The organism is Gabonibacter chumensis, from assembly GCF_024741215.1.
GTDB lineage: Bacteria > Bacteroidota > Bacteroidia > Bacteroidales > Marinifilaceae > Gabonibacter > Gabonibacter massiliensis.
On record NZ_JANSKB010000002.1, the window covers coordinates 461,372 to 519,042 of the forward strand.

43 protein-coding genes (2 of these 43 running past the window's edge) are annotated in these 57,671 nt (G+C 42.0%); 27 read left to right on the forward strand and 16 right to left on the reverse strand.

Annotated features, from left to right (window positions below; translation table 11 throughout):
• The 7 genes from NVS78_RS08660 to NVS78_RS08690 form a co-directional block, all read left to right on the forward strand.
• Positions 1-842, forward strand: the end of a protein-coding gene (locus tag NVS78_RS08660; protein ID WP_286358838.1) for a SusC/RagA family TonB-linked outer membrane protein. 2,704 nt of this gene lie to the left of the window's left edge; the window shows 842 of its 3,546 coding nt (coding positions 2,705-3,546); the start codon falls outside the window, past its left edge; it ends in the stop codon at positions 840-842.
• Between the two features lie 18 nt (positions 843-860).
• Positions 861-2,348 (forward strand): RagB/SusD family nutrient uptake outer membrane protein, encoded by a 1,488-nt coding sequence (locus tag NVS78_RS08665; protein ID WP_286358839.1) that lies wholly within the window; start codon positions 861-863, stop codon positions 2,346-2,348.
• A 20-nt stretch (positions 2,349-2,368) separates the two neighbouring features.
• Positions 2,369-3,520 (forward strand): hypothetical protein, encoded by a 1,152-nt coding sequence (locus NVS78_RS08670; RefSeq protein ID WP_286358840.1) that lies wholly within the window; start codon positions 2,369-2,371, stop codon positions 3,518-3,520.
• Between the two features lie 157 nt (positions 3,521-3,677).
• Entirely contained in the window at positions 3,678-4,610 is a 933-nt protein-coding gene (locus tag NVS78_RS08675; protein ID WP_286358841.1) for an ABC transporter ATP-binding protein, read from the forward strand.
• A 15-nt stretch (positions 4,611-4,625) separates the two neighbouring features.
• On the forward strand, positions 4,626-6,929 hold the full coding sequence (locus tag NVS78_RS08680; RefSeq protein ID WP_286358842.1) for a Gldg family protein: 2,304 nt from the start codon (positions 4,626-4,628) through the stop codon (positions 6,927-6,929).
• 208 nt (positions 6,930-7,137) lie between these two features.
• A complete protein-coding gene (locus NVS78_RS08685) occupies positions 7,138-8,322 on the forward strand; it encodes a TlpA disulfide reductase family protein (protein ID WP_286358843.1) in 1,185 nt (394 codons plus the stop codon).
• Between the two features lie 482 nt (positions 8,323-8,804).
• Positions 8,805-11,108, forward strand: coding sequence for an ABC transporter permease (locus NVS78_RS08690; RefSeq protein ID WP_286358844.1), 2,304 nt, complete (start codon positions 8,805-8,807; stop codon positions 11,106-11,108).
• An 87-nt stretch (positions 11,109-11,195) separates the two neighbouring features.
• Here the strand turns inward: NVS78_RS08690 and NVS78_RS08695 are convergent, their stop codons facing one another.
• The 3 genes from NVS78_RS08695 to NVS78_RS08705 all read right to left on the reverse strand — a co-directional run bounded on the left by NVS78_RS08695 (position 11,196) and on the right by NVS78_RS08705 (position 14,870).
• Positions 11,196-12,371: a porin gene (locus tag NVS78_RS08695; protein WP_286358845.1), complete on the reverse strand. Its 1,176-nt coding sequence runs from the start codon at positions 12,369-12,371 to the stop codon at positions 11,196-11,198.
• Between the two features lie 88 nt (positions 12,372-12,459).
• Entirely contained in the window at positions 12,460-13,521 is a 1,062-nt protein-coding gene (ansB, locus tag NVS78_RS08700) for an L-asparaginase 2 (RefSeq protein ID WP_286358846.1), read from the reverse strand.
• 38 nt (positions 13,522-13,559) lie between these two features.
• A complete protein-coding gene (locus NVS78_RS08705) occupies positions 13,560-14,870 on the reverse strand; it encodes an anaerobic C4-dicarboxylate transporter family protein (protein ID WP_286358847.1) in 1,311 nt (436 codons plus the stop codon).
• A gap of 212 nt (positions 14,871-15,082) precedes the next feature.
• Here NVS78_RS08705 and NVS78_RS08710 point away from each other — a divergent pair, with 212 nt between their 5' ends.
• The 3 genes from NVS78_RS08710 (at position 15,083) to NVS78_RS08720 (ending at position 19,070) form a co-directional block, all read left to right on the forward strand.
• Positions 15,083-16,285, forward strand: coding sequence for an ATP-grasp domain-containing protein (locus tag NVS78_RS08710; protein ID WP_286358848.1), 1,203 nt, complete (start codon positions 15,083-15,085; stop codon positions 16,283-16,285).
• 162 nt (positions 16,286-16,447) lie between these two features.
• Positions 16,448-18,409 carry a DNA topoisomerase (ATP-hydrolyzing) subunit B gene (gene gyrB / locus NVS78_RS08715; protein WP_041503689.1) on the forward strand — a complete coding sequence of 654 codons (1,962 nt, stop codon included), beginning with the start codon at positions 16,448-16,450 and terminating at the stop codon, positions 18,407-18,409.
• Between the two features lie 97 nt (positions 18,410-18,506).
• The gene (locus tag NVS78_RS08720) at positions 18,507-19,070 is read left to right on the forward strand and encodes an LOG family protein (protein ID WP_286358849.1); all 564 of its coding nucleotides are present in this window, start codon (positions 18,507-18,509) and stop codon (positions 19,068-19,070) included.
• 136 nt (positions 19,071-19,206) lie between these two features.
• Here NVS78_RS08720 and nusB read toward each other — a convergent pair whose 3' ends face one another.
• Positions 19,207-20,154, reverse strand: a complete 948-nt coding sequence (nusB, locus tag NVS78_RS08725; protein ID WP_286358850.1) for a transcription antitermination factor NusB — start codon at positions 20,152-20,154, stop codon at positions 19,207-19,209.
• 116 nt (positions 20,155-20,270) lie between these two features.
• Here nusB and recN point away from each other — a divergent pair, with 116 nt between their 5' ends.
• The 5 genes from recN to NVS78_RS08750 all read left to right on the forward strand — a co-directional run bounded on the left by recN (position 20,271) and on the right by NVS78_RS08750 (position 27,196).
• Positions 20,271-21,929 carry a DNA repair protein RecN gene (gene recN / locus NVS78_RS08730; protein WP_286358851.1) on the forward strand — a complete coding sequence of 553 codons (1,659 nt, stop codon included), beginning with the start codon at positions 20,271-20,273 and terminating at the stop codon, positions 21,927-21,929.
• A 134-nt stretch (positions 21,930-22,063) separates the two neighbouring features.
• Entirely contained in the window at positions 22,064-22,891 is an 828-nt protein-coding gene (locus NVS78_RS08735) for an enoyl-ACP reductase FabI (protein ID WP_041503685.1), read from the forward strand.
• A gap of 44 nt (positions 22,892-22,935) precedes the next feature.
• Entirely contained in the window at positions 22,936-23,511 is a 576-nt protein-coding gene (locus NVS78_RS08740) for a 3'-5' exonuclease (RefSeq protein WP_286358852.1), read from the forward strand.
• A gap of 321 nt (positions 23,512-23,832) precedes the next feature.
• Complete coding sequence (gene dnaB, locus NVS78_RS08745; RefSeq protein WP_286358853.1) at positions 23,833-25,371, forward strand: replicative DNA helicase; 1,539 nt, start codon at positions 23,833-23,835, stop codon at positions 25,369-25,371.
• Between the two features lie 16 nt (positions 25,372-25,387).
• The gene (locus NVS78_RS08750; protein WP_286358854.1) at positions 25,388-27,196 is read left to right on the forward strand and encodes an LTA synthase family protein; all 1,809 of its coding nucleotides are present in this window, start codon (positions 25,388-25,390) and stop codon (positions 27,194-27,196) included.
• Here the strand turns inward: NVS78_RS08750 and NVS78_RS08755 are convergent.
• The 5 genes from NVS78_RS08755 to NVS78_RS08775 form a co-directional block, all read right to left on the reverse strand.
• A complete protein-coding gene (locus tag NVS78_RS08755; RefSeq protein ID WP_286358855.1) occupies positions 27,183-29,090 on the reverse strand; it encodes a SpoIIE family protein phosphatase in 1,908 nt (635 codons plus the stop codon). The two genes, NVS78_RS08750 and NVS78_RS08755, sit on opposite strands and share 14 nt — an antisense overlap.
• Positions 29,087-30,274 carry a metallophosphoesterase gene (locus NVS78_RS08760; protein ID WP_286358856.1) on the reverse strand — a complete coding sequence of 396 codons (1,188 nt, stop codon included), beginning with the start codon at positions 30,272-30,274 and terminating at the stop codon, positions 29,087-29,089. The genes NVS78_RS08755 and NVS78_RS08760 overlap by 4 nt, the downstream gene beginning before the upstream one ends.
• A gap of 10 nt (positions 30,275-30,284) precedes the next feature.
• Positions 30,285-30,869, reverse strand: coding sequence for a carbohydrate-binding family 9-like protein (locus NVS78_RS08765; protein ID WP_286358857.1), 585 nt, complete (start codon positions 30,867-30,869; stop codon positions 30,285-30,287).
• A 144-nt stretch (positions 30,870-31,013) separates the two neighbouring features.
• Positions 31,014-32,684 carry a formate--tetrahydrofolate ligase gene (locus tag NVS78_RS08770; RefSeq protein ID WP_286358858.1) on the reverse strand — a complete coding sequence of 557 codons (1,671 nt, stop codon included), beginning with the start codon at positions 32,682-32,684 and terminating at the stop codon, positions 31,014-31,016.
• A gap of 21 nt (positions 32,685-32,705) precedes the next feature.
• Entirely contained in the window at positions 32,706-33,593 is an 888-nt protein-coding gene (locus tag NVS78_RS08775; protein WP_286358859.1) for a DUF8429 coiled-coil domain-containing protein, read from the reverse strand.
• A 168-nt stretch (positions 33,594-33,761) separates the two neighbouring features.
• Here NVS78_RS08775 and NVS78_RS08780 point away from each other — a divergent pair, with 168 nt between their 5' ends.
• Positions 33,762-35,051, forward strand: a complete 1,290-nt coding sequence (locus tag NVS78_RS08780; protein WP_286358860.1) for a DUF2851 family protein — start codon at positions 33,762-33,764, stop codon at positions 35,049-35,051.
• On the opposite strand, the gene NVS78_RS08785 is transcribed toward NVS78_RS08780, so the two are convergent.
• Together NVS78_RS08785 and NVS78_RS08790 are read right to left on the reverse strand one after the other, a co-directional pair.
• On the reverse strand, positions 35,043-35,405 hold the full coding sequence (locus NVS78_RS08785; RefSeq protein WP_286358861.1) for a hypothetical protein: 363 nt from the start codon (positions 35,403-35,405) through the stop codon (positions 35,043-35,045). The two genes, NVS78_RS08780 and NVS78_RS08785, sit on opposite strands and share 9 nt — an antisense overlap.
• A 3-nt stretch (positions 35,406-35,408) precedes the next feature.
• Positions 35,409-36,059, reverse strand: coding sequence for a hypothetical protein (locus tag NVS78_RS08790; RefSeq protein WP_286358862.1), 651 nt, complete (start codon positions 36,057-36,059; stop codon positions 35,409-35,411).
• A gap of 327 nt (positions 36,060-36,386) precedes the next feature.
• Here NVS78_RS08790 and NVS78_RS08795 point away from each other — a divergent pair, with 327 nt between their 5' ends.
• Complete coding sequence (locus tag NVS78_RS08795) at positions 36,387-37,574, forward strand: carboxypeptidase-like regulatory domain-containing protein (protein ID WP_286358863.1); 1,188 nt, start codon at positions 36,387-36,389, stop codon at positions 37,572-37,574.
• 113 nt (positions 37,575-37,687) lie between these two features.
• Here the strand turns inward: NVS78_RS08795 and NVS78_RS08800 are convergent, their stop codons facing one another.
• Positions 37,688-39,037 carry a sodium-dependent transporter gene (locus tag NVS78_RS08800; RefSeq protein WP_286358864.1) on the reverse strand — a complete coding sequence of 450 codons (1,350 nt, stop codon included), beginning with the start codon at positions 39,035-39,037 and terminating at the stop codon, positions 37,688-37,690.
• A gap of 260 nt (positions 39,038-39,297) precedes the next feature.
• On the opposite strand from NVS78_RS08800, the gene guaA reads away from it, so the two are divergent.
• From guaA to NVS78_RS08840, 8 genes are all read left to right on the forward strand, one after another.
• Positions 39,298-40,827: a glutamine-hydrolyzing GMP synthase gene (gene guaA / locus NVS78_RS08805; protein WP_286358865.1), complete on the forward strand. Its 1,530-nt coding sequence runs from the start codon at positions 39,298-39,300 to the stop codon at positions 40,825-40,827.
• A 238-nt stretch (positions 40,828-41,065) separates the two neighbouring features.
• On the forward strand, positions 41,066-42,091 hold the full coding sequence (locus tag NVS78_RS08810) for a DHH family phosphoesterase (RefSeq protein WP_286358866.1): 1,026 nt from the start codon (positions 41,066-41,068) through the stop codon (positions 42,089-42,091).
• A 4-nt stretch (positions 42,092-42,095) separates the two neighbouring features.
• On the forward strand, positions 42,096-42,422 hold the full coding sequence (locus NVS78_RS08815) for a DUF1904 domain-containing protein (protein ID WP_286358867.1): 327 nt from the start codon (positions 42,096-42,098) through the stop codon (positions 42,420-42,422).
• An 88-nt stretch (positions 42,423-42,510) separates the two neighbouring features.
• Positions 42,511-42,936, forward strand: a complete 426-nt coding sequence (locus NVS78_RS08820) for a MarR family winged helix-turn-helix transcriptional regulator (RefSeq protein ID WP_041503669.1) — start codon at positions 42,511-42,513, stop codon at positions 42,934-42,936.
• Between the two features lie 136 nt (positions 42,937-43,072).
• On the forward strand, positions 43,073-44,527 hold the full coding sequence (locus NVS78_RS08825) for an aminoacyl-histidine dipeptidase (RefSeq protein WP_286358868.1): 1,455 nt from the start codon (positions 43,073-43,075) through the stop codon (positions 44,525-44,527).
• Positions 44,528-44,641: 114 nt separating this feature from the next.
• Positions 44,642-45,100: a GAF domain-containing protein gene (locus NVS78_RS08830; RefSeq protein ID WP_286358869.1), complete on the forward strand. Its 459-nt coding sequence runs from the start codon at positions 44,642-44,644 to the stop codon at positions 45,098-45,100.
• Positions 45,101-45,223: 123 nt separating this feature from the next.
• Positions 45,224-45,976 (forward strand): tetratricopeptide repeat protein, encoded by a 753-nt coding sequence (locus NVS78_RS08835; protein WP_286358870.1) that lies wholly within the window; start codon positions 45,224-45,226, stop codon positions 45,974-45,976.
• Positions 45,977-46,313: 337 nt separating this feature from the next.
• Positions 46,314-48,182 (forward strand): PAS domain-containing sensor histidine kinase, encoded by a 1,869-nt coding sequence (locus tag NVS78_RS08840; protein WP_286358871.1) that lies wholly within the window; start codon positions 46,314-46,316, stop codon positions 48,180-48,182.
• 246 nt (positions 48,183-48,428) lie between these two features.
• Here the strand turns inward: NVS78_RS08840 and NVS78_RS08845 are convergent, their stop codons facing one another.
• Together NVS78_RS08845 and NVS78_RS08850 are read right to left on the reverse strand one after the other, a co-directional pair.
• Positions 48,429-49,145, reverse strand: coding sequence for a tetratricopeptide repeat protein (locus NVS78_RS08845; protein WP_286358872.1), 717 nt, complete (start codon positions 49,143-49,145; stop codon positions 48,429-48,431).
• Between the two features lie 58 nt (positions 49,146-49,203).
• The gene (locus NVS78_RS08850; RefSeq protein WP_434802128.1) at positions 49,204-51,042 is read right to left on the reverse strand and encodes a YgiQ family radical SAM protein; all 1,839 of its coding nucleotides are present in this window, start codon (positions 51,040-51,042) and stop codon (positions 49,204-49,206) included.
• Between the two features lie 74 nt (positions 51,043-51,116).
• Between NVS78_RS08850 and rimO the strand changes: the two genes are divergently transcribed.
• Complete coding sequence (gene rimO, locus NVS78_RS08855) at positions 51,117-52,412, forward strand: 30S ribosomal protein S12 methylthiotransferase RimO (RefSeq protein ID WP_286358874.1); 1,296 nt, start codon at positions 51,117-51,119, stop codon at positions 52,410-52,412.
• A gap of 116 nt (positions 52,413-52,528) precedes the next feature.
• Positions 52,529-54,712, forward strand: a complete 2,184-nt coding sequence (locus NVS78_RS08860) for a sodium-translocating pyrophosphatase (protein ID WP_286358875.1) — start codon at positions 52,529-52,531, stop codon at positions 54,710-54,712.
• A gap of 166 nt (positions 54,713-54,878) precedes the next feature.
• Here the strand turns inward: NVS78_RS08860 and ftcD are convergent, their stop codons facing one another.
• Both ftcD and hutI read right to left on the reverse strand, forming a co-directional pair.
• The gene (gene ftcD / locus NVS78_RS08865; RefSeq protein ID WP_286358876.1) at positions 54,879-56,579 is read right to left on the reverse strand and encodes a glutamate formimidoyltransferase; all 1,701 of its coding nucleotides are present in this window, start codon (positions 56,577-56,579) and stop codon (positions 54,879-54,881) included.
• A 172-nt stretch (positions 56,580-56,751) separates the two neighbouring features.
• Positions 56,752-57,671, reverse strand: partial view of an imidazolonepropionase gene (gene hutI, locus NVS78_RS08870; RefSeq protein ID WP_286358877.1) — the 3' portion only. Its footprint extends 334 nt past the window's final position; only the last 920 of its 1,254 coding nucleotides appear in the window; its start codon lies beyond the right edge, outside the window — the gene reads right to left on this strand; its stop codon occupies positions 56,752-56,754.

Sequence of the window (57,671 nt, forward strand, 5' to 3'; positions counted from 1 at the left end):
TGACCAATAAAGGGTGGGATATTAGTTTAAATGTCATGCCGATACGGACTAAAAATTTTATGTGGCGGATCGGAACCAGTTTTTCACATAACGATAATAAGATCGAATCACAATTGGGAACCACTCAGTTATGGACAGATGCAGTTGATGGAAAATACCAGAAAGCGGGATATCCCGTGGGAAGTTTTTGGGCTTTCCGTTTCACCGGTTTAGACCCTAAAAATGGTGGTCCTACTTTTGATTGGTCCAATGCCAATTCCCATATTGCAGCCGATGACGTGACGGAATATATGGTTTACATGGGAACCATCGAACCGCGGTCGACAATCGGGTTGAATATGGTGCTTCGTTGGAAGCGCTTTTCTATTCCTTTTAATATTTATTTGAGCAGGGGAAATAAGACTTTTCTTAAATCACCCTATAGAACAGCTTACAGTATGCCCAGCGAGTTTCAAAATGCTTCGACGGAGTTACTGAAACGTTGGCGCCAACCTGGAGACGAGAAACATACGAATATTCCTTCCATTCCGGTGAGAGAAAATTGTGAAGATCTGTATCCTTTCAACAATGAAACGCAAAAGATTGGTCCATACGAAGCTTGGGCTTATTCGGATATACGAGTCGTAAACACGTGGTTTGTGCGTTTTAACAACTTTGCCTTCTCCTATAATCTACCGGAAAAATGGATTTCTCATTTTGCTCAAAGTGTATTGCTCTCTTTCACTGCATCGAATCCATTGCAGATCAAAAGTAAGGATTTTAGAGGTCGGGATCCTGAAGTTGCATTGGGAAGTCAACCGAGACCACAAAATTTTTCTTTCACGATTAACGTGAGTTTTTAACACTAAAACCCAAAAACGATGAAAAAAAGACTATATCTATTGCTATTTGTGATGGGATCTGTCGGGTGTAACGATTTTCTTGAGGAAGCAAGCCAAGACGAGATTCGTCCCTCTACCGTAAATGATTTGGAACAGATTCTGTTAGGAGAGGCCTATTTAGATGATTATAACATTTATAATTTGACGGATGTATTTACCGATAATGTAGAATGCTATGGGGTATCGACAGAAAATCAAAAGGTTAATTTTGAAGAAAAAGCATGGCTTTACCGTTGGGACGATCGAATGTTTTCGACTTCCGGGAGAGGAAATGATCCCTCTTTTTGGCAAGGCCCCTATTATGGTATCGGGGTTTGTAATATTGTGCTGGATCATCTGGATCGGATGTATGGTGACGCCCGGTTGCGGGAGAGTATTCGGGGAGAAGCTCTGGTTTTGCGGGCCTGTTACTATTTTCACTTGGTGAATTTTTTCGGTTTTCCGTATAATTACGGTGATCCAAAGGAAAATTTGGGGGTCCCTTTAAAATTGAATTCGGCTGTTCGGGATGAGAAGTTTGTTAGGAATAGTGTGGCCGAGGTATACGATCAAATCGAAAAAGATCTTTTGGAAGGGAATCGTTTATTGAAAGCGAATGATTTCCAACGAGACTATTTTAGAGTGGGACATTTGGCTGCTAAGGCTTTGCTATCCAGAGTATATTTGTATATGGAAAATTGGGATAAAGCTTTGACTTACGCGGATTCTGTGTTACAGGTTAAGCCAGATCTGTTGGATTTGAATCGGTTTGGTGTCCCGGATATATATACGAATACCTTCGTGACGGTTTACGGTCCGACCTCTTCCGATGAGATTATTTGGGCACGGGAGTATCGTAAAACTAATGTCGTCAGTGTAGGGGAAAGCTGGAACAAATATCCGTTTTCTTTGTCACAAGATTTTTTGGAGGTATTGGGCAGTTCTGCGGAGGAGTGTATGGACGGAACCATTCGGGATTTAAGAGGCGGATATTTTGTTTCTTGGGGAGATGATATAGATAATCCATTGATTCCTCGTTATCAACATGCGATGGTAAAAGACATGTGGTGGGGAAAATACCAGGGAATTCGTACGGCGGAGATGTATCTGAACCGGGCAGAAGCTTATGCGCGGAAGTATAAAAAAGAGGGAACGGCCCGTTATATGGAACTTGCTTTGGAAGATGTAAATACCCTGCGTCGACATCGCTTGAATAATGCGTACGATTTTAAACCGATACGTCTTACCGATGCCGATTTGTTGATAGAATTTGTGTTGAATGAACGTCGGAGGGAGTTGAGTGGGGAGATGAATCACCGTTGGTTTGATTTGAGACGATGCGGGATGCCGACACTTACCCATGTTTTTTTTATGTATTCCTCAGATGAAAAGATCGAGTATAAATTGACCACGAGGGGGTATCTTTTACCGATACCGGAAGAGGCGATCCGGTTGAATCCGAAATTGGAACAAAATGTTAGGCAGTAATGATTGAAAAATGTAGTGCTATGAAATACAGTTTATTTTATATTTTATTGGGTATAGGGGTATGGATGGGATGCGAAGATTCTGAAACACTCGTCCCGAGTACCGAGAAGGAGCCGATCTATCTGCTTCCTCAGGGTAATCATGATTACGATTCCAAAATTGTGGGGTGGTATAATCGGTGTGGTTTTTATATCCTTTATAAATTCGAACCTCGAGATCTTTATTTTAACATGGGGAGGGAGTGGTTAGAGGTAACAACAGACACTCTTTTTAGAAAAGTATTTTATAAGGTGGACGAGGAAGCTTTTGTAGAAGGAGAACAGGTGATTATTTCCACGGAAATTTTTTACGGAGAGTATCTATTGGGCGAGCATACAACGGCAGCCGGATTTAAATACAAGGCGACATTGGAAGGAGACTACGTTATTATAGAGGAAGATTACGAGAAACACAAAGGTAAGAACGGCTTTTTTCGGGTAGACCCACCAGATGAAGTTTACGTGGGAAAACAATTAGAATGGATAGAGGGTATGTTTTTAAACTATTATCAGGATTCGTTGCTGAAAAAGAATCTACCTCTAAAGTTAATTTTAGGGAAGAATTTGAATGTATATAGCATTGAAAATCAAATAGAACGTTTAGATGTTGCCTCTTTTACAGCAGCTTATAATGCTTTTATTATTAGTCATGGAGACGCTTCTATCGAACGTATGACATCCGATGATAAATTGAAATTGAAAGAGGAGTTACACAAATGGTTTTTGGTAGAGAAATTATATTCTATGATTTATGTTGCGATGAAAGAGAGTGAGTTTTTCTCTTTTACGGATTATCAACAGTTAGCTGGTGTTTGGCAAGCTCCGTATGATCAACTTTACAGTATGGGGTGTGTGGGATATAAACACAATAATTACCCTTTGGTTTGGCCTAATTCGTTGGAGAAAATAAAAAACAACGATTTGAAGTCTTTTATCTGCATGGTGATAGATCATTCTTACAAGATGTTAACGACAAAACCGGAGGATGGAAATTTTAATATGAACGATTGTACGGGAATTTTGGATCCGTTGAAGGATACAGAGGAACAAATCCGTAAGAAGTATGATATTTTGATTCAAGAGTTAAAAAAACTGGGAATCGATTTACAGGGGATCGGAAATATGTATCGTTAGTATATCAAAAATCGGGTGTGCTACGTGTTGCATATGATTTGAGTTTAATCAGAGGATGGATGGAACCGACGAGGGCGTGCGTGGTCGGATGTCGGTTCTTTCATCCTCGTACAACGAGACATACCGGAATAAATAATTTAATAACAGGATGTATTGTATGGAAAATCCAATTGTAAAAGTAGAACATTTGTATCATCGCTATGCGGCACAATGGGCCATAGAAGATGTTTGTTTTGAAATCAATAGTGCAGGCGTTGTCGGGCTTCTCGGCTCGAATGGGGCCGGTAAATCCACGACCATGAATATCATGTGCGGCGTGTTGAAACAGACGTGTGGAGAGGTTTATATCGAGGGAATAAATTCATTGAAGGATCCGGTTGAAGCCCGTAAAAAAATAGGCTTTCTTCCGCAGAAGCCTCCTCTCTATCCGGATTTAACAGTGGACGAATATCTTCGTTTTTGTGCGGAGATTCGTTTCGTCGAATCGAAGAAGATAAAAAGAGTCGTTGAAAAAGCAGAAGAGTATTGCGGGATAACACATTTTAAAAGTCGCCTGTTACGGAACTTGTCGGGAGGCTACCAACAACGGGTTGGGATAGCTCAAGCCATCCTGCATGATCCGAAGTTTGTGGTGTTGGATGAACCGACAAACGGTTTGGATCCCAATCAGATATTGGAAGTACGCCATTTGATTCGTGATATTGCAGAGGAACGCACAGTGATGTTGTCGACACACATTCTTTCCGAAGTTCAGGCAGTATGTAATACCATTATTATGATCGAGAACGGGAGGGTTGTGTTTGCTGGGGGGGTGGAAGAGTTTGATAATTATATCGAACCGAATTCTCTGTTTGCTCGTTTTGATTTTCCTCCGTTACCCGAGGAGTTATTTGTCGTTCGGGGAATCAAACGCATAGAGGCGATTGGTGAACACGGCGTTCGAATATGGTACGACGGTGAACGAGAGACGATTAAATCTATCGTTCGAAAGAGTGTAGAGAGAGGATGGGGATTAACTGAAATTCGTGAAGAGAAACATTCCATGGAAGAAATCTTTATAAGATTATCCGGCAAGAAGGTAAATGAATAATATAAATGTAGTGTTATGAAAATAATATATAAAATAGCCCGTTTAGAGTTAGCCAACCTGTTTTATTCTCCCGTGGCTTGGTTACTGCTGGTTTGTTTGGTATTTATGTCAAGTTCGATTTTTATGGGATATTTGGAAAGAATGGCACAGTACCAGGATATAGAACCACAGCAATTTTACGGTATTTCGGAAAGTATATTTTATGAGTTAGGAGGAGGGTTATGGCGAAGCGTAAAGATTATGCTTTATTTTGCTATGCCATTGTTAACGATGGGATTGATTAGTCAAGAGTTTAACAGAGGATCCATTAAATTACTTTTTTCTGCACCAATATCCAGTTACCATATTGTATTGGGGAAGTACTTGGGGATTATGTTGTACGGGTTGCTCGTGGTATTTATTTTGTTCGTTTACGTGATTATTGCCTGGTGTTGTGTGGGATCTTTCGAATGGCAAGCTGTGTTGACAGGATTGTTCGGTTTATATTTGTTATTCGGACTTTATGCGGCTATCGGTCTATTCATGTCGACTTTAACTATTTACCCTATTGTGTCCGCTATCGGAATGTTGCTTATGCTTGCTTGTTTGCAGATAGTTTCAAGTATAGGACAGGGGTATGCTTTTATTCGAGAAATCACTTATTGGCTGGCCATCGGTAAACGTGCCGATCATTTTATTGATGGGATCATATCGAGTGAGGATTTAATCTATTTTGTTATTTTGAGCATAATGTTTCTCTGTTTTGCCATCCTTAAAATGCAATTGAGAAGAGAACGTTGCTCTTTTTCGGGTAAATTGGGGCGTTATCTGGTGATTTTTCTTGTAACGATGTTGTTGGGATATCTCTCTTCACGACCTGTAATGAAGAAGTATTACGATGCTACTTGTGATAAAATCAATACTCTTTCTCCGGCGAGCCAGGAAATTGTTTCTCGACTGAACGGCGGTTTGAAGATTACGACGTATGTGAATTTAATGAGTATGAATTATCGTATAACTCATAAACACATTAAAAGAGACATGGCTCGTTATGAACGATATCTGCGGTTTAAGCCGGAGACGGAGTTGAACTATATTTTTTATTATCACGTGGATACGACGAGTCGAATGTTTCAATATTATTTTTCCGGTAAAACATTGAACGAGGCGTTGAAAAACGAGGTGAAATTGAATGATACCCGTTTAAGTCGTTATCTTACACCCGCGCAGATTGATGCCCGAATTGATCTTTCCGAAGAGAGATATCGTTTCGTGAGTCTGATTGAACGGGAGAGTGGAGAGAAGACTTTTTTACGTTCGTATAACGACTCCAGAAAACTCCCTTCGGAGATGGAAATTACTGCTGCTTTAAAGCGGGTTGCGATGAAATTGCCTCGAGTCGGTTTTGTCTCGGATCACGGTGCACGTTCTATTTCAGGCGATAAAAATCGGGATTATTCTTATATGATGGCAGAAAAGAGTTATCGTTTGGCTTTGATCAATCAAGGATTTGATGTCGAAGAGGTGCGTTTAGAACGGGGCGTACAAGGAGTGGATTCTTTGGATATTTTAGTGGTAGCGGAACCTTTAGAAGCCTTTACCGAAAAAGAGTTAACTATGTTGACAGATTATATCGATAGTGGGAAAAATCTGATTCTTGCCGGAAAGCCTAAAAATAATATCTATTTACAACCTTTGATGGAGCGGTTGGGATTACGTTATGAAGCAGGGATGTTGGTGCAAAAACCTTTGTATGAGCAACCTGCTAATCTGATCTTGTGTAAAATCGCACCGGAAGCATACGAATTCTCTCGGTATTATAGTCGAATGCATTACGATTTTTATACGATGCCCGGAGCCTCGGCTATTAATGTTGTTGAAGATAAGGGATTTGCGGTGACTCCGTTGCTGGTTACTACCGATACGAACGGCTGGAACGAGTTGCAGACTGTCGATTTTATTAATGATTTACCCTCCCTGGATACGGTGAGTGGAGAACAAGCGGGAACAAAAGTTACGATGCTTGCTTTGAACCGGAAGTGTAACGGACGAGAACAACGAATTGTCGTAATGGGGGATGCCGATTGTATCAGTATGGGAGAGCTTGAAGCAAGGAGAAGAGGGATTAACGCTACTAATAACACGTTGATTGAATCTACCTTCGATTGGTTGTCTTACGGTGAGTTGCCTGTTAATATCAGCCGTCCACGGAAGATCGATAGTCAACTATACCTTCCTTTGTTTGTAGCTGAAGTTTTGACAGTCGTGTTGAAATGGATATTTCCGCTTTTTATCCTGTTGTTGGGAATTTTGATACTGGTACGGAGGAAAGGAAAATAATGCGATTGGTGATTTTGTGATTAAGGAGATTCAACGATTGTTGAGGTTAAATTTATATCACTGAATGGTAGGTCTATGAGGTCTAAAATCAATCTTAGATTTATGATTGAGCTTGTTATCTTTAAATTTATAATTAACAAATCGGAATCGTAAATCTATTTAATCACCTAATCACTGAATTTTTTATTTTACAATTAAATAAACTGTTATGCGACTTTTTGTAAGCTTGATGTTTTTGGTTTTGCTTTCCTGTAGTGGGAAGAAAGAGTACCGTATTGCCGGAGTTTTTAGTGGATATTGGCGTGTCGAAGTGTTGTTAATCTCCGAGGAGAACGGTCAACGGGACACTTTGGCTGTAACGGAAGATATAAATGGTCGTTTTGTATTAAACGGCCAGGTGAAGGGAGAGCGCAAGATTTATATCGAAATTGTGTCCGGTCGGAACAAATTGCTCGGACGGGTCGACTTTTTGTTGAAAGGCGGTGATTTTATGGTATATGTTACTCCCGACAAGCAACAGAATATCGTTCTAGAAGAACGTGAAGCCCGGAAGTTAGCTACCCGATTTTATGATAATGAAAAACGATTGATCGGTGAAAAGGAGCGGTTGATCAATGAATATGTGGCTGTTGACGAGGCGGGAAAAGACTCGTTGGGACGAGTATTTACACGAATGATCGAAGCCTATGAAAAACAAGAGACAGCTTTATTTGAGTCCGATAGGGATGCATTTGTTACTACTGTTATGTTGTTCAGGAGTATTTTCAATTATGTAAGTGGCGTTCGGAAGTTCGATTACAGTTTGGGAGATCGGGTGCAAGCTGTCGATTACGAGTTGCGGGAGTGGGAGTTGATAAAAGAACGCTATGCTTCTTTGGGAAATGAAAAGAGAGAAGAGCTCCACAAAAAGAGAGTGGGAGAGTATATGGCCAATATCGAAAAAAAGATGAAAAGAACACGGAAAGCATTAGAAATGTCGGAAGGGGCTATTGCTCCTGATTTTATCTCCGTATCACCGGAAGGGAACGCTTTTTCGTTGTACGGTGTAAAAGAAAAATTGAAATTGGTTCATTTTTGGTCTTCTTACTGCGGCCCGTGTCGGGTTGAAAATCGTCATTTGGTAGATCTGTACAAGTCCTTTCACCAAAAAGGATTCGAGATTATAAGTATCTCTTGTGATACGAAAAAAGAGAATTGGCTGAAAGCCATTGCAGAAGATAAGTTGCCGTGGAAACATCACGGTAGCGATCGAAATGAAAAAGGTTCTATTGCTGATTCATACGGGTTCTCAGCGCTCCCGAGTACTTTGTTGGTCGATGAAAATAATAGGATTATCGGAAGAAATTTGAGTGTTAAAAGGTTGGAAGAGCAATTGAAAGAACGATTAAAATAAAAAACGAATGACACGGTCCAATAAATGGTGTAAATGGAAAACGACAAGATTATTCCTGTCGTTTTTCTTTTACACAAAATTTGGAAACTTCCGAACTAATTCTTAGCTACTACATTTTCAAAATTTCACAAATTCTATATTTAATGAGAGTTTTCTTTGTATTCTATCCCCCGGGGGAGTTCCTCCTATCGAAAGTGATGGCAGGTTGAACCCAATTGGTCGTGGCCGATGCTGTCAAATGGGTAAAGCTAAAATAATGATGAAAACTTAATACCATGAAGTGAATCTTTAGATCATACTTTTATCTTTGTCCTTTCGAAATCGAGATTTTGGGAGAAAAGAGTAATGACAAAAAATTATACACGTACTGTATGATTTTTTGATAGGACAAGAGAGTCGTTTTAGTATATTTTGCTGTAAATGAGTGTGCTGTTTTTATGGCATAGGGGTTGATACCTCTCTCTTGACTAAAAATAAACAGCATGAATTTATCGAATTTGAAAATATTTCTAAGGAACCTGAGGAGAAATAAACTTTATTCTGCTATAACCCTTTCGGGTTTTGCCTTTTCCATGGCTTTTGTTATCTTGTTGAGCGTATATATTCATCAGGAATTGTCGGTAGATGATTTCCATAGTAAGAAAGATAGGATTTACAGGGCGATTGCCGATTACGGTTCTTATTTCGGCACTTTGGTGGGAGGAGAGTTAGCTTCAAAATATCCGGAAATCGAATCGTATACCCGTATCTTTCAGCAAAATGTCATTGTTACCGACGAACAGGGGCAGAAGTCGGACATAAATATTCTTATGGCGGATTCCTCTTTTTTTAATATTTTCTCTTTTCGTTTGTTGGAGGGAGATCCGGATGAAGTATTGTGCACGGCTCAAAGTATTGTTTTAACCCGCTCTTATGCAAGAAAGCTGTTCGGGAACAGATCGGCTCTCGGACAGGAGGTGGAACTCAATGAGCAGCACCGGTTGAAGGTAACCGGGATCATGGAAGATTTGCCGAAAAATACTCATTTTAACGCTTGTGATGCCGTGGTTAACTTTGAGTATCTTGCTCGGATGTGGGGGAGTCCGGAACTATTGAAAAACAATGATAACAACTCTTTCGGACTCTATTTTTTGACTAAACCGGGTGCCGATTTGATCTCGAAGATTCCCCGGATATTGGCTGATTTCAAGGAGAGTTATTGGATTTATAAATCGGGTAGGGCGAAAATTTTCGATTTGCAGCCTTTACAAAATATTTATTTCAGCGAATACGACGGAGTCGCTACGCACGGAAACAGTAAAGTATTGGTCAGTATATTGACGGCAATCGTAATTATTATTTTTCTTTTGGCATTGGTCAATTACAATAATCTGTCGGTGGCCCGTACCGGATTTCGAGCGAAGGAGGCTGCCGTGAAAAAATTGTTGGGGTCTGGTAATGCCAATCTTTACAAACAGTTTATCGGAGAGTCCGTTTGGCTTTGCATGCTTGCTTTTGTCATAGCGGCGATATTGGCTGTAAGTATGAAGCCATTGTTCAATACCTTGTTGGAGACGGAAATATCTATCAAAGACCATTTCTCTTTCTTTCATTTTGTCGGTATTTTGGGATTTGTTGTTTTGACGGGTATTGTTGCCGGAATCATGCCTGCCTGGATGATCACCCGTTTTAATTCCGTGGAGGTGGTTAAAGGGATGTTTCACCGGAAGAACAAGAGTGTTTACGGTAAGGTATTGATCTGTTTTCAATTTGTCGTAACCATTGTTTTGATTATCGGCTCTTTGGTCATTCGGGGACAAACGGATTATCTGCGAAATTATTATTTGGGTTTTAACAAAGAGAACGTTATTTGGTTGACGAACAGGATTTATGGTCAGGATGCCGGATTCAGAAGCGAATTATCTCAATTGCCGGAAGTAAAAAGTTATACTTTCTCTTCGGGAGCTCCCGGTTTTTGGGGGGATAACAACACGTTCGAATCCGAAGGTAAGTGGATCGGTTTTACCGTTTATTGTACGGACACGGCCTTTTTTTCTGTTTTCAATATACCGGTGACTCCTACCGGAGTAACGGGTCCGGGGGTTTATCTGAATCGTACGGCCGTAAAAAACCTGGAACTGGAAGGTGAACCTACTTCATACAAACGGAACGGGCGGATTATTCCCATCTTGGGGATTATGGATGATTTTCATTTTGCCGGTTTTAAAGAGGAGATGGGACCGTTAGAGGTGTCGTTTAGTAATGATTTCAGCAGATCTCTAATATTGGTGAGAGTTACCGGAGATCCGATAAAGGCATATGAACAGGTAAAAAGAGTGTACGCGAAATTCATCGAAGGACGTCCTTATGATTCCGGTTTCTTGGACGATAGAATTAATTTGTGGTACCAAGAGGGCGAACGTACCGCTTCTCTGGTAAGTATTTTTTGTTTGTTAGCCGTTATGTTGAGCATGATGGGCATATTGGCTATGTCCACCTATTTTATTCAGCAACGATTGCGGGAGATCGGCTTACGCCGGGTAAACGGAGCTTCGATCCGGGAAGTACTGGGGATGTTGATATCCGGTTTTCTCCGGTGGATTCTGTTTGCTTTCGTGATTGCTTGTCCGATCGGCTGGTGGGCCACGGACTACTGGTTATCCGGGTATGTATACCGGATCGGGATTAGTTGGTGGATATTTATTGTCGCCGGTGTTTTTGCTTGTATCGTGGCCTTATTGATGGTGGGTTGGCAGAGTTACAAAGCGGCTACTCTTAATCCGGTCCATTCGCTGAAAAGCGAATAATCCGAATAGATGATTAAGGGATTGGGTGATTGGAGGGGGGATAAACGAATTAAAAAATCCGGCAGATTTAGACTGCCGGATTTTTTATTAGAACATCGGTAACTGGTAAATGAATCCGACGGATACCCGTTGAGTATCGTAATTATTGTAACCTGCTGCGCGGTGTGTGAAATTATAAGAACGTCCGGTAAAGTTAGCGAAGAAATGCAGATTGCTTTCCATCGGATAGTATTCCACACCTGCCAAATAACCGTAAGAAGTACGATATTTACCTTTCTCAATTCCGTCCGTAGCTTTGAATATGGAGGCCGTTTCGTACATTCCTTTGATGAATACGTTCCATTTCGGGGCCACGCGGTAGTTGAATTTGACTACCATCGACATGTATTTGGCATTGAACGCCACGTGGTTGTCCAGATTGTTTCTACCGCCTAAAATGTCGGTCATGATTCCTTTACGATCCAAATCTTCGTCGGAATACATAAAGTCGAAATACATATTGAAATCACCCAAGGTTAATTCATTACCCAAAGCGTAGTAATACATCTGTTTTTTTTCAGCTTCACTCATGATGGAGGCAGACCAACGGGTTTTAAAAGCTCCGTCGAAGAAATTACCGTTCCAGTTTAAAGTATACACGAGCGGTGCCCGGCCGTTACCGATACCTACTTCGTTGATATCACCGTAGGTCTCTTCTACTGAACCGTTCCGGCTATCCAAGATCTGAAACTGGATTTGGTGGTTTTCGCTGGCCTGGAAGGCGATATTCAATCCGGTCATGAAGTTACTCATGTATTCGATCATATCGCAATACTCGTAGATTTCAATCGGATTGAGGTCAAATTCGATACCTCCGTATACGGTACATTGCTTACCGGCAAAGAAAGAGAACTGATCGTTCAGTCTTACTCCGATTCCGGCAATGTCGATAGAGGTCGGCATATTATCGATATTCGTGCTTCCGTTACCGCTTCCCCGGTTCAGACGTTGTCTCCAGCGATAAGATAACCACGGGGTAACATTACCTTTGGCCTCGATACGCAATTGGTTCATTTTGAAAGCAGCCTGTTGAAGTCCGTTTACACCCTCGTAGTTAAAATTGGCGTTGAATGTTCCTTGCATGTTCAAATAAAGGTGGAACCAGTCTACTTTCTTTTCGATTTTGGAAACCCTTTCGAATAGCGTTTTCTCGTTGGATGTACTTTGGGCAAAAAGTCCTTGTACGCAACCCATTACCAATACTAATAATACTATTTTTTTCATAAGATAGCGTTTTCTTTTGGTTTATACCCCGGCGACCTTCTTTTTACGGCTTGTGTGCCAGGGTGTTTATCTTTATAAAAGAATCAGATTAATATTCGTTGAAATATTCTTGGATCGTCTTCCAGTCGTTGGTTTTTGTTAAGGCGAGCATCAATAAAATTCTTGATTTCTGAGGATTCAATTCCTGAGAAGCAATGAATTGGTATTGATTATCATCTACTTCGGCATCTAAGGTTGTGGGACCTGTCGGGACTCTGGTTGAGCGAACGACAAGTATACCTTTTTTACGTGCGTTAATCAATTCCGGGAATACATTCTTATGGATGTTGCCATTTCCTAAGCCGGCATGAATAATTCCTTTATATCCGCTATTCGTCATCATTTTTACGACATCGCCTTCCATATTTGAATAACTATAAACGATACCCACTTTCGGAAGAGAATTTAAGTTGGTTACATCAAAAATAGATTGCGTGGTGTGTTTTTTCAACGGACTTTGGTTATAGAAAACTTTTCCATTGTAGATGTATCCGAGGGGACCAGCATTAGGGGCCTGGAATGTTTGTACGTCAATGGTATTCATTTTCAGTACACTTTGAGCACCCAAAATGATGCCGTTCATGGCTACCAATACGCCTTTGCCCATGGATTCTTTGGCTCCGGCCACAACAACGGCATTGTAAAGGTTCAACGGTCCGTCAGCACTTAATGCCGTGGAAGGACGCATGGCTCCGACCAATACTACCGGTTTATTGCTTTTTACGGTTAAATTCAAGAAAAAGGCGGTCTCTTCCATCGTATCGGTCCCGTGAGTGATCACAATACCGTCGATATCTTTCCTGGCTAACAAGGTGTTGATGGTTTTGGCTAATTTTAACCACACGTCGTCTGTCATATCCTGTGAACCGATCTTTACGATTTGTTCACCGGTAACATTGGCAATTTTCTGAATTTCAGGAACGGCAGAAAGCAGGGTGCCAATGGCAACTTGACCGGCCGTGTAATTCGTTCCCGTACTGGAAGATCCTGTACCCGCGATCGTACCTCCCGTGGCAAGAATGTGGATGTTCGGTAATTTTTGTGCAAATACGGTTGCAACCGAGAATAGCGCTAAGGCTATCACCAAACTGATTCTTTTTAACATTTTCATGATTTCTCGATTTTAGTTAAACGATTAAGCTATATTTATTAAAAAATTTGGACAAATAACAGACCGAGTCCCACGGCGACAACCGTGGCGATAAGACCGGGCATCATAAATGAATGGTTTAATATGTATTTTCCGATATGAGTTGTTCCTGTTCTGTCGAAGTTAATAGCTGCAACGACGGTCGGATAGTTAGGTATGAAGAAATAGCCGTTTACAGCCGGGAACATGGCGATTAACATATAAGGAGATATGCCTAAGGCGATTCCTAAGGGCATAAAAGCTCTTACCGTTGCGGCCTGGCTATAAAGCAAAATAGACATGGCGAAAAGGGCGATTCCGAATAACCAGGGCATTTGGGTAACGATTCCTTCAATGGAGCTTTTTAGTTCTGTCATATTTCCTTGCAGGAAAGTATCACCCATCCACGCGATACCGAAAATAGCGACAACGGCCTGCATGCCGGCGGAGAACACGGAACCCTGTGCGGCTTTTAAACCGTTGGTTTTCGTTAACATGAGTATTAAAGCTGCTGCTGTCAACATTAGGATTTCAATGATTGAAGGCATATCGAGAATGACGGTTTCCCCGTCGATAAAATAGGAGGGACGGAAACTGTCGAAAGAGCCAAAGAGTACGATAAATACCGTAGCTATAATAAAGACGAATACGGATATGCTGGCGTTTCTTTTATTTTTTACATCCTGGGTTTGGTATTTTTTATTGGAAAATTCTCCGTCGGCCAATCGTTTTTGGTATTCCGGATCATCCACCAACTCTTTTCCTACCCGCATGGAATAGATCGCTCCTGCCAATACCCCGATCAAGGTTGCGGGAATCGTGACTTTCAGTATATCGAACAGAGAAATATCATATCCTGCCAATAATCCTAATAGTGCAACCGTCGCCGCGGAGATGGGGCTGGCCGTGATAGCCTGTTGGGAGGCTATGACTGCGATTCCCAAAGGACGTTCGGGGCGGATTTTGGTTTCCGTGGCGACCTCTGCGATTACCGGCAGTACGGAATAAGCCACGTGACCTGTTCCGGCGATGAACGTAAAAATGTAAGTTACCAAGGGACTTAAAATGGTTACGTGGGCCGGATTTTTACGGAGTAATCTTTCGGCTACTTTTACCATAAGATCCAATCCTCCGGCAGCTTGCATACAGGCAGCCGCGGATATTACGGCCACAATCATCAACATTACATCGATGGGAGGAGCCGTCGGTTGTAAGCCGAAAACGAAAGTAAGAATTCCAAGTCCGATGCCACCCATGACGCCGAGCCCGATACCTCCAAGGCGGGCTCCGACAATGATAGCTGTTAGAACGAATGCTAATTGTAAAATCATCTCATTTAAATTTTCTGTCATTAACCGATTATCGACACATAAGCGTGTATACTTATATTCTTAAAAAAGGTTTCGTTAATTATGTTATAGAATGATTAATATATATAACGTTATATAATTTTTTTTTGTTTAACCGCTTTTTGTCGATAATTTTGTATGTATATTACAAAAAATATACCACGATGGTGTGTTGTTGTTCACAAAATTTTAACATGATGCAAAATCTTTACTTTTTTAATTCGGATAACGAGATGGCAATTGCCAATGGACGAATTAGTTACACTCCTCCCGTGAAGATTATGAAGATGATGAACGATTTGGCATTTTTGCCGGCCTTTTTGGCAGATAAAGGAGATTTCGTGCTGTTAAACAGTCCTTTAGCGGATTGTTTTAAGAAAGAGTGCGAGGTTTTTCCTGGTCTGGTCGAATCTGGAATTACCTGGGAAGAAGCAGGTCGGATTTTTTTCGATGAATTGCGTCCTTGGGGATGGAGTCCCAGAGTGCATTATTTATTAAAAAAGTTGAAATCTCATTGTAAAAAAGGGTTTACGGAGAGCGTCATGGGGGAATGGGGTCCGGGACGGGAGGAGTGGTATAGTCGCCGGAAAGTGATCGATTATTTTCACATTTTACGCTCTTATATGGATTTTTCGGATGAGCTTGTCCCGGTGGTATGTTATTCGATAGAAGAGGTTAAAAGATTATCGGAAAAGGGGAGTATCGTTGTAAAATCGCCTTGGTCTTCTTCGGGAAGGGGAGTGTTTATGCTTGAGAAAGGAAAACTGACCTCCAAGACGATCGAATGGTTGAATGGAATATTCCATAGGCAGAAATATGTAATGGTAGAAAAAATGTGGGATAAGGTACGGGATTTTGCCATGGAGTTTGAGATTGACGACAACGGGACTTCCTCTTTTTTGGGATTGTCTGATTTTTACGTGGGAGGGGAAGGTGGATACAAGGGGAATTACGTGGGAAAACAGGAAAAAATCGAAGAGAAAATTACGCGTTATGTCGGAAAAAAAGATTTTCTGATTTTGCGGGATACCGTAAATCTGGTTATAGAAAGGTTATACGGTAAAAATTATATCGGTTGCCTCGGGGTCGATATGATGATTTATCGGGACGAACGGGGTGAATATAGGATTCATCCTTGCGTGGAAATCAATTTGAGATACACGATGGGGATTGTGGCTCTCTCTCTTTCCAGGCATTATGTGGCAGAAGGGAGTGAAGGGGTATTTCGAGTGCAATGTTTTTCTCACCAAGGTGAGGCTTATCGCTATTATATAGAAACGAAAAAGAATTTTCCCTTGATGGTTGAAGAAGGAAAAATCGTATCGGGTTGCCTCTGTTTGACACCGGTTCTTGAAGATACGATTTTTATGGCCAATCTGCTGGTCAATGGAAGATGAAATGTGATATAATATGTTTATTATCAGATGTTTTGACGGTATTGTTTCCCCGCGAAAATATCTTGTATTCTGCTCGTTTTATTAGACAAAAATGTTTATATTTGCATGTTTGAGAAAGAGGATGGTATTGCTTACAGGAATAAAAATAAAATATATAAATCAATGAGTGAAGAATTAGAGCAAGCAGCAGCAAAAGAGTATTCTGCGGATAGTATTCAGGTGTTGGAAGGATTGGAAGCCGTTCGAATGCGGCCTTCCATGTATATAGGGGATGTGAACACGAAGGGGTTACACCATTTGGTATATGAGGTCGTGGATAACTCCATTGATGAGGCATTAGCCGGTTATTGTAAAAATATAGAAGTCACGATAAACGAAGATAATTCGATCATGGTGGAGGATGACGGGCGGGGAATACCGACAGCGCAGCACCATAAAGAGAATCGTTCTGCTTTGGAGGTCGTTATGACCGTTTTGCATGCCGGAGGAAAATTTGACAAAGGTTCTTATAAAGTGTCCGGCGGTTTGCACGGGGTTGGCGTATCGTGCGTGAATGCCTTATCGGAGAAATTGGTGGCATTGGTATATCGCGAAGGAAAAATTTGGAAACAGGAGTATAGCAAAGGGGCTCCTCTGGGAGATGTGGAGGTTGTCGGAGAGACGGACCGTACCGGAACGACGATTTTATTTAAACCCGATGATACGATATTTTACGTAACCGAGTACAAATACGATATCTTGGCGGCTCGTTTACGGGAATTAGCTTATTTGAATAAAGGTATTCGTTTGTCGCTTACGGATAAGCGGATGATAGATCCCGATACGAATGAATATAAATCGGAGGTTTTCTATTCCGAAGAGGGACTGAAAGAATTTGTGGAATATTTGGACGCCAACCGGGAGAAACTGATAGATGAAACTATTCATATCACTACGGAGAAAAACGGTATACCTATTGAAGTGGCGTTACATTATAACACGGAGTTTAAAGAGAACATATTTTCATACGTGAATAATATCAATACCATGGAGGGGGGAACGCACTTGGCCGGTTTCCGGCGCGGGTTGACGCAGACTTTGAAAACCTACGCCGAAAATATGGGTATGTTGAATAAGTTAAAGTTTGAAATCAATGGCGACGACTTCAGGGAGGGATTGACGGCAATTATCTCCGTGAAGGTGGCAGAACCGCAATTCGAAGGCCAGACGAAGACCAAGTTGGGAAATACGGAGGTCGGAACAGCCGTTGCGCAAGCGGTAAGTACGGTGTTGGCCAACTACTTGGAAGAGCATCCGAAAGATGCCAGAGCTATTGTGGATAAAGTCATATTGGCGGCGACAGCCCGTCATGCGGCTCGTAAAGCCAGAGAATTGGTACAGCGTAAAACGGTGCTTTCCGGTTCCGGTCTTCCCGGTAAGTTAGCTGATTGTTCCGATAATAACGCGGAAAATTGTGAGATATTTTTGGTCGAGGGAGATTCGGCGGGGGGTACGGCCAAGCAAGGACGGGATCGTCGTTTTCAGGCTATATTGCCTTTGCGCGGAAAAATATTGAACGTTGAGAAAGCGATGGCCCACCGGGTATGGGAGAGTGAAGAGATTAAAATCATATTCCAGGCATTGGGAATCACGATAGGTACGGCTGAGGATAGCAAGGCGGAAAACCTTGAGAAAATACGTTATCATAAAATTATTATTATGGCCGATGCCGATGTCGATGGTGCGCATATTGCCACGTTGATCATGACTCTCTTTTTCCGTTATATGAGGTCGGTTATCGAGAACGGTTATCTTTATATTGCGACGCCTCCTCTTTATTCCGTGAAGAAGGGGAAGGAGCAGCGTTATTGCTGGACGGAAGAACAGAGACTGCAATTGATACAGGAGATGGGCGGTGGTAAAGAGAATAGCCTGCATATTCAACGTTACAAAGGTCTTGGAGAGATGACAGCGGAACAATTGTGGGATACGACCATGTCTCCGGACGGCAGGACGTTAAGACAGGTCACCATTGAAAATGCTGCCGAAGCGGATCGGATATTCTCCATGCTGATGGGAGATGATGTTCCGCCAAGACGGCAATTCATCGAACAAAACGCTACTTACGCCACGATTGACGCTTGATGTAGCGTATAAAATAGTACTGCTTTTCAATGGTTCGGATTTTGTTAGATTCGACGATTGTTAAGCGGTATTTTTTTTAGAAAATAAATTGAATGGTATGAATATTTGTGTTTTTTGTGCTTCTTCAGAACAAATCGACCCGACTTACGTTCGTGCAGCATCTCTGTTGGGGGAACAAATCGCTGCCCGGGGATGGAATTTGGTTTACGGGGGGACGACTTGCGGGTTAATGCGGGTGGTTGCCGAAGCTACGTTGAAGGGAGGGGGAAGGGTTGTCGGGATTATACCTCGATGTATTGTTGATCGGGGTGTTGCGGCCCGGGATATTTCCGAGTTAACGGTTGTTGATGATATGAAAGAGCGTAAGAGTTTATTGAGAGAGCGGGCTGATGCTTTTATCGCGTTGCCTGGAGGGTGGGGAACGCTGGAGGAGATCGCGGAGGTGGTTACGTTGAAACAGTTAGGAGAGCATCATAAGCCGATCGTATTCTTGAACACGAATGATTTCTATGAATATTTTTTTCTTTTTATCCATACCATTCAAAAAGAGGGATTCATTTCTTCCGGATACGACCGTATTTTTGAAGTTTTATCTTCCGTGGAAGAGGCGATGGATTATATAAAAAACTATAAAATAGAAAAATTGCAATCTAAATATTAATAAAAACTTGCTTTTTTTAAAAACAACTTATAAATTTACCGGAGTGCTTGTATAGCGTAAAATTTACTATTGTAGTGATTACAAAAGTTTGGTTAGTTTAGTTTAGAATGTAAAGGGTGGTTTACCACCCTTTACTTTATTCCATGAGTCCACGTCCCATCTTTTGAATTTCGTTGTTCTCTTTCAATAGGGTTACGACTTTGTCTAATACCCCGTTAATGAAACCACTGCTTTTAGGAGAGCAATAGGATTTTGAAATCTCGATGTATTCGTCCAAGGTTACTTTTACCGGTATGGAAGAGAAATATTTCAATTCGGTAATGGCAGTGCTCATAATCAATTTATCCATATCCGAAATCCGGTCTACTTCCCAATTGTAAGCGAATTTATCGATGATTTCCGTGTTCGTATCCTTGTCTAAAATCGTTTTTCTGAAAAGTGTTTTAGCGAAATCGTAATCTTCTTCTTCGTTGTAGAGGGCGATGAAAAACAGATCCTCTTCTTTGAAATTCGATTTCATATTTTTGATTGTCTTGTATACAATACTCAGCACCAGGTCGAAATCGTCATTCCAAAAGATATTTTTTTCTTCCATCGTTTCAAAAAATTCTTCATCCTGAGCGATCAGACCGACGATCATATCCAATACCATTTTTTTATGATCTTCATAACTGATATCGGTCTTTTCCATATAGGTTTTGTAGCATTCCAATTCCGTCAGATGATTGTAAAGTTTGGTTATGATTTCAGGCGTATCGTTCAGGGAAATCAGATTGGCATTGATATAGGTTTTGAATTTCCGGTTACCGGCGATTTGAGCTATAACCGGATTTTCAATAAATCGAGTATTGGGATTTAGATCTTCCCGCGTCGGTGCTTTTCGGTTTTTGGCCGCATCAATTTTTAGAAAAGCCTTGCGTTGGATTTCTGTTATTAATAGAAAAATGTAATAGTATAAATCCGTACTTTTAGATATACTTTTAAACAGATCTTTTTCACCTTCGGCTATCGTGTTTCCCTCTTTTTTAGAGAAAGCGTAGAGAAGTTGCAATACTTTAATTCTAATTAATCTTCTACTCGTCATGTTGAAAGAACTATATTAAATCGGTGCGCAAAAGTACGAATTAAATTCAAAATTGAAAATCGAAAGTTCAAAATAATTGCTATTTTCGCAAAAACTAAAGTCATGAAGAATTTGTTATGATAAGTAGCATCACGATAAATAATTACGCGTTGATCGATCGCACGGAGATCAATATGGCGGGGGGATTCTCTGTAATTACCGGAGAGACGGGAGCCGGTAAATCGATATTGTTGGGGGCGATCGGTTTGACCCTGGGACAACGTGCAGATTCTTCCGTTATCATGGATAAGAGTCGGAAATGTGTTATCGAGGTGACTTATCAGGTAAAAGGATATGCTCTTGAGAATTGGTTCGCCGAGAACGAGTTGGATTATGACGAGCAGGTCATCGTACGCCGGGAGATTGCGGTTGACGGAAAATCCCGTGCCTTTATCAACGATACACCGGTAAACAACAAGATGTTGAAAGAGTTGGGCGATTTTTTGATTGATATTCATTCGCAACATCAGTCTTTGCTTATCGGACAGCCCGAATACCAGTTAAACGTGCTGGACAGTTATTGTGGAAATCAGGAATTATTGGCTGCCTATCAAATCCGGTATAAGGAGCGTCAAAGGTTGATTGCCGAATTGGCACGGTTAAAAGAGCGGGTTCTTGCCGCGGAGAAGGAAGAAGATTATTTGAAATTTCAATTCAATCAGTTGGATGCGGCCAATTTGAAAACGGGAGAGCAACGAGAGCTGGAGGAGGAGCAGAAGGTGTTGGCCAATGCCGAAAATATAAAAACCACTTTTTTTGAGTTAAGCTACCTGTTAACGGGTTCCGATACCCCGCTCGTGCAACAGTTGAAAGGTGTTAAGAATCATATATCGGCTTTGAGAAATGTCGTAAAAGAGGCTGCCGGATACGAGGAACGGTTGCAGTCGATCATTTGGGAACTGGAAGATATGGCTGATGAGTCGGAGAGATTGGGAGAGCGGATAGAATATACTCCGGACCGGGTTGAGAGCGTGGAGGAGCGTTTGAATGTAATATATGATTTATTACACAAACATAGGGTGGAGGGAGTAGAAGATTTAATTCGGATAAAAGAGGATATCGGTGTTAAGTTGAAAGGTATAATATCCTTTTCCGAACAAATAGATATATTACAAAAGAAGATAGAAGATCTGGAAAAAGAGATGGAGGAATTGGCCGGGAGGATTCACGAAAGCCGGGTGGAAGGAGAAGGTGAGATGAAAGAGGAGATGCGTGCCTTGTTGGTCGGCTTAGGAATTAAGCATGCCGTATTTTCGATCTCCATCAAGCCTCTCGATCATTTCGTCGCATCCGGAAAAGACGATGTGCAGTTCAAGTTTGCTGCAAATAAAAATCAAGAACCGGGAGAGTTGTCGAAGGTCGCATCGGGAGGAGAGATATCGAGACTCATGTTATCCTTGAAATATATACTTTGCAGGAACAGGCAATTACCGGTCATTATCTTTGATGAAATTGATACGGGAGTATCCGGAGAGATCGCTCATAGAATGGCTTCCATGATGAGGGAGATGTCTTGTCGGATGCAGGTGATCAGTATTTCCCATTTGCCTCAGATTGCGGCGGCCGGGGCGAATCATTTCAAGGTATACAAGGAAGACGATCAAGCTAACACGGTATCCCGCATCAAATGGCTTGATGAGGAGGAACGAATCAGGGAGATTGCCGGAATGATCAGTGGGCATGAGATCAGTAAAGCGGCGTTGGAAAATGCCCGTTTACTTGTTCGAAGTTATTAGCATCCATCAAATGCCAATCGGCAGGAGATATTTTTATACTGCTTTTTACTAAAAAAGGTTTTTTATCTCCTGCTTTCCGAAAAAGAGAACTACCTTTGTATAAGTTTTGACAAAGTAGAATTAAATTTTTAAGTATGAGTTACAATTTATTGAGAGGTAAAAAGGGGATTATTTTTGGTGTTCTGAATGATAAATCGATTGCTTGGAAAGTAGCGGAAAAGTGTTTGGAAGAGGGAGCTCAAATCGTTTTAACCAACACGGAATTATCCATTCGGATGGGTGAGGTGAAGGATTTTGCGGCTAAAAATAATATCCCGTTGATCCCGGCAGATGCTACGAATACGGAGGATTTGGAAAGGTTGTTTAAGGAAGCCATGGATCATTTGGGAGGGAGAATCGATTTTATTCTGCATTCGGTGGCTATGTCGCTGAATGTACGTAAAAAACGATCATACGATAATTTGGATTACGATTTTTTACAAAAAACCTTGGATATTTCAGCCGTTTCGTTTCATAAGGTGTTGCAAACGGCTAAAAAATTGGATGCTATCAACGAATGGGGGTCTGTGGTCGCTCTTTCTTATGTAGCGGCACAGCGTACGATGTTCGAGTATAACGATATGGCAGATGCGAAAGCGATGTTGGAATCCATTGCCCGTAGTTTTGGATATATTTACGGAAGGGAAAAGCGAATCCGGGTAAATACGATATCCCAATCGCCGACTGTTACGACTGCCGGGAGCGGAATCAAAGGTTTCGATTCTTTGATTGATTTTGCAGAAAGGATGTCTCCTTTGGGGAACGCCACGGCAGATGAGTGTGCGGACTATTGTATTACGTTGTTTTCGGATTTGACGCGGAAAGTGACTATGCAGAATTTATATCATGATGGCGGATTTTCGAGTATGGGAATGAGTTATAGGGCTATGCACCAGTATAATAAAAGTTTCGATAACGAGTAAGCAAGTTTCGGGAGATTTCAGGGGCTTGCTATTAAAATATGGTTATGTATTTATTTTTCGATACGGAAACGACGGGTTTGCCGAAGCGTTGGAACGCTCCCGTGACGGACGTGGACAATTGGCCGAGATTGGTTCAATTGGCGTGGGTTATGTGTGACGATAAAGGAGGGATCATAGAAAAACGGAATGATATCATTAAACCGGAAGGATTTACGATTCCGGAAGAGTCTTCGCGAATACACGGAATAACAACGGCTAAAGCGATATCCGAAGGAGAGGATATAAAATCTGTTTTGACCTTATTTTCCGATAGGATGGATGAAGCTTATGCTCTTGTCGCTCATAATATTAGTTTTGACGAATGTATTGTGGGTGCGGAATTTGAACGGAACAGAATGATGACCTCCTTATTTTTGAAGCCTAAATATTGCACGATGAAGCTTTCCAAGGCTTACTGCAAATTGCCCGGCAAGCAGGGCTTTAAATCTCCGAAGTTATCCGAATTGCATCAGGTTTTGTTTGGCGCGGGATTTGACGATGCTCACAACGCGTTGGCGGATGTCGAGGCTACCGTTCGTTGCTTTTGGAAACTTAGGGAGCTGAAAGTGATTCAATTGTAAATTGAAAAGGATTCTGTGATTCCGTGATATAATGATTCCGTGATTAAAAAGATTTTAGATTTACGATTTAAAAGTGGCAAATCCACGAGACAATCATAAATTAAAAATTAATTTTTTGACTTTACGTACCTTACGAGCTCTATCTCTTCTATGGGTGTACATTTTTGACAATACGAGTTTTGAGTTTAAAATAATTACTATCTTTGAATCAATAAAAATGAAGAGAGCTCGGCGAATAATGTTGTAATAGGAAACAAATGTTTGTTCGATAATTGGGTATATAGATATTATTATTGGACATCTTTTGTAAATCAAAAAAGTATGGCTAAAAGATCGGAATATAATTATAAATCATTGCAATCGGATTACGGAAAGATGCCTCCTCAGGCAATTGATCTGGAAGAAGCGATTTTAGGTTCGTTGATGTTGGAGAAGGATGCTTTCATTATGGTGAGCGATTTCTTGAAGCCGGATTGTTTTTACAAAGAGTCTCACCAGAAGATATATCAAGCTATTCAGAATTTATCCATTAATAACGAACCTGTCGATTTACTTACGGTTAGCGAAGAGTTGAAACGCCTCGGACTTTTGGAGGAGGTGGGGGGACCTTACTATTTGTCTCAATTGACTTCCCGGGTTGCCTCAGCCGCACATATCGAGTTTCATGCTCGTATTATCGTGCAGAAATACATTCAGCGGGAGTTGATACGGGTATGTACGGATATTCAAAATCGGGCTTACGATGATGCCACGGATGTAGCCGATTTGGTGGATATGGCCCAAAAGACCGTTTTTGAGATAGCCGAAGGTAATATAAAGAAGGAGACGACGGCAATTAATGCCATTATCGACGAAGCGCTCAAGGGGATCGAGTTGGCCGGGAAACGTCCTGACGGTTTAAGCGGAATTCCTTCCGGTTTTACCGCTCTCGATGAAATCACTTCCGGCTGGCAACCTTCGGATCTCGTGATTATAGCAGCCCGTCCTTCCATGGGTAAGACGGCTTTTGTTTTGTCTATGGCTCGAAACATGGCTGTTATGCATAAGCAGCCCATCGCTTTGTTCTCGTTAGAGATGTCTTCGGTGCAATTAGTGAACCGTTTGATCGCCAGCGAGACGGAATTAGGATCTGAAAAAATACGAAACGGACGATTGACGGATGACGAATGGCAGCAACTTCATGCCAAGATACGGGCGTTGATGAATGCTCCGATTTACGTGGATGACACGCCTGCGCTCTCCATATTTGAATTGAGGGCCAAATGCCGGCGTTTGCAACAGCGATACGGTATAAAGGTTTTGATTATCGATTACTTGCAGTTAATGACCGCGGGAGCCGATATGCGAGGTAACCGGGAACAGGAGGTGAGTATGATTTCCCGCCAGTTGAAAATTATAGCCAAGGAGTTGAATATTCCGGTCATAGCGTTGTCTCAGTTGAACCGGGGTGTAGAACAACGTACGGGAGAGTCTAAAAAACCCATGTTATCGGATTTGCGCGAATCCGGAGCCATTGAACAGGATGCGGATATGGTACTATTCATTCATCGTCCGGAAAGATACGGAATCTTGGAGGACAGTATGGGAAACAGTTTAAAGGGGATAGCGGATATCATTATTGCCAAGCATCGTAACGGAGCCGTCGGAGAGGTGCAATTACGTTTCAGGAACGAGTTGGCTCAATTTTGTGATTTGGAAAGAACTTCGCCTTTTGCTTTTGAGAATACGGATGTCGTGACGAGAACGTTCAGTTCCAAAATGAACGAGGACACCTTACCGATAGAGCCCCTGAATACGGATTTTAAAGAAGGAGGCGCAAGTTTTGAACGTGCTGTCAACACGAACGACGCACCTTTTTAATCGGAATAAGTAAATCATGAAGGCAAAATTATTGTTTCTACTGAAATATTATCTGTTGTGGATCGTATTTGCTCTGGTGGCGAAGGTGTTGTTTTTATTGTATCAATATCAGGAGACCGTTTCGTTGACTCTGCATGACTATTTCATGATTTTTATCGGAGGATTCCGAATGGATCTTTCTTATGGCGGATACGTGATGATGTTAGCCTGTGTCGTTATGGCTGTCGGAATATTTTTGCCGGTAAAAGTATTGAAAGTCGTATATGCCGTATTGACGATTTTATTGCTGACGGTGAGTAGTTTGATCGTATGCGGAGATTTGGAACTTTTTAAAAATTGGGGATACCATATGGACTCCACGCCTTTGACTTATTTGAAAACACCGGGAGATGCAATGGCTTCGACTCCGGTGTGGCTCATTGCGGTTTTAGTCCTGTTGTGCGTTCTTTTGGTCGCGGGTTTCTATTGTTTATATCGCGGATGGATTTCGACGGGTTTGAAACAAGGAAAAGATAAGTGGTGGCAGAGTATCGTGTATATATTATTGGGGGGGATTATGATCATTCCCGTAAGGGGTGGGTTTAATGTTGCCCCGATGAATGTCAGCTTCGTGTTTTTTAACAATAAAAACATGTATGCCAATCAAGCCGCGGTAAATCCGGTTTGGAATTTTCTCTATGAGGTGATGCATATGGGGAAATTAAAGGATTCTTATGATTTCATGCCATTAGAGAGAGCGCAACAATTGGTGGATAGTATTTATACGGAACGGGGAAATTTCCCGAAGGTGTTGAAGACGGAACGTCCAAATATAGTTGTATTTTTATTGGAAACATTCACTTCTCGGGCCTTAGAGGCTATGCCTAATCTAAAGGCCATTGCCAAGGAAGGGATTTTCTTTTCTCGCGTTTACGCTACCGGAAACCGTTCGGATCGAGGTATTCAGGGAGTTATCGGTGGTTTCCCTTCCTATCCGAAGGTATCCATGTTGAAGTATCCCAATAAAACATACGGTCATCCTCGTTTCCCGGTCGATTTCGAGCAGGAGGGATATGCTACCCGTTTTTATTATGCCGGGGATTTGAATTTCGGCGGTTTCCGCTCTTATATTACCATGAGTTTTCAGGAGAGTGTAACCGAAGATGATTTTTCCGGAGAAGCTATTGAAAATCGTTTTAAATGGGGAGTACACGACGGTTATATGTTGGATCGTTTGTATGAAGACCTGTTGAAAGCCCCGACACCTTATCTTTATATGGCGTTTACCATGAGTAGCCATGAACCCTTTGTCGTCCCGATGGAGACGAGGTTTCCGGGAGAAGATAACGGTTCCAAATTGAAGAATGCGATAGCATACACCGATACGTGTCTGGGAAAATTCTTTCAAAAGTGCAAGAAGGCCGGAATATGGGACAATACGCTTTTCGTGTTGATTGCAGATCATGGAACGCGACACATCGGGCCTTTGCAACCGTTTGTTCCTGAAGCTTATGAAATTCCGATGGTCTTTACGGGGGGAGTCATGTCGGTGAGAGATTCGGTCGTCTCCACTATCGGCTCGCAGACCGATATGGTAGCGACCTTGTACGCCCAATTGGGAATGGACGCTTCTGCTTTTAAATATAGTAAGAATCTATTGAATCCTTCCGCGATACCCTTTGCTTTTTACGCTTATCCCAACGCGATAGCCGTAGTTAACGGCGATGGAGCTTATATTTACGAGTTGGGAACCAAACGGAATCTGGGTAATAACGTGAATCCTGAAGCCGGAGAATTGGTTAAAGCTTATCTTCAGGTATTGGATCGTGATTTTAAAAGTAAATAATTTGATCGTTTTTCAAGTACTTTATAGACAACATGGTTAAGTCATCGGCTTCGTCCATGTCTCCGATATAATTAATCAGATCTGCCAAAATTTCGTCGATCAGCTCTTCAGGGGTTTTGGTTTGAAGGGTTTTGACGAATTGCAATAATCTTTCTTTGCCGTAAAACGCCCGGGCTTCGTTTTGTGCTTCGCTGATTCCGTCCGTGTAGATGAGGAGAGTATCGCCCGGGTAGAGTTGAAGATGTGTGTCTTTATAAGCATTTTTCATAATCCCGATAGGAATGTCCAAGGCCTCTTCCAGAAACATACTTTTCTCTCTTTGTTCCCTTTGAACGATGGGGTAAGGATGTCCTGCATTCGTGTAATTTAACAGGCCAGTTTTTAAATTTAAAATACCCACAAACATCGTTATGAACATGTCTTCGTTCAAATTGCTGCATAAGTAATCATTGAGCGTGTTGCATATACTGGCTGAAGATTGTTTCGAGGTTGCCATATAGTTGAATAACGTGCAGACAGAGGCCATATAGAGTGCGGCCGGGACTCCTTTACCCCGTACATCTCCTACCGTGAAATAGAGCAGGTCGTTTTTGACGAGGTAACTGTACATATCTCCTCCTACCGCTTTTGATTGTTCCAGCACGGAATAGAGGGAGATGTGTTCTTTGTCCAGTTTATTCGAGGTAGGTAAAAATTGTTCCTGAATGTTTTGTGCAACCCGAATTTCACTTTCAAACTTTTCTTTCTCCATCGTTGTCTTTTTCAGGTTTTTGATGGATTCGATAATTCGATGTTGCATATACATAAATGAGTTCCGCAGTTCCCGCAGCTCGTCGTTATCGTTTGTTTCCGGTATGGGAACATTGAAATTACCGTCTGCAATCGTACGGGTGACGGTTGCGAATTGCCGTAACGGTTTAAACACTTGCCTGATAATGCGGATAATGATCCAAAAGAGCAGGAGCAGGCAGATGAAACATCCGATTAGAATCAGGTCATTGATGTTGGATATGGAGTTATATACTTCGTTAAACGGGCAAAGCGTTACCAACGACCAATTGGTATGAGGCAAACGTTTAAAATGAATGAAAAAGTTCTTTCCTTCTACAGTAAGTTTATCGGTACCATCTTCTCCTTTTACGATGCGGTTGACAATCTTATCGTAATCGATATTTTTGGCTTTGGCGTATTGCCAGATGTTGGCATATCGTTTTATCTCGTGATTGGGATGAGAAAGAATGATTCCTTCCTGATTTAACAGGTAACAATATCCTGTTTGATATAATTTCAGATCTCGAACAAATTTGGTAAATTCTTTGATAGGGATGTCTAAGCGGAGATAGCCGATAAAAGTTTGGGCTACATTGTAAATCGGTTCGTAACGGGAGAATATGCGCTGTTTTACGAACAGCGTATCGGAATAATGGCGGCTCCAATAAGATCCTTTTTTCTGAAAGGTTTGAGCATGAAGTCGTTCATCGGAAAAATGCTTTTCGGAATGATTGAGTTTCTTGACAAGAATTTGATTGTTATTTTGATAAACATAGATATCGTAGTCTCTGTATTCCGGGGCGAACTCTATGGCTAATCCGCATAATTCAGGCGTATTTTTCAACACTTGAACGTAAAGAGAGGTGTCTTCGGAGATCAATAAGTTTTTCATGTGTTCTAATTTGAACATGGAGTTGATCCGCTCAATGTTTTTGCCTTGTTCCAAGATTCTTTCGGATACCTTTTCCGTAATCATCTCGGCATAGGTGACTACCGTCTTGTATTGTGAAATTTTAGGAATCACGTACAGCATGATAAAGATTATCACGTATATGGCAGCACAGACTGAAATAATGTATATGGTCAGTTTCGTACTAAACGACTTCTTCTTGTTTACTTTCATTGTTTGCAATCATTTGTTAATTCTATTAACGTGATTTCCGGACGTTGACCTATGCGTCCGGGAAATCCCAAGTAACCTGCACCTCGGGATACATAGAGTTGATGACGATCGTGTTTGTAAAGACCGTTGTATTCCGGATAGATGTATTGGGAGGGACTCCATTGGAAACGACCTATTCGGATTCCCATTTGCATCGCGTGCGTGTGCCCCGCCAAAGTTAAAGCCACGGGATGGTAAATTACTTCCTGATGCCAATGGGATGGATCGTGAGAAAGGAGAATCACCACGTGGCCTTCTGTTCCTCGCAGAGCTTCGGGGAGTTTTCCATATTGAGGGAAAGGAGGTAGTCCCCAGTTTTCAACTCCCGACAAATAAATCGTGTCCGTTTGAATAATGAGCGGTATATTCGTGTTATTCAACATATGAAAGCCCATATCTCGCATATTCTTAAAAAATTGGACGAGGTTCTCCTTGCGATCATCTTCCGATTTCCAACGCGTATAGTGACCGTAATCGTGATTTCCCGTTATCGCGTATTTTCCATAGCGGGAGGTTAATAATTTTAACGTATCTTGCCAGGGAGTCATTTCAGAGGCGAAATTATTAACCATATCTCCGGTAAAAACAATTAAATCCGGTTGGAGAGCGTTTACTTTTTGGACGAGTTTAGATATACCGACATATCCTTTCCGGTAGCTCCCCAGATGAAGATCCGTTAATTGCACGATACGAAAATGGTCGAAGGTGTCCGGTAACTCTTTTATGCATACCTCCTGTTTGACCACTTTATAATCGTATCTTCCCCACGTTATTCCATAGAAAATAACGGAGAAAACCAAGACACTCGATCCGAAAGCGAAATAGTGGATAATGCCTGAGAACAGTTTCAGGCGTCTGACCATTAAGGCGATACCATTCAATACGATATAGATTGTTTTGGGGGCATAACATAAAAATAAAACAGCGATCCCTTTTCCAAACCAAAAATAGGCTTCCGGGGATTTTATCCGGGGAATAATAAAATGATAACTTAACAACCCGATGATAAAAAGCAACGAGTGTATCATGTATAGAATTTTTCCCGTTTTACTTTTCAGGTAACGTTTGATTTCGAGGTAGAGAAAAAGATCGTTTAGCCATATATAGCCTAATCCTACTAATAGTATAATCGTTCCGGTTTTCATTTTGTATCAATTAAAAAATCAATGAACCAAAAAAATCCGCTCGGTGAAAATCAGGTTGTTCGGTATGAATGGGTCGCCAGGATAAAAAATGGGGAAAAGGCAATTTATTGCCGCATTTGTAGATATTGGCTTTTACGATCGTACCTTCTTGCGGTGCAAAATTCGTCTTGAATAAAGCGGTAAAAGGGATTTCGGCCGTCAGTTCCCAACAAAAAGAGTCTTTTTTACCTCCTCCGCGGGAGACGGATAGTTGGATCTCCCTACGAACTGAATTTGTAATAACGGAATCCGCCAGAATCCGGTCGTTCCGTCCCGTGCCATAGCCTATTAACAATGCACCTATGGCATTGAATTCGAAATTGTAATAAAAAGGCGAGAAGGGTAGGGGCTGTATGAAAAATTCTACGCAAGAGTCTTCCCATATGTTTCCGTTATCGCTTACTTCTTGGGCTCTGAAGGCGGTTTCCTCCACCTGGAATTTCAGGAATAGAGCTTGTTCGTTGTAAGCTATTTTGCATCGTACGCAAGGAATACTCTGGTATGAATTTTTCCAGTTTACCTGATCGACAGGAAGAAAAATACATTTTTCATCCATTAAGCTACCTATTCGAGCAAGCGAATGAGTAGTTTCAGACAGGTGTGGAATTTTTTCGAGGTGTATCGGATCCATCGCCTTTGGTAGTGTCGTAAAATATAGTGGGAGAGGATTTGGTTCTCCCACTTTCGTTTTATTATTTTATTAGAACAGACCGGTAATCTTCCCGTTGTTGTCAATATCGATTTTTTCAGCGGCAGGGATATCGGGTAGACCGGGCATTCTCATGATACTTCCTGTAATCGGAATGATAAATCCGGCTCCGGAGGCGATTTCGATTTGTCGCACGGTGACCACGAAATCTTTCGGACGACCTAACAGTTTCGGATTATCGGATAATGATTTTTGAGTTTTTGCAATACAAACCGGCAGTTTGTCTAATCCTAAATTCATTACTTTTTTCAAATCGTTTTTAGCCTCACTCGTGTAATCGATAGCAGCAGCCCCGTAAAGTTCTTTCGCTACCGTTTCGATTTTCTTTTCGACGCTCCATTCCCACTTGTAAAGGGGTTTTAAGGTACAGCTGCATTGCTCGGCCACTTTAGCAACAAGTTTCGCCAGGTTTTCAGCTCCTGCTCCTCCCTTTGCCCAAACTTCCGCCACCTCCATGGGAACTTCCAGTTCATTGCATTTCTGGGCCAAATAAGCGATCTCTTCCTCCGTGTCGGATTCGAATTTATTGATTGCCACGACCGGACAAATGTTGAACTTTTTCATGTTTTCAACCTGTTTCTCGAGATTACCTATCCCTTTCTTCAATGCTTCCACGTTAGGTTCTTTCAACTGGTCTATTTTAACGCCTCCGTGGTATTTCAATGCTCTTACGGTAGCAACCAAGACCACGGCACTCGGTTCCAGACCGGCTTTAACGCATTTGATGTCAAAGAATTTTTCCGCGCCTAAATCAAAACCGAATCCGGCTTCCGTTACCACGAAATCAGAAAGTGTCAGTCCCATGCGTGTCGCGATGATCGAGTTGGTTCCCTGTGCTATGTTGGCAAAAGGTCCTCCGTGAATAATGGCGGGATTTCCTTCCATCGTTTGGACGAGGTTGGGTTTTATCGCATCTTTCAATAAGGCTGCCATTGCTCCGTTAGCCTGAAGATCGCGGGCGTATATGGGCTTTTTGTCAAACGTATATCCGATGAATATATTACCTAACCGATTCTTCAAATCTTCAAAGTCATCCGAGAGGCATAGTATAGCCATCACCTCGGATGCGGCCGTGATATCGAAACCGGTCTCCCGCGGAATACCGGCTGTCGTTCCGCCCAACCCCACGATGATGTGACGCAGGGAACGATCGTTCATGTCCATCACTCTTTTCCAAGTAACCGTTCGCGGATCGATGTTTAAGGAGTGTGTTTTACTCTGTATGTTGTTGTCAATCAAAGCTGCCAATAGGTTATGCGCTTTTTCGATGGCTGCAAAATCACCCGTGAAATGTAGATTGATATCTTCCATCGGTACTACTTGAGAGAACCCTCCTCCCGTGGCACCGCCTTTGATACCGAATACCGGTCCCAAAGAGGGTTCGCGTAAAACGACCGTCGTTTTTTTACCGATGCGGTTCAATCCTTCGGTTAGTCCGATGGATATGGTCGTCTTTCCTTCTCCCGCCGGGGTAGGAGAAATTGCCGATACCAAAACTAATTTCTTACCCTTTATCTTATCAAAATCTATAAGACTTAACGGTAATTTCGCCTTGTATTTGCCGTACGGTTCGAGTAAATCTCTTTCGATACCTAATTTATCTGCAATTTCGTAAATAGGTTTTAGAGCTACCGAATTAGCAATTTCGATATCTGTTTTCATGTGTTATATAATTTAATATTCCTATTTCAGTATGAATTCAGTAGATCCGATTTGTTGGTTGTCACTAAAAAGGTCTGCGATATATTTTCCTTTTACCAGACTTCCGTCGTTCGGCCAGTAGATGGAAATCTCCAAACGTTCACCCTCGTATTCTATTTCCCGTTTGGCGGAGTAGGTGAGGCTTGTATTCTGATACTTGAAGAATGACTTGTCCGAGGCCGCGATTACTTTTCCGTCAGGACGCGTCAGTCGCAAATAGATAAGTCTCGGTCCTCTTTTAGCCGTAATGTTTTTCGCGATGACAAAATCGGTCTTTAATTGGGAGCATTTCTTTACCGATGTCTCTTTGCCTCTCTTGTTGATGGGATAAATGTTTATATTTTCTGCGGAGAGGGTACTTGCTTTCTCCAGTGTTTCGGCCATTAATTCTGTTTTTTTCTCTAATTTCTGGCTCTTCTCCCTTACCCAGTTCATCTGTTTTTTTACCTCCGTGTTTTCTGCCAGTAACTTCTTGTTCAATTGATTTAAGGAGTCGATTTGAACCACGTAACTTCTGAGGACACCCTTCAGCGTGTTTATTTCCCGTTTGTACCGATTGATTTCAGCGTATGAATTATTTTTAAATTCCTTCATCCTTTCCAGTAAATGGGTGATCTTTTCCTGTTCATGGGTCAGTTTGGCGTTTAATGTATCGTTATCCGTTTTTAAATTATCGTAATTATGACTTAAATCCGTCAATTCTTGTTCCAACGCTTCTTTCTCCGACGTGATTGCAAGCATATTCGCTTTATTTTCACTTCTTTCTATCAAAAAAAATATAAAAAGTACAATAAGTACAAGGGATAAAGCTCCAATGATAACCCATAAGGTTTTGTCTTTCTTATCCTTGATTAATTTCTTCTCTTCCATAGTTTTTTTACGTTTGGTTTCCTCCGTTTTCTGTTTTTTTTATTCTGCAAGCAAAGATAAAGATAATAAACCAAACCTTGGTAATGGTTGAGCTTTTTTTAAAAATTTAGCAGTTGATTTTTTGTAAAGAAAATTGTAATTTCGTAGAAACCATCTCAATGTTAGAACATGAATGAGGAATTCTTACAATACGTATGGGCAAATTCTCTTTTTCGGGAATCCGTCTGTTTTTCTGCCGGAAAAAAGCAGATTCGGATTCTACATGTCGGGACTCAGAATCTCGATTCGGGACCTGATTTTTTTTGTGCCAGAATTGAAATCGACGGTATCGTTTTGGTGGGAAACGTTGAGATACATCAAAGAGGAAGCGATTGGTATCATCACCGTCATCATGAAGATCCGGCTTATGACAATGTGATCCTTTCTATCGTAGAGGTTGCCGATAAAGACGTATATAGCAGTAAAGGAATTAAAATAGAATCCGTTATTTTAGGATTTGATAAAAGGTTATGGGATGAATATGTCTATATGCGGGGCATACCGGTAACACCTCGTTGTCATCGGCATTTAAAACACGTAGGTAGATACGGGAAAGAGATTATTCTTTCAGGATACGCCGTAGAGCGTTTGGAAAGGAAGTGTCATGAGATAAAAGAGATGTTGATCCGGAATCAGAACGATTGGGAAGAGTGTTTTTATCGTCTGTTGCTGAAATATTGGTCAGGAAACGTGAATGCCGATGCCTTTTCTTTGTTGGCCGAATATCTTCCTTACAAGAAAATTTTGCGTTGCGGAGACTCGCTGTTCAAGATTGAGGCTCTATTGTTCGGATCTTCCGGTTTTCTGGAGGAGGGGTTCGAATCGGACGAATACAGGAGTTCCTTACAACGGGAATACGCGTATCAGTCGGCGAAGTTTGAATTGGCACGGATGGAGGTTTTTCAATGGAGGTTTATGCGTGTTCGTCCTATCAATTTTCCGTCGGTTCGTTTGGCTTTGCTTGCCGGGATGATGCATCGTTTTCAGTCTTTGTTTTCCGCTTTTTTGGAAATTCACTCGCTTCCGAAAGCCAAAGAACTATTTGATGCGAAGACTTCTGTTTATTGGAATACGCATTATCGTTTCAACGTTGTTTCTCCTTACAGGGTGAAAAAGATAGGGGAGGCCATGAAAGACGTTGTTCTGATTAATGCGGTTATTCCTTTACTGTTCGTGTATGGTAAGGAAAGGGGAGAAGAGCATTATTGCGAAAAAGCGTTGAGGTGGTTGGATGGACTGAGAGCGGAAAAGAATCGTATAACCCGTCAATGGCAACGATACGGTATGACGATTCAAACGGCCCTACAAAGTCAAGCTCTTTTACAGATTAGGGAGGAGTATTGCGAAAAACGTCGTTGTCTTCAATGCAAAATAGCCCGCGAAGTGTTCAGGGGATTAAAAGAGATGGAATCAGTTTAATTCTTGTTTTAAAACATCCGGGATCTCGATCTCTCTTTTTTCCAAACTGATCAGCCAATCGTTTATCTCTTCAGGACGTAAGGTGTATAAAACTTCCCGAAAGAGGTCGATCTCTTCGTCTTTATAAGTATCAGACGGAATCCCTCGGAATCGGTCCAACTCTTCATCGTCAAAATAATCGATTTTTTCGGTTATTTTCTTAAGCCCTTTCTCGCATATGGCATGCGCTCCGCAGCATTCTACCGGAGGAGTGACCGGTTCTTTTTCCCGGACCTCGTTTTTTGTTTTTTGGAAGAATGTAAATAGGGCAACTATGATTAGCAGCCCTATTACACTCAAAATTATATAGATCATTTTTTATTTCCCCAATTCTTTTTTCAACAACTTAACCTGATTGCTCAGTTTCTCTACCTCTTGGTTTTTTTGGGATAAAAGTTTTTTGTTTGCAGCCAATTGATTTTTTATACTTTTTATTTCCTTTTCCAACCGGGTTATTTCGCTATCTTTAAATTGAATGTTGGATTTAATCGTTTCGATCTCACTTTTTAGTTTTCGGTTATCCCACTCCGAACTTGTTTTTAGTTCGGCTAACTCTTTTTTTAATTGATCCCGTTCGTTCTTCACTGTTTTTAGTTGGTTTTCCAACGTTTCCAGTTGAACATTACTGTTTTGTTCTTTATATTTTACTTGATCCGAAACGTCTTTTAGTTCTGATTTCAATGCCGATTCTTTCGTTTCCAATACGCGAAGTTTAGTATATAAGGCGTCAATCTGTTTATCTTTTGCAGCGATATTAGCTGTTAACTGATATCGGATGGCATTGAAATCATTTTTCATTTTCAGTATTTCGGCTTCCATTCTCTTTTTATCGTTTTGCAGATTTACGACCTCTCGATCGCTACTTCTTTTAGCTCTTGCCAACTCTTCGAATTTCTTTTTCGAGACGCAGGAAGAAAGAGACACGGTTATCATTAAAATGCCTGAAATGTAAAATAACGCTCTTCTCATATCGAAATATTTAAAGGTTACAAATTATAATTTCTGTACTTTGAGCGATTGATTCCTAATTGCTTATCATTAGGCTAAACCGAATTAGCCGTTGGGGAATCTTTCGCTCCGATTTTCATCATGGAGACAAAAGTAACGAAAATATTTGTGTATAACAAAAAAAGCGGCAGATGTTCATTCGGTTGAAAATAATCTTTTTCTGATGAAGATTGTTTCCGTCATTTTCGAGGATAAAAGCTATTTTTATTTGTTGATATGTCTGAAATAAGATTTATATCCTGTATATTTGCAAGGATGATTTATTGTTGAACATGTAGATTATTAGGTATGAATAAAAAGATATTCTTGTTGCTGGTGTTATTTTTCGGTGTGTTTTCTTTCGTTCAGGCTCAAGATGATGATGGAAAAATCAGGATAAAAGGAGTTGTTTTGGATGAAAAGACACGGGAACCGATCGCTTTTGCCAACTTGGGGGTATTGGGAACGGTGTTGGGGGTCGCCTCCGATATAGACGGACAATTTGAATTGATTATTCCGGAGAGATGTATTTCGCACGTACTGAAGGTTTCGGCTATCGGATACGGAAGTAAAGAGTGTAAAGTATATGATGTAAAGGATAAAGGAAAGGTTGAAATTCTTTTGCAACCTACGACTTACGGTATTAAAACGGTTGATGTGACAGCAGAATCCTTGGTGTTTAAAAAATTATTAGAGAGGGCTGTCGCTAATATCGGATTGAATTATATTCCGCGGGCCTATAATTACGAAGGGTATTTCGAGTACGGAATCCGGGTAAACGACGGGGAGCGAAAATCAAAAGAGGCAATAGTAAAAATATACGATAAGAACGGATACGAACGGAGTAATGTCGAAGAGAATTTTCTCGCATTGAATTATAAGTTTACTCAGGTTCGCCGGAGTGAGGAAGCCGTATCCGTGGCTGACGGAATGATCTATTTTGACGATATCATCTCTGCCGATGTCGTTCGAAATACCCGGAACATATTGGATATTCAGAATTTGCGGGATTACACGTTAAAAAACAAAGGCATTATTTTATATGACGGAGATTCGGTTCAGGTGATCGGGTACGAATGTAAAAAACCTACTCTATCGAATGCCGGAGATGCTTCTGTCACGCAATACAGCGGAGAGATCTATATCAATATGAAAAATGCAGCTGTCCTCAAGAATGTGATGCACATTCGTTCTGCCGGATTCAATCGGATGGGACGCAATTTATTGCCGATCGAAGGAGGTGCGAAATCCAATGTGGTAACGACTATTACCACGAATTATAAAAAGATCAGCTCCTATTATTTCCTTAGCGGTGTCAGTATGGTGTATTCCTATCATGAAGGCAAGGATGTAGTAAAAGGAGAATTACAATACCAGACGACCCGCGTCGGTATAAGTAATGTGGAGGCGATTGACGGGCGTACGTATTACGAGGATATGAAAACAGACCATGATTTTTGGAATCGTTATACTATTTACTTGGAAGAAGAGGAATAATAACAGGTCGGATATAGTTCGGAAATATATCCTCTTTTGTTAAGCCGGTGGCGATCGTTTATGGTCGTTTCCTCTTTTGATCCGGAAAAAGCGGCGTCTTGTTTTTTACGCTCTTAAAAGAGATGGAGAGCATGCAAAAGAATAATCGAGATAAAGAGCGGTGCGATGTATTTTAAAATAAACACCAACGGTTTAAAAAGACGTAATTTTAATTTCCCGTTATTCGTCAGCTCTGCTTCCAGCAGATGGCGGTCGAATTTCCAACCCGCATAAACAGATAACAAGATTCCGCCTAACGGGAGAAGTATATTGGAACTCACGAAATCGAATATTTCGAATAGGGTCAGACCCGCGATATGCAATTTTCCTAAAGGTCCGAACGAGAGCGTACAGATCGCTCCGAAAAAGGTTACGATAAAAGTGGAGAGCATAGTGGCTTTTCGTCTTGTCATTTTCCTTTCTTCCACGAAAAAAGCGACGATTACTTCCAGTAATGAGATGGAAGAGGTCAGGGCGGCCATCGTCAGAAGCAGGAAGAAGAGAATAGCCCAAAGTTGTCCGAAGGCCATACTTTGAAATACTTGGGGCAAGGTTAAAAATACCAACCCCGGTCCGGAATCGGGACTTATATTGAAGGCAAACACGGCGGGAAATATGGCGATTCCGGCCAAAAGGGCAATGGCTGTATCGGCACAAATTACTTGAATGGAGATTGACGTCAGATTTTCCGATTTTGGGATATAGGAAGCATAGGTGAGTAATACACCCATGCCGATGGAGAGGGAAAAGAATGCCTGCCCCAAGGCCGAAAGAACTCCTTGTGCGGATAATTCCGAAAATTTAGGAAGAAATAAAAACTTCAGGCCTTCGGAGGCTCCGTCCAAAGTACATGCCCGGATACAAAGAATGACAATGATGATAAAGAGTAACGGCATCATCATTTTCGTGTATCGTTCGATGCCTTTTTTTATACCGGCTAAGACGATAAAGCCCGTCAATATCATAAAGATGATTTGCCAGATAACCGGCTTATAAGGATTGCTGATAAAATCGGAGAAGAGGGTGTTCAGTTCCGTGCCAGATAATCCGTTCAACGAATAGGTGAAGGATTTGATCACGTACTCCAGTGTCCAACCTGCGACCGTACCGTAAAAAGAGAGAATCATACAGGCTGCTAACAAAACGAGAATACCGAAATGTCGCCAATGGGTTTTGCCGCCTAAAGCCATGAAGGTTCCGAAAGCGTTTCGTCCGGAATGTCGACCTATGGCGAATTCCGAGAGCATAACCGGCAATCCGATGGCAACGGTAAAAAATACATATACCAGCAGGAAGGCTCCTCCTCCGTTATTACCAGCTTCGTAAGGGAATTTCCAGATGTTTCCCAATCCCACGGCTGAACCCGCTAACGCGGCGATAGCTCCGAATTTGGAACCGAAACCGTCTCTCGTATTCGTATGCATTATCAAGATTTTAAAGGTTTTGCTACGAATTTACGAATTTTATGGAAAAACGTTCGGTGTTTGGTAAAAAAACATGTGCGTACTATCCTGTATGGGCAGGGATTCGATACCCGATGTAAAGGTGTCGGGATTGCTTTATGACGAAAGATACGTTTTTTAATATGAAAAAAGGCGGAAAGATTTGTAAACACAGTAGAGTTTTCATTTTTAACTTTCAACGGAAAAAGTTATCTTTGTGCGCAAATCAATAAGCTGTTCAAATGCAAGAAAAAATTTTAATACTGGATTTCGGTTCTCAATATACTCAATTGATTGCCAGGAGAGTAAGAGAGTTGAATGTCTATTGTGAGATTTATCCTTATAATCATTATCCGGTTCCGGATGCTTCTGTGAAAGGAGTTATTTTATCAGGTAGTCCCTTCTCGGTAAGGGACGAGAAGGCTCCTAAACCCGATTTGTCCGCTATTAAAGGTAAATTACCCTTGCTCGGCGTATGTTACGGGGCTCAATACCTGGCTCACTATTTCGGTGGGGAGGTAAAGGCTTCTAACAAGAGAGAGTACGGGAGGGCGAATTTGTCTTTCGTGGATAAAACTTGTTCTTTGTTTACGGGTATAAGCGACCATTCTCAGGTATGGATGTCTCACGGGGATACCATCGAATTTTTACCGGCCCATTATAAAGTAGTGGCAAGCACGCGTGACGTGACTCATGCTGCCTATCGTGTCGAGGGGGAGACAACTTACGGCATACAATTTCACCCTGAAGTGTATCATAGTATCGAGGGAAAAGAGTTACTAAAGAATTTTGTCGTCGGTATATGCGGTTGTAAACAAGATTGGACGCCGGATTCCTTTATCGAAACAACGGTAGCCGATTTGAAGACTAAAATCGGGAATGACCGGGTGATCCTGGGCTTATCCGGAGGTGTTGACTCTACTGTTGCGGCCATGCTGCTGCACCGGGCGATCGGAAAAAATCTCACTTGCATTTTTGTGGATAACGGTTTATTGCGAAAGAATGAATTCTCTTCCGTGTTGGAAAATTATAAAGAATTGGGATTAAACGTCATTGGAGTGGATGCGGGGGATCTTTTTCTTTCCAGACTGGCAGGAGTGGAAGAACCGGAGAAAAAGCGCAAAATCATAGGAAGTACTTTTGTAGATGTATTTGATGCCGAATCCCGGAAAGTGGAGGATGCAAAATGGTTGGGACAAGGAACTATTTATCCCGATGTGATCGAATCTTTATCGGTAAACGGTCCTTCGCAGACGATTAAATCTCATCATAACGTGGGAGGACTTCCCGAATATATGAAATTGAAGGTCGTAGAGCCTTTGCGGCTACTTTTTAAAGATGAAGTACGGAGAGTAGGTAAGGGCCTCGGATTGGCCGATAAGTTTCTGCAGCGTCATCCTTTCCCCGGTCCCGGTTTGGCAATTCGTATACTCGGAGAGATAACGAAAGAAAAAGTACGTCTCTTGCAAGAAGCGGATCATATCTATATTACCATGCTTCAGGAAGAGGGATTGTATCATCAGGTATGGCAAGCCGGAACCATCCTTTTACCTATCAAGAGCGTGGGTGTCATGGGAGACGAACGTACTTACGAGAACGTAGTGGCTTTACGGGCGGTTGAGTCCACCGACGGTATGACAGCCGACTGGTGTCATCTTCCCTATGAGTTTTTAGCCAAGGTTTCCAATAAAATCATAAACAACGTACGGGGAATCAACCGGGTCGTCTATGATATCAGTTCAAAACCGCCAGCCACCATCGAATGGGAGTAAAATGCTCTTCATCCGGAAAAATGCTTGATCGGATAGGAACCAGTCATTTAACATCAAGTGACTGGTTTTTCTTTCGTACAATTTGGATCCTTTTAAAAAGAAGCTTTGTTTTTTGAAAATATCCCCGTAGAGAGACGAAAGAAAATCGGTGCTAAAAGGAGAATAATCAGTCTCCGGAAACGGTAAAAGGGTAAATTTTTTATCTTTGTAACTTCTTAAAACGGGAGGTTACAAAAATATGAAGTCAAATAGCATCATAATAGAGAGATTAAAGGAGCGTTTAAGCGATAAGAGATTGAAAATAGTGATTATCCCGCATATTTCTCCGGACGGAGATGCCGTCGGTTCCTGTTCGGCTCTATGGCAGGTTTTTGATCGGTTAAGTATGCATTGTCGTCTGATTACTTGTGATTACATACCGGATTATTTGAAATGGTTGAAGAGAATACCGGATGCTATTTCGTTTCAAAATCGTCCACAAGAGTGTAGACGTTTGATTCGTCAGGCCGATCTGATCTTTATGATGGATCACAATACGATAAAGCGGGAGGGGGATCTGGAACCTTTGGTGAGAGAATTCAGGGGGGACAAGGTAATGATTGACCACCATCCGGAACCCGATGATGTGGATTACCGTATTTCGGATATTAGCGTTTCGTCTACTTGCGAATTATTGTATCAGGTGATCCTGAAGATTTGGGGGAGGGAGATGGTGGACCGGGATATGGCCAACGCCATTTACAGCGGGATTTCGACAGATACCGGAGGATTGAGTCATAACTCTTCCTGTCCGCAGACTTACCGGGTTATAGCGGACTTATTGGAACTTGGATTGGACAAGGGATATGTCCACGAGCAGCTATACCAACGGAATACGTTATCCCGATTGCGTTTGACCGGAAATTGTCTGTTAAACAAGCTGACGATAGACGAAAAATATCCTTTGGCCGTTATCCCGATTACCTTACAGGAATTGGAACTTTACGACTATAAGGATGGGGATCTGGAAGGTTTGGTAAACGTGCCCCTTTCCATAGAACATATACGGGTATCCGTACAAATCACGGAGAGAAAAGAGAAGGTGAAACTCTCTTTCAGGTCGAAAGGAGATATACCCGTGAACCTTTGGGCAAAAGAGTATTTTAACGGGGGAGGACACCAGAATGCGGCCGGAGGTCAGATGCCATTGCCTTTGGAAGAGGTAACAAAGAAACTCAGGGATACAGCCGAATGGTTTTTTAAACAAATCAGCGATAAAAATTAATGCCATGCCTTTTTTAAGATTTCACGCCGTGGAGCAAAAGAGATTGGAGCGGGTAGGAGAGCAGTTGGTTTCGGAGATCGTCAAGACGTTAGGATGTCCAAGAGAAACGGTCGTAGTGGAAGTGATGAATTCCTCTTTTGTCTCCGGAGCGGATAAGATTCAGCCTTACGCGTTCGTAGAGGTCCTCTATTTTGAACGTCCGCCGGAACAACAGGATAAAATAGCTCAAATTCTGTACGATCGTCTGAGGGAAGCGGGGTATGCGGATTCGGATGTGTACTTCTCCTGTTTGCAAAAATGTAACTATTACGAGAACGGAGTGAGGTTATAGCAACAAATTGTCGGTAATTTTTTTAACTAAAAACTGCAATTTACAATTAAAATAATTAAGTTTGTGCATAGTATAAAATGCAACGACAATGACTGACCTGAAAGAATTAGTGACACTTTTGAGTGAATCGGAAAGAGGTTACACGAAAATTTTAAACCGGAGTTTTCTGAATGCCGGTTTTGACCTCAGCCGGGAACAATATGAACTTTTGCAGGTGTTGTGGGAAGGAGATAACGTGAATCAGCAAACCATCTCTAAAAAACTTCATAAGGATAAGTACAACGTGACGAAATTGTTGAATACGCTTCAAAAAAGAGGTTACGTCCAGCGGAAGATGGGAAAAGAGGACAGACGGAATAACTTCGTCGTGTTGACGGATAAAGGTATTGCGGCTGAAAAATCTTTACGCGCGATCGAAGAGCAGTTACATACGGATATTGCATTTACGATCTCTCCTCAAGAGATTAAATCGGGGATCTGGGTATTAAAAAAGATAACCGATAGGCTGGTTTAGATAAAAAGGATTAAGTGATTATAGGATTAGGTGATTCTGTGATTATATTTTAATTTCCCAATCACCAAATCATTAGATCATTGAATCACAGAATCGTTAAATCTATTTATAAATCATAAATCATAAAAAAATAAGTATGGGTATTTTTAAAGGATTAAAACCGGAAGCGGTTTGGAATTATTTCGAGGAAATATGTCAGGTCCCCAGACCTTCTAAAAAGGAAGGAAAAATCATAGCTTTTTTGTTGGAATTCGGACAAAAGAACGGGTTGGAAACTTTTCGTGACGAAGCCGGCAACGTGTTGATCCGTAAACCGGCAACCATGGGAAAAGAGAAAGTACCGACCGTCGTTTTGCAAGCTCATATGGACATGGTTTGCGAGAAAAATTCAGATACGGTACACGATTTCGATAAAGATCCGATCGTTCCTTATATAGACGGAGAATGGGTAAAAGCAAAGGGAACTACTTTAGGAGCGGATGATGGAATCGGAGTGGCTGCCTGTATGGCTATTTTAACCTCCAAAGATATCCAACACGGTCCGATCGAATGTTTGTTTACGGTGGATGAAGAGACCGGACTGACAGGAGCTTTCGCCTTAAAACCGGGATTCATCAGCGGAAATATATTGTTGAATCTGGATTCGGAGGATGAAGGCGAGTTATTTATCGGTTGTGCGGGGGGTATCGATACCGTTATTCATTTGGGATACGAAACGGAAAAACTTCCCTCAAACGCTTTCGCCGTTAACATACGAGTAAAAGGATTGCAAGGCGGTCATTCCGGAGACGATATCAATAAGGGCAGGGGAAATGCCATTAAGATATTGAATCGTTTCGTTTGGGATTTGAATGCCAAATACGGAGTGAGGGTCGCATCTTTGGAAGGGGGAAATCTTCGGAATGCGATCGCCCGTGAGGCGACAGCCGTGATTACCTTTGACGGAAACCAAAAAGAACAGGTAAGGGCCGATTTTAATGTTTACGCGGCTGAAATGGAAAATGTATGGCATATTACCGAACCGGGATTACGGTTGACGATGGAATCTACGGAACTTCCGGAGTGCGTTTTAAGCGCGAAGAGTAACGCCGATCTGTTGAACGCCCTCTATGCTTGTCCTCACGGAGTCTTTTCCATGAGTTATCGTATGCCAGGATTGGTGGAAACTTCAACCAATTTGGCAGCCGTCCGGTTCATTGAAAATAATACGATTCTTATCACGACATCACAGAGAAGTGATTTGAATTCGGAGAAATACAACATTGCGAACATGGTAGAGGCCGTGTTTAAGATGGTCGGAGCTAAGGTGGAACACGGGGAGGGTTATCCGGGATGGACCCCCAATCCGGATTCTCCTATTCTGAAGGTAGCGGTAAATTCTTATAAGAAATTATTCGGGAAAGAACCTGTCGTACGTTCTATCCATGCCGGTTTGGAATGTGGCTTATTCCTGGAAAAATACCCGCGAATGGATATGGTTTCATTCGGACCGACATTAAGGGGTGTACACTCTCCCGACGAGAAGATCAATATAAAGACTGTGGAAATGTGGTGGTCTCATTTGGTGGATATTTTACAGTCTGTCAAGTAATCCGATGACCGTTTATTCTCAGATTTACGGCTGAAGAGTAAGAAACATCCGATCTAACCTCAATCGTAAATCTGAGTTTTATAAAATGAGTTCGTATACTAAATTTATAAAGCATTGGAAACTTCTAAGAAATTGGCTAAATACGACAGGCTTTACGAGCAAATCAAAACCTACGTCCGGTCGACGGGGGATATTTGGGCCCGTTTGGCAACCATGGAAGCCGTATTACATCATAAAATGCAACTGTTTTTCTGGACGGGTGTTTATGCCTTGGTAAACGGGGAGCTGATCGTACGTTCTTACCAAGGACCTGTCGCTTGTCAAAAGTTAAAAGAGGGTGGAGTTTGCTGGAGTGCCATCCGTTCCGGGGAGACGGTTATCGTGGGGGATGTTAACCGATTTCCGGGACATATCGCGTGCAATGCCACTTCTAAGAGTGAGATCGTTATTCCCATACGGGATCGGGAGGGAAAGATTTTTGCTTGTTTGGATGTGGATAGTGATCAATATGATGCCTTTGACCGGGAGGACGAGGTCGGATTGAAAAAAATTCTTTCTCTTCTTTTCCAGTAAGATAAAGTAAAATGATCTCATTTATATAAAAAATAAGTTAAGTTATTTTTGATTTTTCTTAAGAGTATGCTATCTTAGTCTCAATAACTAAAGAATATTCATGTTAATACTAAAACCATAGGTATGAAAAAATTACTTTTATTTGTTTTATGCGGTCTGTTTATGGGAACCGTTTCTGCACAAGATGAAAATGGTAAATTGAAAAACGAAGGGAATGCAGCCCTGAGAGCGAAAAATTACAAGGAAGCGTTTGCGAAGTACGAACAATACCTTAAGGCTGTCGAATACAAGGATCCCGCTATCGTGTTCAATACGGCTTTCTGTGCGGATAAAATTAAAGACTACGCGGCAGCGGATAAATATTTTACGATGTCTATTCAAAATAAGTATAAATTGGCTTCTGCCTATCTTGGAAAAGCCAACGCTTTGCAAGATCAGAAAAAGATTCCGGAAATGTTGAAAACTCTGGAAGAGGGGATGAAAGCCAATCCCGGTCAGGCAGGAGCCAAATTGGAAAAAATGTATGCCGTTCATTATTTGAAAGAGGGACAGAAATTCCAGAAAGAAAATAAAGTGGAACAAGCTGCCGAGTGTTACGCGAAGATTACCCAAATGGTCAATAAGGGAATGAAAACCAACGGCTATTTAAGTTTGGGAACACTTTATTTCAATAACGGGGCGACCATTCTTCAGAAAGCCCACGAGTATGCGACAACGGAAGTAGACCGATACAATGCCGAAAAAACAAAGGCTTTGAACAGCTTTAAGAAAGCTCAGGATTACTTGGTACAGGCATCCAGTCTGTCACCGGAAAATCCGGAAGTAAAAGAGGCAATGAAGGCCGTAAAAGAGGCAATGGCTCCGTTGACCAAATAAATGGAATAAGTTATAAGGAAAAGGATGAACTCAAAGTTCATCCTTTTTTTATTGCAGTAAAGGAAAGGCAGGTCATGAATGTTAATAGTTATATTTTTATAAAATAGTATCGATTAATGGATTATCTGCTTTCTTTTGTAACTTTTTTTAGTGATTTTTCGTAACAATACCTGTTCTTTGAAATTAAAAAAAAATACTCTTTAACAATAAAACTTTGAGCTATTCTCTATTTTTGTCGACGTAATAAGGAACAGTTGTATTGAAGTCTTTGTGCTATTGGAGTTAAAAAGACACCCAAGGAACTGAACCGAATGAAGGACAATAAAATTATTCGATCATGACCAAGCAACCGGATTCTATATTTTTTTCAAAATTGATGAATAGCGCTAATATGGGATGGTGGAAAGCGGATTTGGAGAGTGAAAATTATATTTGCTCTGAATATATTTCTGTTTTATTGGGGTTAGGCGAAGACGGCATTATCAGTTTTGAGAATTTTAATAAACGAATTGTAAACGAAGAACAACAGTCTACAACTGTTCACTCTTTTGGTATCCAGCAAATACCTGAAGCTGTTTATCTGCTTAAAAGCGTTAAAGGAAATGTGTGGATCCGAAGCAAGGTGTGTTTTCAAGAAACGGATGAGAACGGGAAAACGATAGTTTACGGTATTGCCGAAATTCAAGATGGCCCGGATATGGCGTCAGCTTATCAGGTATTACAGCATAAAGAGCGTATCCTGTATAATATTTATAAAAATTTACCGGTCGGCATTGAGTTATACAATAGGGATGGGGTGCTGATAGATCTGAATGATAAAGAGTTGGATATGTTCGGTCTGTCCCGGAAAGAGGATGTTTTGGGAATCAATATCTTCGATAATCCTATTTTTCCCGAAGAGATGAAGGAGAAGTTACAGAGAAATGAAGATGCGGATTTTACCTTCCGTTATGATTTTTCGAAAATAGGTACCTATTATAACTCGTTAAGGAAAGAAGGGACCATCGACCTGATGACGAAAGTCACGACTTTATATGATGAAAACCGGAATCCGATCAACTATATTTTAATTAACGCGGACAGGACGGAAACTACTATCGCTTATAATAAGCTCCACGAGTTTGAAAATCTTTTCGAATTAGTGGGGGACTATTCGAAAGTCGGCTATGCCTATTATAATTTACTTACGAAAAAAGGGGATGCTCCTAAAAGCTGGTACCGGAATATCGGAGAAAAAAACGGGACGCCTTTAAGTGAAATCGTGGGAATATACAGCCATGTTCATCCGGAGGATCGGGCTTTTATGATCGAATTTGTAAATAAAGCCGGTAAAGGTATCGCTCGGGAATTCAGTCGTGAAGTACGGGTATTTCGGGAAGATGGAAGTTACACGTGGACTTACGTTAATCTTTTGTTGAAGAATTACGCTCCGGAACGCGGCATTATCGAGCTAATATCCATTAATTACGATATTACCGAACTGAAACAAACGGAAGAGATGCTTACCAAAGCGAGGGATAAGGCCGAAGAATCCGATCGGATGAAGTCAGCCTTCCTTGCCACGATAAGTCATGAGATCCGGACCCCTTTGAACGCTATTGTAGGGTTTTCCGGCTTACTCTCCTACACGGAGGATGAAGCCGAAAAAGAGCAATACAATGCATTGATTCGCCATAATAACAATCTATTACTCGGTATCATAGATGATATTATCGATTTTTCCAAGATAGAAGCCGGCAACATGGAACTTTATCCCAATTGGTTCGACCTGTCGAGCCTGATTCAAGAGTGCGTGATGGAGTACAAGGAGAGCGTGCCGACTGATGTGAAACTCTTATCCCGGTATCCCGAACGTCATTATCTGATAGAGCTCGATCAAATGCGTATCAAACAGATTTTGAACAATCTTGTCTCCAACGCGTTGAAAAATACGCTGCGAGGACATATCGAGATTGCTTACGAGGTTATCGATCGCGGAGTAATACTAAGTGTCAGCGATACGGGAAGAGGTATTCCTCGGGATAAAATAGACAAAATATTCGAACGTTTTGAAAAGGTAGACATGTTTGTACCGGGTGTAGGATTGGGACTAACCATATGCAAATCCATCGTTGAAAAGATGAATGGATATATTTCGGTAGATACGCAGGAGGGAGTAGGCAGCACGTTTAAGGTCGAATTACCTTGTCAGATTCTTTTGGCTTAGTAAAATCACGGTAGATTTTCCCTCTGAAAAATAGGGATTCTTCGGTATTTGGAACAGGATATGGTAAAAATTTATTGAATCGTAATTAGACGGCAGGAAAAGGTCTCGATAACAACCTTTTCCTATTCATGCTATCGGATTATGGCGGATATACGAATCGTTTTTAGTTCCATTGCCGTCAATCGTGAAACGGTAGAAGTCAGGATGCCCGGATCAATTTTATATTGAGAAAGGAGAAGAAGATATCTATTTTTTCTTTTCCGGATAGTAGAGGGAAATTACTTCCGAAGCTTTCGAGTAACCTAAGTGTTGTGATACTTCCAGATCCTGTAAGGCCTCTTTGTAATTATCTACCCGCAGTTTAGAAATGGCCCGGTTATAATATGCTTTGGCATTGGAAGGATCTATTTGGATAGATCGGGAGTAGTTTTCGATGGCGTCGCTTAACCGATCCTTTTGATGATAGATAACACCTTTGTTAAAATAAATGGCACTCGATTGCAATCCCAGGGAGAGAGCTTTATCATAATCGACAAGAGCCCCGTCCAGGTCTTTCATTTTAAAGCGGACAATTCCCCGATAATGGTATGCATTTGCGAGGTCGGGTTTTAAATTAATCGCTTGGCTGTAATCACGGATGGCTTCCTTGCCTTTTCCGAGGTTCTCGTGTATAATTCCCCGGTTATAGAATGCAAGGGCATTCGTGGGATCATTGGCAATCACGTAATTCATATCTTCCAACGCTTTCCCGGGCTGTTTCAGGTTAGCCTGAACAATGGCTCTGTTATAATAAGCCGGTAAAAAATCGGGCGCAAGCGATATAGCGTTGTTAAATTCTTCCAATGCTTTTTCATATAGATTACGGTTGATGTAATCCATGCCCCGTTTGTTATTTTCCTGCGCCTGATAACGATCACAGGATACAAAGCATAATACGAGAATAGCCCAAAGCGTATATCGCATATCCGTCTTTTTAATATTCACTTCAAAGTTAATGATTTGATACGGAAAAATAAATATTTCATCGGCTTTTATTCGAATAGAGGCGTTTTAAAAGGTCCGGACGACGTATTTTATTCAAGAGATTAGCGATCTCGTTTCGAAATTCTTTTTTATACCAGAAGAAAAAAATATTCTGTTGTTTTTTCTCTTTTTCACTCTTGGCAGATTTAATTTCACGCGTGGAATAGGGATGAATTCCGGAATAGTAGATATCCGTGGCCAATGTCATGGGAGTCGGCGTAAAGTCTTGAACCTGTTCTAAGTGAAAATTCAATTCTTTAGTCGAGATAGCTAATTCCGCCATGTCTTCCAGCCTGCATCCCGGGTGGGATGAGATGAAATAGGGGATTAGCTGCTGGTTGAGGTGTTCTCGTTTATTTATGGCGTTAAAGCGATGGGTAAGTTCTCGAAAAAGTTGAAACGAAGGTTTCCGCATCAAATGCAGGACCTGATCGGAGGAGTGTTCCGGAGCCACCTTTAACCTTCCGGAAACATGATACTTGATGACGGTTTCAAGATAATCTCGGTTTATGTTGTCCACCTCCTTATTGCCCGTGCGATGCATTGCTAAGTCGTAACGAATACCGGAACCGATAAAAGCGTGTTTCACGCGGGGGTGCTTTCGGACATGACCGTACAACTCCAACAAAGAGGAGTGGTCGGTATCGAGGTTTTTACATACGATAGGAAAAAGACAGGAGGGGCGTTTACAACGTTCGCAAAGACCCTTATCTTTTCCTTTCATCGCGTACATGTTAGCCGAAGGACCTCCCATATCTGAAATAGTTCCTTTAAAGTCCGGCATCTCGCATATTCGCTCGACTTCCCGCAGGATAGAGGTTTTCGAACGGGAAGATATGAATTTGCCCTGATGGGCGGAAATCGTACAAAAAGCACATCCCCCGAAACATCCCCTGTGCATGGTTATGGAGTGCCGTATCATATTATAAGCAGTGATCTCTTTACCTTTGTATTTCGGATGGGGCAAACGGGTAAACGGCAAGTCGTATATCGCATCGAGTTCCTCCGTGGTCAATGGAGGATAAGGAGGGTTGACGATCACTTGTTGTTCTCCGACAGGCTGTATCAGTCGTGCCGCATGGATGCTATTGGATTCTTCCTCGATGTGGCGGAAGTTTGCGGCAAACAATCGTTTGCTTTGCAAACACGCTTCGTGGGAGTGCAACGTGATACTCTCCCATTTTTTGTTCGTAGCGTATTTTTCATTTTTCCCCCGGATAACCGCGGTCTGTGGAATATTGGTAAGACTGGCAAAAGGAACTCCCCGGCGTAACATCCGACAAATTTCCATGATCGGTTTTTCGCCCATACCGTATACGAGCATATCCGCGTGACTGTCCCAAAGGATAGGGGGCTTTAGCATGTCTTTCCAATAATCGTAATGAGTGAAACGGCGTAGAGAGGCTTCTATTCCCCCGATAATAACAGGAGTATCGGGGTACAACTCTTTCAGAATCCGGGTGTAGACGATGGTCGGCATGTCGGGACGGGCTCCGCTGTGTCCTCCGGGGGTATAGGCATCGTCCGAGCGTTTTCTACGGGCTGCCGTGTAATGGTTAACCATGGAATCCATGCTTCCGGGACTGATCCCGAAAAAAAGATCGGGTTTTCCCAATTTTTTAAAATCTCTTAAATCGTCTTGCCAATTGGGTTGCGGAACGATAGCCACGTTTAAACCCATGGATTCAAGTACCCTTCCGATAACGGCAGCACCGAATGAGGGGTGATCCACATAGGCATCTCCGGAGAAAAGAATGACATCAATACTTTTCCATCCCCGTTGTTCTACTTCCTTTCGGGTCGTTGGCAACCACCTGAATTCTTTTTCCATTCCCATGTTTTCTATATAATTATGCAAAGATACGAAAGATAATTCCTATTTTACTACCTTTGTGCCCAAATTTGGAACGAATGAAAAAAGTGAATATTATCAGCCTGGGGTGTTCGAAAAACTTGGTGGACACCGAGTTATTGATGAAGCAACTGGAGACCTCCGGGTATAGCGTAGAGGTTGATGGCGATCATTCGGAGGCCGGGATCGTGGTTATCAATACTTGCGGCTTTATCGGAGATGCGAAAGAGGAGTCGATCAATACGATATTGGAGCAGATAGAACGGAAAAAAGAAGGTGTTATCGAACGGGTATACGTGATGGGGTGCTTGTCACAACGCTATCGTGCCGAACTGGCCCGTGAAATTCCGGAAGTAGACGGTTATTTCGGGAAATTCGATTGGAAGGGAGTTTTAACGGCATTAGGAAAGGATTTCGACGAAGGGATAAAAAACGAAAGACATCTGACAACCCCGAAACATTATGCTTACCTGAAGATCTCGGAAGGGTGTAATCGGGGATGCTCCTATTGCGCCATTCCCATTATGACGGGCGAATACAAGTCGAGGGATTTCGAGGAGATCGTGGAGGAAGCCGGACACTTGGCCCGGCAAGGAGTGAAAGAGATTTTAGTGTTGGCACAGGATATAACTTATTACGGAATCGATAAATACGGTAAGAACCGTTTGGCCGAATTAGTCGATCGATTGTCGGGTATACCGGGAATAGAATGGATCAAGCTGCATTATGCCTATCCGGCGGGATTTCCCATGGAGTTGTTACCGGTCATGCGGGAGCGGAAAAATGTATGTGCTTATTTGGACATTGCTTTGCAACATTGTAGCGATCACATGTTGAAATTGATGCGAAGGGGGGTGACGAAACAGCAGACCAAGGATCTCATAACCCGCATCAGAAGAGAGGTCCCGGGGATATTTATTCGTACGACACTAATGACGGGACATCCGGGAGAGACGGAAGAAGATTTTAGGGAGTTGCTTGAATTTGTGGAAGAGATGCGATTCGAGCGTTTGGGGGTATTTCCCTATTCTCATGAAGAGGATACCTACTGCGATAAACATTACCGGGATGATGTTCCCGAAGATATAAAACGCGGGAGGGCAGAAAAGATCATGGAGATGCAAAGAAGGATATCGGCCGAATTGAATACCCGTTTGATCGGTCAAAAATTGAATGTATTGATCGATCGGGTGGAAGATGAATTTTACGTGGGACGTTCCGAACACGATTCCCCCGAGGTGGACCCGGAAATCTTTGTCACGAGTGATGAAAAACTTTACCCCGGTCGTTTTTACGAGGTAATTGTTACAGGTGCGGATGACTATGATTTATATGCCGAAATGAAGAAAATTTAAAAAAAACAGAAAAGAGATAGATATTTTCAGTTATTTATGTTTACTTTTACTCATCAGGTTCGTTTACTGCTTGATGAGTTTTTTGTATTTATTATTAACTGCCAAATATAAGAACTATGTTAAACGATCTATTCTGGATAGTACCTGTATGTGCTATTATCGCGCTGCTTTTCGCAAGAATATTTTTTAGTCATATGATGAAAGAATCCGAAGGTACGGATACGATGAAACGTATTGCCGGACACGTGCGTAAAGGAGCTATGGCTTATTTAAGTCAACAATATAAAGTAGTCGGTATTGTATTTGTAGTGTTGTGTATCCTATTTGCCTGGATGGCATACGGACCCGGTTTACAAAACGAATGGGTGTGGTTCGCCTTTTTGACTGGTGGTTTCTTCTCCGGTTTGGCCGGGTATATAGGCATGAAAACAGCTACCTATGCGTCTGCCCGTACGGCCAATGCGGCACGCAGGAATTTAAACGACGGATTGAAAATAGCATTTCGTTCAGGAGCCGTGATGGGATTGGTAGTTGTCGGATTGGCTCTGTTGGATATCTCGTTGTGGTGGCTTTTATTAGATTATTTCGTTGAAGAACCGACGACATCAGAAAAGGCGATCGTGATTACGACGACCATGCTCACTTTCGGCATGGGAGCTTCGACTCAAGCTCTTTTCGCGAGAGTGGGAGGGGGTATTTTTACCAAAGCTGCCGATGTCGGAGCGGATCTGGTGGGAAAGGTAGAGGCCGGTATACCGGAAGATGATCCTCGAAATCCGGCAACAATAGCCGATAACGTGGGGGATAACGTGGGGGATGTCGCTGGTATGGGAGCCGATTTGTATGAATCCTATTGCGGTTCTATCCTGGCAACGGCAGCATTGGGGGCCGCAGCCTATCGATTGGATCCCGATATACAGTTCAATGCTATTTTGGCCCCGATGTTGATAGCCGCTTTCGGAGTCGTACTTTCGTTATTGGGTATATTTATGGTAAAAACGAAAGAAGGGGCTTCACAACAACAACTTTTGAGGGCCTTGGACCGGGGTATTAATATCAGTTCCGTTTTAATTATAGCCTCCAGTTTTTTAGTTTTTCATCTGTTGGGCTTAAGTTACTGGATATGCGGTTCCGTCATCGTGGGACTACTCACGGGAATAGTCATCGGAAAGGCAACCGAGTATTACACGTCACATGCTTATAAACCGACGCGGAATATAGCTAAAAGTTCGGAGACAGGACCTGCCACGGTAATCATCAAGGGTATAGGAACAGGTATGATCTCTACAGCGATTCCTGTCCTCGCTATCGTTGCGGGTATTATTCTCTCTTTCCTTTTTGCTTCGGAATTTGATTTTTCAAACGTATCGGTAGGCCTGTACGGTATAGGTATTGCAGCCGTCGGAATGCTTTCTACTTTAGGAATCACGCTGGCGACCGATGCATACGGTCCTATTGCGGACAATGCCGGGGGAAATGCCGAAATGAGTAATCTGGGAGAAGAGGTTCGTCATCGTACGGATGCCTTAGATGCTTTGGGGAATACGACGGCCGCCACGGGAAAAGGGTTTGCGATCGGTTCTGCCGCTCTTACCGGATTGGCTTTGATCGCCTCTTATCTCGAAGAGATTAAAATAGGGTTGCTCCGTATGGGAGAAGAGATATTGACTATCGGTAGCGAGACCGTTAAAACGGCTGATGCCTCTTTGACGGATTTCATGTATTATTACGATGTGACATTGATGAATCCGAAGGTGTTGGCAGGTATATTTATCGGTGCTATGATGGCTTTCTTATTCTGCGGGTTAACTATGAATGCCGTGGGGAGAGCGGCCCAAAAGATGGTGAACGAAGTCCGCCGTCAATTCAGGGAAATCAAAGGAATCATGACGGGAGAGGGAGAGCCCGATTATGCCAAGTGCGTCGAGATATCCACGAAAGGAGCTCAACAAGAAATGATTTTTCCTTCCTTGTTGGCCATCATTGTTCCGGTTGTTATGGGATTGATTTTCGGTGTCGCGGGAGTCATCGGCCTTTTGGCGGGCGGATTGGGAGCCGGTTTCGTATTGGCTATCTTTATGGCTAACTCGGGAGGGGCTTGGGATAATGCCAAAAAGTTTGTAGAAGAAGGAAATTTGGGAGGTAAAGGATCCGATAATCACAAGGCGACGGTCATCGGTGATACGGTTGGAGACCCGTTTAAAGATACTTCCGGTCCGAGTTTGAATATATTGATCAAGCTGATGAGTATGGTCGCTATCGTGATGGCAGGTGTTACTTGTGCGTTTAGCCTACTATAGATTAATTGATTCTGTGATTAAGAGATTTCAAGATTAGGTGATTAAGTAATTTAAATCACAAAATCGTTGAATCACGGAATCACAAATTAAATGGATTGTAAATTAAAACATCCACGTCGGTTTTCAGACGTGGACGTTTTATATACGGTAAAAACCTTTATCGAAATTAGATTTTGGAGTTTACAATTTCCAAAATTTCACCTTCCATTTGTTTTGCCATCTCAACCACTTTTTCTCCTCGGCTGATGATGTCGTTTGCGTACTCTTTATCGTCTAATCCCGCGGCGTTGATTTTCACGTTTAAGAATGCGCCGATTACTCCGGAACGGGCGGCCAAAGCTCCTACTCCAGCATCGGTTACCGAATTCGGGTTTCCGATTTCAGCCATGGCTTTCACCACTTCCATACATTCATAACATAACATCATCGTTTTGAAAGGTACTTCCGTGGCAAACCGGGTTGCATCCTGAATCGCCCGATGACGGGCTGCTTTTTCTTCTTCGCTCTTCTTAGGCAGGCCGAATGCATCCATAATACGATTGAAAGCGTTAGTATCCTCGTCAACCATTTTGATTAATTCCTCCTGATACGCTTTCCCTCTTTCTGCCCAATTGCTAAATTCTTCCCAACGATCGTCCCAACCCCGTTTATGAGAGGAGAGATTAGCCACCATTGTGGCCAAGGAGGAACCCAAGGCGCCCATATAAGCGGAAATCGAACCGCCCCCGGGAGCAGGAGATTCCGAAGCCGTTTCATCGGCAAATTCGGCTAATGTCATATCCACCAAATGCTTCTTGCCGTTATTCATTTCGTCTTCTAAAATGTACTCGATGATTTTTTTCCGCGGTTCAAACGGATAAAGTTCGTCTAATCCCAAAGATTTGACAGCGATCTTTATCAATTCTTTATCCGAAACGCCGGTAGAACGTTGTTGTTTCCGTAAGAAATAACGTCCGGCATCCAACATGGCCTTTAATGGAATGACACCGACTAATTCGGAACCAGTTACTCTTATTCCCCGGTCATTGGCCTTACGACAAACTTCGTCGAATGCCTCGTGTACGGAGGTTACCGATATATCTGTCAAGTTCATGGAGATCTGGGCAATACCGTATTCTTCTATAAACCAACCGATCGCTTTGACCGATTTCAACGTTCCGGGAATCATAACGGGTTTCCCTTTTTCGTCCAACACTTTTTTCCCCGTGATGGGATTTCCTTCCCGTTTAACCCGCCCGCGTTCACGTACGTCGAAGGCTATGGAGTTTGCCCGACGGGTAGAAGTTGTGTTCAAATTGACATTGTAAGCCACCAAGAAGTTTCGGGCTCCTACGGCCGTGGCTCCGGTTTTAGCTGTCCATTCGTTTAATTCCCGGGGACCGAAATCGGGATGCCATTGATCACTGCTCAATCGTTCTCCCAATGCTTCGTATTCTCCAGCCCGGCAGGTTGCCAAATTCTTTCTTTCCGGCACGAAAGCTGCATTTTCGTAACAATATACGGGTATGTTCAATTCTTCTCCGATACGTTTTGCCAATTTACGAGCATACTCGACCGTCTCTTCCATGGTAATATTAGCTACCGGAACCAACGGACAAACATCGGTGGCACCGAAACGGGGATGTGCTCCTTTGTGTTTCTTCATATCGATAAGTTCGGAGGCCTTCTTTACGGCACGAAAAGCAGCTTCGCAAACTTCTTCAGGAGTACCGACCAAGGTGACAACCGTACGATTAGTCGCTTTTCCCGGGTCTACGTCGATGAGGCTGACTCCTTCCACGGCTTTTATCTCTGCTGTAATCTGATCAATAATATGCATATCGTTTCCCTCGCTGAAATTGGGAACGCATTCAATTAGTTTTTTCATATTCTATTGCGATATTGTTATAACAACTGATGTTTATTCTGTCTCTAACACTCTAATTTATTAAAAAAAGCTTACAAATTGTAATCCGAGAATGCCAATGGGCTACGGATAACGGATCCGATAGGCTTTGCGAATCCATACTTTTTTATAATGTGAATAAGGCATACCGTTATTAAATTTGTTCTCCGTTCAAAAACACGGCTTCGATCAGATTACTCCCGTAAGCATACGGAAGAAATTCGATCCCGCTAACGGGTGTTGTGATATAGAAATTAGCTTTTTTGCCGACGGCGATACTTCCCAGTTCGTTTTCAACTCCCATAGCATACGCGGAATTAATTGTCGTGGCGTTAATTACCTCCTCCGGAAGCATTTTATAATTCACGCATCCCAGAGACATGACGAATTTCATGTTGCCGGAAGGAGAGGAGCCCGGATTATAGTCGGAAGCCAATGCGACGGGGAGCCCCGCGTTGATCATTTCCCGCACGGGAGAATAAGGCATATTCAAAAAGAAAGCCGCTCCCGGTAATACCGTCGGCATCGTCTCGCTGTGTTTCAATGCTTCGATCTCTTTTTCCCCTACGTATTCCAAATGATCGACGGAAAGTGCGTTGTATTTTACCCCTACCTGGATACCACCCGAGTAATCCAGTTCGTTAGCATGTATTTTCGCGCGTAATCCGTGTTTCATTCCGGCATTCAACATACGATCCGTATCTTCAACCGTAAAAAATCCTTTATCACAGAACACATCGATATAGTCGGCCAACTCCTCGGAAGCAACAGCCGGAATCATCTCGTTGATAATCAAATCCACGTATTCCGTCTGGCGTCCTTTGTATTCGGTCGGAACAGCATGTGCTCCTAAAAACGTTGATTTTATGGTCAGGGGTGTGTCCTCTTTTAATCGTTTGATTACCCGCAGCATCTTTAGTTCGCTTTCCGTACTAAGACCGTAACCGCTTTTAATTTCAACGGCTCCCGTTCCTAACATGGCAATCTCTTGGAGACGTTCGAAAGCCGAATCGTACAATTCCTCTTCACTGGCTTTTCGAATACGTTCCGCAGAATTTAAAATTCCTCCTCCTC

Coding starts and splice junctions, on each gene's coding strand:
- NVS78_RS08705 (WP_286358847.1), bottom strand. CDS start 14,870: ATGATTTTACAATTAGCATTCGTTCTAACAGCTATCATTGTCGGAGCC.
- NVS78_RS08815 (WP_286358867.1), top strand. CDS start 42,096: ATGCCTTTTTTAAGATTTCACGCCGTGGAGCAAAAGAGATTGGAGCGG.
- NVS78_RS08770 (WP_286358858.1), bottom strand. CDS start 32,684: ATGAAAACAGATATCGAAATTGCTAATTCGGTAGCTCTAAAACCTATT.
- guaA (WP_286358865.1), top strand. CDS start 39,298: ATGCAAGAAAAAATTTTAATACTGGATTTCGGTTCTCAATATACTCAA.
- NVS78_RS08800 (WP_286358864.1), bottom strand. CDS start 39,037: ATGCATACGAATACGAGAGACGGTTTCGGTTCCAAATTCGGAGCTATC.
- NVS78_RS08765 (WP_286358857.1), bottom strand. CDS start 30,869: ATGGATGAAAAATGTATTTTTCTTCCTGTCGATCAGGTAAACTGGAAA.
- NVS78_RS08690 (WP_286358844.1), top strand. CDS start 8,805: ATGAATTTATCGAATTTGAAAATATTTCTAAGGAACCTGAGGAGAAAT.
- NVS78_RS08760 (WP_286358856.1), bottom strand. CDS start 30,274: ATGAAAACCGGAACGATTATACTATTAGTAGGATTAGGCTATATATGG.
- NVS78_RS08820 (WP_041503669.1), top strand. CDS start 42,511: ATGACTGACCTGAAAGAATTAGTGACACTTTTGAGTGAATCGGAAAGA.
- NVS78_RS08795 (WP_286358863.1), top strand. CDS start 36,387: ATGAATAAAAAGATATTCTTGTTGCTGGTGTTATTTTTCGGTGTGTTT.
- NVS78_RS08680 (WP_286358842.1), top strand. CDS start 4,626: ATGAAAATAATATATAAAATAGCCCGTTTAGAGTTAGCCAACCTGTTT.
- dnaB (WP_286358853.1), top strand. CDS start 23,833: ATGGCTAAAAGATCGGAATATAATTATAAATCATTGCAATCGGATTAC.
- nusB (WP_286358850.1), bottom strand. CDS start 20,154: ATGACGAGTAGAAGATTAATTAGAATTAAAGTATTGCAACTTCTCTAC.
- NVS78_RS08775 (WP_286358859.1), bottom strand. CDS start 33,593: ATGGAAGAGAAGAAATTAATCAAGGATAAGAAAGACAAAACCTTATGG.
- NVS78_RS08720 (WP_286358849.1), top strand. CDS start 18,507: ATGAATATTTGTGTTTTTTGTGCTTCTTCAGAACAAATCGACCCGACT.
- NVS78_RS08860 (WP_286358875.1), top strand. CDS start 52,529: ATGTTAAACGATCTATTCTGGATAGTACCTGTATGTGCTATTATCGCG.
- NVS78_RS08750 (WP_286358854.1), top strand. CDS start 25,388: ATGAAGGCAAAATTATTGTTTCTACTGAAATATTATCTGTTGTGGATC.
- NVS78_RS08840 (WP_286358871.1), top strand. CDS start 46,314: ATGACCAAGCAACCGGATTCTATATTTTTTTCAAAATTGATGAATAGC.
- NVS78_RS08835 (WP_286358870.1), top strand. CDS start 45,224: ATGAAAAAATTACTTTTATTTGTTTTATGCGGTCTGTTTATGGGAACC.
- NVS78_RS08845 (WP_286358872.1), bottom strand. CDS start 49,145: ATGCGATATACGCTTTGGGCTATTCTCGTATTATGCTTTGTATCCTGT.
- NVS78_RS08735 (WP_041503685.1), top strand. CDS start 22,064: ATGAGTTACAATTTATTGAGAGGTAAAAAGGGGATTATTTTTGGTGTT.
- rimO (WP_286358874.1), top strand. CDS start 51,117: ATGAAAAAAGTGAATATTATCAGCCTGGGGTGTTCGAAAAACTTGGTG.
- ftcD (WP_286358876.1), bottom strand. CDS start 56,579: ATGAAAAAACTAATTGAATGCGTTCCCAATTTCAGCGAGGGAAACGAT.
- NVS78_RS08785 (WP_286358861.1), bottom strand. CDS start 35,405: ATGATCTATATAATTTTGAGTGTAATAGGGCTGCTAATCATAGTTGCC.
- recN (WP_286358851.1), top strand. CDS start 20,271: ATGATAAGTAGCATCACGATAAATAATTACGCGTTGATCGATCGCACG.
- NVS78_RS08780 (WP_286358860.1), top strand. CDS start 33,762: ATGAATGAGGAATTCTTACAATACGTATGGGCAAATTCTCTTTTTCGG.
- NVS78_RS08710 (WP_286358848.1), top strand. CDS start 15,083: ATGATGCAAAATCTTTACTTTTTTAATTCGGATAACGAGATGGCAATT.
- NVS78_RS08675 (WP_286358841.1), top strand. CDS start 3,678: ATGGAAAATCCAATTGTAAAAGTAGAACATTTGTATCATCGCTATGCG.
- NVS78_RS08665 (WP_286358839.1), top strand. CDS start 861: ATGAAAAAAAGACTATATCTATTGCTATTTGTGATGGGATCTGTCGGG.
- ansB (WP_286358846.1), bottom strand. CDS start 13,521: ATGAAAATGTTAAAAAGAATCAGTTTGGTGATAGCCTTAGCGCTATTC.
- gyrB (WP_041503689.1), top strand. CDS start 16,448: ATGAGTGAAGAATTAGAGCAAGCAGCAGCAAAAGAGTATTCTGCGGAT.
- NVS78_RS08810 (WP_286358866.1), top strand. CDS start 41,066: ATGAAGTCAAATAGCATCATAATAGAGAGATTAAAGGAGCGTTTAAGC.
- NVS78_RS08695 (WP_286358845.1), bottom strand. CDS start 12,371: ATGAAAAAAATAGTATTATTAGTATTGGTAATGGGTTGCGTACAAGGA.
- NVS78_RS08740 (WP_286358852.1), top strand. CDS start 22,936: ATGTATTTATTTTTCGATACGGAAACGACGGGTTTGCCGAAGCGTTGG.
- NVS78_RS08755 (WP_286358855.1), bottom strand. CDS start 29,090: ATGAAAGTAAACAAGAAGAAGTCGTTTAGTACGAAACTGACCATATAC.
- NVS78_RS08790 (WP_286358862.1), bottom strand. CDS start 36,059: ATGAGAAGAGCGTTATTTTACATTTCAGGCATTTTAATGATAACCGTG.
- NVS78_RS08850 (WP_434802128.1), bottom strand. CDS start 51,042: ATGGGAATGGAAAAAGAATTCAGGTGGTTGCCAACGACCCGAAAGGAA.
- NVS78_RS08670 (WP_286358840.1), top strand. CDS start 2,369: ATGAAATACAGTTTATTTTATATTTTATTGGGTATAGGGGTATGGATG.
- NVS78_RS08685 (WP_286358843.1), top strand. CDS start 7,138: ATGCGACTTTTTGTAAGCTTGATGTTTTTGGTTTTGCTTTCCTGTAGT.
- NVS78_RS08825 (WP_286358868.1), top strand. CDS start 43,073: ATGGGTATTTTTAAAGGATTAAAACCGGAAGCGGTTTGGAATTATTTC.